Consider the following 56,405-nt stretch of genomic DNA (forward strand, 5'->3'; position numbering starts at 1 on the left):
CTGCCCGGCGCTACCCGCCAGACGGTCGGCGCACCTCCGGACTGCCAGCTCGGCGGACACTCGCTGACACGACGGGAATTGTCAGACAGGCCTTAGGAGCGGCGGCGCTTCTTCGACGGGTTCCGCGAACGGCGGGTGCTGCGCTTCTCGTACTCCTCGCGGGCCCTGTCGTACTCGGCGCGGTGGAGCCGCTCGCCGGGCGCCTCGGTGAAGGTGCGGAAGAAGTAGGCCAGGAGCGTGCCGACGAAGCCGATGGCCAGCAGGCCGCGCAGGGACGCCTGGCGGTCGGGGTCGGGGCGGCCGGAGAAGCCGGACCAGGTGTGCCGGAACGCCAGCGCGCTGCAGACCGCGAACATCACGACCATCAGCAGCGACACGAAACCGCCGACGTCCGCGATCCGGAGGCCGTCGTAGGCGACGCGGAGGACGAAGCAGGCGGCGGCGGCCACGACGAGGGAGCCGGCGGCCAGGCCGGCCCGGCGGGCGGCGTAGCCGTTGTCGTGGTTCACCCAGGTCGTGCCGAAGAACCGGAGAGGTTCGGGGCGGGGACCGGCGGGGGGCGTGGAGCCCGCGGGGGTGTCCGGGATGCCGTTCGTGCCGTTCTCTGCGCTCACGGAACGATTATGGCGCCGGACGTGCCGCGGGCTCCGGGTGGGCTCAGGAGCAGCGGGACGCGACGTAGCCGTCGCTGCCGGTGCGCACGTACGTGTCGGACACGTATCCGTTGCCGATGTTGTCCCAGATGGCGCTGGTGCCGTACGGGCCCGTCACCGTCGTGCCCGGCCGCTGGCAGTGGACCGGGACGCGCGCCCCCTCCGCCAGGACCCGCACGATGCCGTAGCCGGTGCCGGGCCCGCTGCGGACGTTGAGACGGACGCCCGGGGCGACCGGGTAGTACGTGACGGCCGCCGCGGTCACCGCGGCCGTCGTGATGACGGCGTCCGTGCCGCCGTCGGTCTCTTCCAGGTGGTCGGCGTGGCCGACAGTCATGATGTCCTCCCCCGTCGGACCCGCGCGTGCCGCGGGGTCCGGTCCGTTTCCGCCGTGGCGACCGTCCGGAACAAGCCGCCACACACGAGTTCGCGACTCGCACGCGGAGGCTAGCAAGCCGCCTCGGCGCGCAACGAGTCATCGACTAGGCTCCGAGCGTCGCGCGCGCACAGGAACAGCACGGGGGTGGTCCCATGGCGCCACGGGTGAACGACGGAGCGGGCGCGGAAGCGGAACTTCCGGAATATGCCGGTCACTACCGTCTGGATTCCTGTCTGGGCTCGGGCGGCATGGGCGTCGTGCACGTGGCCCGCAGCACCTCCGGGATGAAGCTCGCGGTGAAGGTCGTCCACGCCCGGTACGCCACGGACCCCGAGTTCCGTGGACGGTTCCGGCAGGAGGTGGCCGCGGCGCGGCGGGTGAGCGGCGCCTTCACCGCGCCGGTCGTGGATGCCGACCCGGAGGCCGAACGGCCCTGGATGGCCACCCTGTTCATCCCCGGCCCGACCCTCTCGGAGCAGGTGAAGCGGAACGGCCCCATGGACCCCGCCCAGTTGCGCCGGCTGATGGCCGGACTCGCGGAGGCGCTGCGGGACATCCACCGGGTCGGGGTCGTGCACCGGGATCTGAAACCCAGCAACGTGCTGCTCGCCGAGGACGGCCCGAAGGTCATCGACTTCGGCATCTCCCGGCCGAAGGACAGCGAACTGCGCACCGAGACCGGCAAGTTGATCGGTACGCCGCCGTTCATGGCGCCCGAGCAGTTCCGGCGGCCCCGGGAGGTGGGCCCGGCGGCCGACGTCTTCGCCCTCGGGTCGCTGATGGTGCACGCGGCGACCGGGCGCGGTCCCTTCGACTCGGACAGCCCGTACGTCGTCGCCTACCAGGTCGTGCACGACGAGCCCGACCTGACGGGTGTGCCGGAGACGCTCGCGCCGCTGGTGCTGCGGTGCCTGGCCAAGGAACCGGACGAGCGGCCCACGCCGGACGAGCTGATGCGGGAGCTGCGGTCGGAGGCGGCGTCGTACGACACGCAGACCTTCGTGCCGGCGCCCCCGGCCGAGGAGGCGGAGACGCCGGAGCCCCGGCCGGCCGAGGCCGCGGCGCGGCCCGCACGCCGCCTGGGCCGGCGGACGGCGCTGGTGGCCGGGGTGCTCTGCCTCGCCGTGCTCGGCGGACTCGCCGCGCTCCAGTGGGCCGGCGGTTCCGAGGCGGCGCGGGAGCCCGCCGCCGCGCAGGAGGCGACGGGCGGCTTCGGGGCGTGGGAGACGGAGGCGGCCCCGCGGGGCGGCACGCCCCAGTGCTCGTACGGGGCGGGCCGGCTGGTGTGCGGCCGGCCGGGGTCGGTCTTCGCCCTCGATCCGGCCGACGGCCGCACGCTGTGGCGGCACGGCGTCGCGGGGACGACGCGGAGCGAACCGCCGGTCGTGTCGGGCGGTCTGGTCCAGCCCTCGCTCGACCTGATCGGCGGCCTGGAGGCCCTCGACCCCGCCACCGGCGAGGTGACCTGGCACACGGAGCCGCCCGAGTACGCCGGGGTGCGGAGCGCGGGCGGCATGCTCCTGCTCACCGCCGCCGACGGGCAGGTCACCGGCGTGGACAGCGCCTCGGGCGAGACCGCCTGGACGCACCGGATCGCCGGGCAGTCCGTGCCGTACTTCACCTCCTTCGCCGGCGACGCGACGGCCTACGCGACGAGCGCGTCGGACGACGGGTCCCGGACCCGGGTGACCGCGGTGGACCCGGCGACGGGGAACGTGCGGTGGGACGCCGGCCTCGAGGGGGCGCTGACCCCGGTGGGTGCCGCGGACGGGTCCGTGTACTTCCTCGCCGGCGGCGAGGTCTACGGGGACGCGGTCGCCGTGGTGCGCTACACGCCCGGCACCGGGGCGACCCGCCGGGTCCGGCTGCCCGTCCCCGTCGCCCAGGCGCAGGCCGGCGTGCACGGGGACACCGTGCACCTCATGGGCGCGGGCGGTTCGCTGGTGGCCGTCGACATGGCCGCGGGCAGGCAGCGGTGGCGGCTGGAGTCCGGTGTGAGCCGGGGCTCGGCGCCCGTCTCCGACGGACGGCACGTGTACGTCACCGTCCCCGACGGGCGGCTCCTCGCGGTCGACGCCCGCACGGGCAGGCTGCTCGGGCAGACCCGGCCGCGGTTCGGCGCCGAGTCCGACCGTGTGCCCGCCTCGCTGCCCACGCCGGTGCTCGCGGGCGGGCACGTCTACGCCGGTGCGCCGGACGGCACCGTGTTCGGCGTCGACGGGCGGGACCCGGCCGCCTGGTAGCGCCGGGCCCCCGCGGGGCGGGTCAGCCCAGCTTGCTGACGTCCCGCACGGCGCCCTTGTCGGCGCTCGTCGCCATCGCGGCGTACGCCCTCAGCGCCGCGGAGACCTTGCGCTCGCGGTTCCTCGGGGCGTACACGCCGTTCAGGGCCTGCTCGCGGCGGGCCAGCTCGGCGTCGCCGACCAGCAGCTCGATGGAGCGGTTCGGGATGTCGATGCGGATGCGGTCGCCGTCCTCGACGAGGGCGATGGTGCCGCCCGCGGCCGCCTCGGGCGAGGCGTGGCCGATGGAGAGGCCGGAGGTGCCGCCGGAGAACCGGCCGTCCGTGACCAGCGCGCAGGTCTTGCCGAGGCCGCGGCCCTTCAGGTACGAGGTCGGGTAGAGCATCTCCTGCATGCCGGGGCCGCCCTTGGGGCCCTCGTAGCGGATGACGACGACGTCGCCGTCCTTGACCTGCTGGGTGAGGATCTTCTCGACGGCCTCCTCCTGCGACTCGCAGACGACCGCCGGGCCCTCGAAGGTCCAGATCGACTCGTCGACGCCGGCCGTCTTCACGACGCAGCCGTCCACGGCCAGGTTGCCCCTGAGGACCGCGAGGCCGCCGTCCTCGGAGTAGGCGTGCTCGGCGGAGCGGATGCAGCCGCCCTCCGCGTCCTCGTCCAGGGCCTCCCAGCGCTCGGACTGGGAGAAGGCCTCGGCGGAGCGGACGCAGCCGGGGGCCGCGTGCCACAGCTCCACGGCCTCGGCGGACGGGGAGCCGCCGCGCACGTCCCAGGTCTTCAGCCAGTCGGCGAGGGAGGGGCTGTGCACCGAGTGCACGTCCTCGTTGAGCAGGCCCGCGCGGTGCAGTTCGCCGAGGAGGGCGGGGATGCCGCCGGCGCGGTGCACGTCCTCCATGTAGTACGTGCGGTCCTTGGCGACGTTCGGGGCAACCTTGGCGAGGCACGGCACGCGGCGCGAGACCGCGTTGATCTCGTCCAGGCCGAAGGGGACGCCCGCCTCCTGGGCCGCGGCCAGCAGGTGCAGGATCGTGTTGGTGGAGCCGCCCATGGCGATGTCGAGGGCCATGGCGTTCTCGAAGGCGGCGAAGGACGCCACGCTGCGCGGCAGGACGCTCTCGTCGTCCTGCTCGTAGTAGCGGCGGGTGATGTCCATGACCGTGTTGGCCGCGTCCACGTAGAGCCGCTTGCGGGCCGTGTGCGTGGCGAGGACCGAGCCGTTGCCCGGCAGGGAGAGGCCGATGGCCTCGGTCAGGCAGTTCATCGAGTTGGCGGTGAACATGCCGGAGCAGGAGCCGCAGGTCGGACAGGCGTTCTCCTCGATGCGGAGGATGTCCTCGTCCGAGATCTTGTCGTTCACGGCGTCGGAGATCGCGTCGACCAGGTCGAGGGTGCGGACCGTGCCGTCGACCAGGATGGCGCGGCCGGACTCCATCGGGCCGCCGGAGACGAAGACCGTCGGGATGTTCAGCCGCAGGGCCGCGTTGAGCATGCCCGGGGTGATCTTGTCGCAGTTGGAGATGCAGATCAGGGCGTCGGCGCAGTGGGCCTCGACCATGTACTCCACGCTGTCCGCGATCAGGTCGCGGGAGGGCAGGGAGTAGAGCATGCCGCCGTGGCCCATCGCGATGCCGTCGTCGACGGCGATCGTGTTGAACTCGCGCGGGATGCCACCGGCCGCGACGACCGCCTCGCTGACGATCCGGCCGACCGGCGCCAGGTGCGTGTGGCCCGGCACGAACTCCGTGAAGCTGTTCGCGACGGCGATGACCGGCTTCCGCCCGATGTCCGCGCCGGGTACACCGGAGGCACGCATAAGGGCGCGGGCGCCCGCCATGTTGCGGCCGTGGGTGACTGTGCGGGACCTCAGCTCGGGCATCGTCGCTCGCTCCTTCGGAGAGTTCTGCCAGGAAGCGCTGACAGTTTTCTGACTGTCGACGAGCGTACGCCCGTCATCCAGGGGTCGGGACAGGCTGTCCGGAATGCGGGATGCCCGTCTCGGCCGCGGGAGGCCTCAGGAGCCGGTGAGATGGCCCTGGACGACCGGCGCCAGCCGCGCGACGATCCGCTCGGGGTCCGCCGACGCCAGCGGCTCCACCTTGATCACGTACCGGAGCATCGCGCATCCCACCAGCTGCGCCGCCGCCAGCTCGGCGCGCAGCTCCGCGTCCGGCAGGTCGAGCCGGGCGGCGATGCGGCGCATCAGCTGGGCGGCGATCAGCCGGCGGAAGACGGCGGCGGCGGCCTCGTTGTTCACGGCGGAGCGGACGACGGCCAGCAGCGGCGAGCGGGTGCCGGGGTTCTCCCACAGGCCCAGGACGAAGCGGGTCAGGCGCTCGCCGACCGTGTCGAGCGGACCGTCGCCGATCGCCTCGGGGGCCTCGAGGGCGGGCGCGAAGACGACCTCGATCGCCGCCTCGAAGACCTGTTCCTTGGTGCCGAAGTAGTGGTGCACGAGCGCGGAGTCCACGCCCGCCGCCTTGGCGATGCCGCGTACGGAGGTCTTGTCGTAGCCGCGCTCGGAGAACTCCTCGCGGGCCGCGTCGAGGATGCGGTCGCGGGTCCCGGCCGACTCGGTGCGCGGGGGGCGGCCGCGGCGGCGGGCCGGGGCGGGGGTGCCGGAGGCGCCGGGGGTCCCCTCGGTGGCGTCGCTCACGGCCGGGGCGCCCTCGCCGCCGGGGAGGCCGACGCCAGGTGCAGGCGCGTGAAGGCCAGGGCCTCGGCGAGATCGGCCTCACGTTCGGCGCTGGACATCGCGCGACGGGTGTTGACCTCGATGACGACATGGCCGTCGAAACCGGTGTGCGCGAGGCTTTCCAGCACCTCGGCGCAGGGCTGGTCGCCGCGGCCCGGGACCAGGTGCTCGTCCTTCGCGGAGCCCTTGCCGTCGGCGAGGTGGACGTGACCGAGGCGGTCGCCCATGCGGCCGACCATGTCGAGGGTGTCGGTGCGGGCCGTCGCGGTGTGGCTGAGATCGATCGTGAAGTGGCGGTAGTCCTCCTTCGTCACGTCCCAGTCGGGCGCGTAGGCGAGCATCTCGCGGTCCCGGTAGCGCCACGGGTACATGTTCTCCACGGCGAACCGCACGTCCGTCTCGTTCGCCATCCGCCAGACGCCGTCGACGAAGTCCCGGGCGTACTGGCGCTGCCAGCGGAACGGCGGGTGCACGACGACGGTGCTCGCGCCCAGCTTCTCGGCGGCGGCCTGGGCGCGCCGGAGCTTGGTCCAGGGGTCGGTCGACCAGACCCGCTGGGTGATCAGCAGGCAGGGCGCGTGCACGGCCAGGATCGGCATCCGGTGGTAGTCGCTGAGCCGGCGCAGGGCCTCGATGTCCTGGCTGACCGGATCGGTCCACACCATGACCTCGACGCCGTCGTACCCGAGGCGTGCGGCGATCTCGAAGGCCGTCGCCGTCGACTCCGGGTAGACGGAAGCCGTCGACAGGGCGACCTTCGCGTCCGGGATGCGGACTACGTCCCTTGGTTCTGCCACGGGGGCCAGGTTACGGGGTACGGGTCGCGGGGTGCGGGGTGCGCGATGGCCGTTGTGGTGATTGCCATAGGGCGGGGGCGGGGCGCGTGAGGGCCGTGCGCCCCGCTCCCCGCGCCCCTTCCGGGCACGTCAGCCCTGGCCCATGTGGTCCAGGCGGCGGAGGATCACGCCCTCCCTGAGGGCCCACGGGCAGACCTCCAGGTTCTCCACGCGGAAGAGGTCCATCGCCGCCTCGGCGACCAGGGCACCGGCCAGGAGCTGGGCCGCGCGGCCCTCGGAGACGCCCGGGAGCTCGGCGCGCTCGGTGGTCGTCATGGCACCCAGGCGGGGCACCCAGGGCTCCAGGGACGCCCGCTTCAGTTCCCGCTGCACGTAGAGGCCCTCGGTGGAACGGGCCGCGCCGGTGATGCGGGCCAGCTGCTTGAAGGTCTTGGAGGTGGCCACCACGTGGTCGGGGGCGCCGAAGCGGCTGAACTCCCCCACCGTGCGGGCGATCTCCGTACGGACGTGGCGGCGCAGCGCCCGGACGTCGTCCGGGGCGGGCGGGTCCCCGGGCAGCCAGGCCGCGGTCAGCCGGCCCGCGCCGAGCGGCAGCGACACGGCGGTGTCCGGCTCCTCGTCCATGCCGTAGGCGACCTCCAGGGAGCCGCCGCCGATGTCGAGGACCAGCAGCTTGCCCGCCGACCAGCCGTACCAGCGGCGGACGGCGAGGAAGGTGAGCCGGGCCTCCTCGGCGCCGCTGAGCACGGCGAGCTCGACGCCGGTCTCCTCGCGGACGCGCGCGAGGACGTCGTCGGCGTTGCGCGCCTCGCGCACGGCGGAGGTGGCGAAGGGCAGCAGCTCCTCGACGCCCTTGTCCTCGGCGGCCTGGAGCGCCTCGTGGACGACCGCGACCAGCCGGTCCACGCCCTCGGGGCCGATCGCGCCGTCGTCGTCGAGGAGTTGGGCGAGGCGCAGCTCCGTCTTGTGCGAGTGCGCGGGCAGCGGGCGCGCGCCGGGGTGTGCGTCCACCACCAGCAGATGCACCGTGTTCGAACCCACGTCGAGGACACCGAGTCTCATGTACGGCACGCTACTGCCGACGGGGAGCGCTGCGGTGCCGTCCTGCGGCTTCGGCGACTTACCCTGGAGCCGTGCCAAAGACGAACAAGGCGAAGGACGGAAAGTCGCCCAAGAAGGACAAGCAGGACAAGCGCGGCAAGAAGGGCGGGCTGAGCGGGATGGCCGAGGGTGCGTCGACGGGTCCCGCGTCGGGTTCCGTGCCGAGTCCCGCGCCGGGTTCCGTGCCGGGCGACGAGAAGGGGCTCGACTTCGCGCGCGCGTGGGTGGAGTTCCCGGATCCGGCGGACGACGAGCAGGTCTTCCGGTGCGACCTGACCTGGCTGACCTCCCGCTGGAACTGCATCTTCGGCAGCGGCTGCCAGGGGATCCAGGCGGGCCGGGCGGACGACGGGTGCTGCTCGCTGGGCGCCCACTTCTCCGACGAGGACGACGAGCGGCGGGTCGCCGAGCACGTGGCGAGGCTCACGCCGGACATCTGGCAGCACCACGCCGAGGGCACCCGGAACGGCTGGGTCTCCGAGGACGACGAGGGCTCCCGGCAGACGCGTCCCTTCCAGGGCTCGTGCATCTTCCAGAACCGGCCGGGATTCGCCGGGGGCGCGGGCTGTTCGCTGCACATCCTGGCGCTGAAGGAGGGCCGGGAGCCGCTGGAGACCAAGCCGGACGTGTGCTGGCAGCTTCCGGTGCGGCGGACGTACGAGTGGATCGACCGGCCCGACGACACCCGGGTCCTCCAGGTGTCGATCGGTGAGTACGACCGTCGCGGCTGGGGACCGGGTGGGCACGACCTGCACTGGTGGTGCACGTCGGCGACCTCGGCGCACGGCGCGGGCGACCCGGTGTACGTCTCCTACCGGCCGGAGCTGATCGAGCTGATGGGCAAGGCGGGCTACGACCGGCTGGTGGAGCTGTGCGAGGCGCGGCTGGCGTCGCAGCTTCCGCTGCTGGCACCGCATCCGGCGGACCCGGCCCGCTGAGGGACGCCCTCGGCGGGCGGGCCGTGCCCTAGGGCACGGCCGGGCTCGGGATGTCGTCGCCGGGCGGGGGTGACGAGTCGTCCGTGCCGTCGGTCGGGGACGGCTCGGTGGGCGTGGGGTCCGGGTCGGGTGACGTGGGCGGCGGGTCGTCGGTCGGCGTGGGGTCGGGCGGCGCCGGGGTCGACGGCGAGGGGTCCGGGCCCGGGTCGGGCGGGGACGACGAGTCGTCGGGCGTGCTGGGGCGCGGGGTCGGGCGGGACGGGCTCGGCGCGGTTCCGTAGCCCCGGATGGTGACGACGGCGCCTGCCGGCGAGACGGCCACCGTGGCGCTCCAGGAGCCGGACGGCTCGCGCAGATGGTCGACGTGCACCCTGATCGTCGTCGACTCGCCGGGGCGGAGGGTTCCCGACGACTGGCTCAGGTAGAGCCAGGGGGCGCCGATCGAGGCGGACCAGCGCACGGGGGCGTCGCCGGTCGCGGTGAGGGTGATCAGCGTGGTGTCGCCGTGGTTGCCCGCCGTCACGTCGAGGTGGCCGGTGCCCTTCGCACCCGTGCCGGAGACGCTGACGACCTCCACGGAGACGTCGGCCTTCCCGTCCTTGCCGAAGCGGGGGCCGGGGGTGCTGCTCGCGTTGCCGGCGTTCTCGTAGCCGTAGCCGCCCGCGTCGCCACTCGCGCCGTCGGGGCCCTGCGCCTCGCTGGCGCTGGCCGAGCGTCCGCCCTCGCCCTCGCCGACCGGGGTGCCGCGGTAGGCCGCCCACAGGGCCAGCACGGGGGCCGCGACGACGGTCGCGACGACGGTGGTGGTGACGGCACGCGCCCGCAGGCGGTCCCGGCGGGCCGCGCGGTCCTTCGGGTCCATCGGGAAGCCGCGCCGGTCGAAGCGGGGAGCGGCGCCGCGGGCGCGGGGGCCGTGCGCCATGGCGGCGTGCAGCGCCGCGCGCGGGGCCTCCAGTACCGGCAGCTCGGCGGGGGTGACGGTGGTGCCGGGCCAGCGGCCGGGAATCGCGCGCTCGGCCGCGCGGCGGCAGCGCGGGCAGTCGTCGACGTGCCGGACCAGTTCGCGGCGGAGGGCGGCGCTGAGCACGTAGCGGTTGTCACCGGTGAGGCGGGACACACCCTGGCAGGCGCCGGTCTCGACGACGGCGAGGGCGGCGCGGGTGCGCTCGACCTCGCAGGCGGCCGCGGCGAGCAGTTCCCGGGCGGCGGCGAGATCCATGCCGAGCACGGCGGCGACCTCGGGGGCGGCGAGATGGTGGCGCACGGCGAGTTCGAGGGCCTCGCGCTGCTCCGGGGTGGTGCCGGCGGCCTCCGGCCAGGCCAGCAGGGACAGTTCGCGGCGGCGGCGCTCCTCGTCCTCGCCGGACGGCTGCGGGGTCGCGGGCTGCTGCGCCGGGCGCTGCCGGTCGGGGGCCGTGCGCGGCGCCGTGGGGCGGCCCGCGGCGTGGCTGCTCGGACGTTTCTGCTTGGCCTCGGCGAGCTTGCGCAGGCAGGCCCAGCGTGCCAGCGCGTACAGCCAGGCCCTGCGGTCCGCGGGGTCGGGGCCGCGGGTGCCCCGGTGGTCGCGGCGCTCGGCGAGCGCGAGGACGTCGCCCAGGGCGGCGGTGGCGGTGTCGTGGTCGCACAGGACGGACAGGCAGTAGGTGAACAGGCCGTCCAGGTACGCCTCGTAAGGCGTGGGCGACCGCTGCGCCAGCGTGCGCGCGGCCGCACGGTCACGCGCTTCCCGCTGCTCCCGCTGCTCCCGGTGTGCCCGATGGTCCCGGGGGTCCCGGGGTGCTCGGTGGGTGCCGGTCGTGCGGATCGTGGTCTCCGGACTGCTCCTCATCACCCGGTGACCGTAGGGGGCCATGGGTGGCGCGAACTGGCGCGTTGGCCACTTTTAATCCGTACGGGTGAAACGATCCCTCATAAGGGGACAGGGGCCGCTGAAGCGAGCCGCGCCTGCGGCGGACCGCCGTCCCGCTACGCCCCCCGCTACGCCGTCCCAGCCGCGGGCCGCCGGGCCGTGCGGACCCACCCCCGGACCACCACAGCGCCGGGCACCCCGGTGGCGCCGGGCGCCGCGGGGTGTTGTCAGTGGGGGCGGTTACCGTTCGGGCATGGCTGCTCGTGCGAAGACCACCAAGGAACGGCCGTCCTACCGCTGCACCGAGTGCGGCTGGCAGACGGCCAAGTGGCTCGGCCGCTGCCCCGAGTGCCAGGCCTGGGGCACGGTCGAGGAGTACGGCGCACCCGCGGTCCGTACGACGTCGCCGGGGCGCGTCACCACGTCCGCGCTGCCGATCGGCCAGGTCGACGGCCGTCAGGCGACCGCCCGCCCGACCGGCGTGCCCGAACTGGACCGCGTGCTCGGCGGCGGACTGGTGCCCGGTGCGGTGGTGCTCGTCGCGGGCGAGCCCGGCGTCGGCAAGTCCACGCTGCTGCTCGACGTCGCGGCCAAGTCGGCCAGCGAGGAGCACAAGACCCTCTACGTCACCGGTGAGGAGTCGGCCAGCCAGGTGCGGCTGCGGGCCGACCGGATCAAGGCCATCGACGACCATCTCTACCTCGCCGCCGAGACCGACCTCGCGGCGGTGCTGGGACACCTGGACGCCGTCAAGCCGTCGCTGCTGATCCTCGACTCCGTGCAGACGGTGGCCTCCCCCGAGATCGACGGCGCCCCCGGCGGCATGGCGCAGGTGCGGGAGGTCGCGGGCGCCCTCATCCGGGCCTCCAAGGAGCGCGGCATGTCCACCCTGCTGGTGGGCCACGTCACCAAGGACGGCGCCATCGCCGGACCCCGGCTGCTGGAGCACCTCGTGGACGTCGTCCTGCACTTCGAGGGCGACCGGCACGCGCGGCTGCGGCTGGTACGGGGCGTCAAGAACCGGTACGGCACGACCGACGAGGTCGGCTGCTTCGAGCTGCACGACGAGGGCATCACCGGCCTCGCCGACCCCAGCGGGCTGTTCCTCACCCGGCGTGCCGAGCCCGTGCCCGGCACCTGTCTGACCGTCACCCTGGAGGGGCGCCGGCCGCTGGTGGCCGAGGTGCAGGCGCTGACCGTCGACTCGCAGATCCCGTCCCCTCGGCGCACCACGTCCGGTCTGGAGACGTCCCGGGTGTCGATGATGCTGGCCGTGCTCGAGCAGCGGGGGCGGATCAGCGCGTTGGGCAAGAGGGACATCTACAGCGCGACGGTCGGCGGGGTGAGGCTCACCGAGCCGGCCGCCGACCTCGCCGTCGCGCTCGCCCTCGCGTCGGCCGCCAGCGACACCCCGCTGCCCAAGAACCTCGTCGCGATCGGCGAAGTGGGTCTCGCCGGCGAGGTGAGACGGGTCACGGGGGTGCAGCGCAGGCTCGCCGAGGCGCACCGGCTGGGCTTCACGCACGCCCTGGTACCGGCGGATCCGGGCAGGGTCCCCGACGGCATGAAGGTCCTGGAAGTCGCGGACATGGGGGACGCCCTGCGGGTCCTTCCGCGCTCCCGTCGGCGAGAGGCCCCACGGGAGGAGGAGGACCGCCGGTAGACTTTGCCCTGGTCTCGCCCGTCCGTACGTCCGAGTGTGCGACACGGCAGCGCCAGAAGAACCTGCGACCGGAGGAGTGCAGTGGCAGCCAACGACCGGGCAGCAGCTCCCGGAAAGTCCGGTGGGAGTGCCGGTGCCGATGGCCTGATGCGCGCCTCCCTGAGCGCCGTGGCGCCCGGCACGCCCCTGCGCGACGGGCTCGAACGGGTCCTCCGCGGCAACACCGGCGGTCTCATCGTGCTCGGCTCCGACAAGACCGTCGAGTCGATGTGCACCGGCGGCTTCGTGCTGGACGTGGAGTTCACCGCGACCCGGCTGCGGGAGCTGTGCAAGCTCGACGGCGGCATCGTGCTGTCCTCGGACCTGTCGAAGATCCTGCGGGCCGGGGTGCAGCTCCTCCCGGACCCGACGATCCCGACGGAGGAGACCGGCACCCGGCACCGTACGGCGGACCGGGTCAGCAAGCAGGTGGGCTTCCCCGTCGTCTCCGTCTCGCAGTCCATGCGGCTGATCGCGCTGTACGTCGACGGGCAGCGCCGGGTTCTCGAGGACTCCGCCGCCATCCTGTCCCGCGCCAACCAGGCCCTGGCGACCCTGGAGCGCTACAAGCTGCGGCTCGACGAGGTCGCGGGCACGCTGTCGGCGCTGGAGATCGAGGACCTGGTCACCGTCCGGGACGTCTCGGCGGTCTCCCAGCGCCTGGAGATGGTGCGCCGGATCGCCACCGAGATCGCCGAGTACGTGGTGGAGCTGGGCACCGACGGGCGGCTGCTGGCGCTCCAGCTGGACGAGTTGATCGCCGGCGTGGAGCCGGAGCGCGAGCTGGTCGTGCGGGACTACGTGCCCGAGCCGACCGCCAAGCGGTCCCGCACGGTCGACGAGGCGCTGGCCGAGCTGGACAAGCTCAGCCACGCGGAGCTGCTCGAACTCTCCACGGTGGCCCGGGCCCTGGGCTACACCGGGTCCCCGGAGACGCTGGACTCGGCCGTGTCGCCGCGCGGCTTCCGGCTGCTGGCGAAGGTGCCACGGCTGCCCGGCGCGATCATCGACCGGCTGGTGGAGCACTTCGGCGGGCTGCAGAAGCTGCTCGCCGCCAGCGTCGACGACCTCCAGACCGTCGACGGCGTGGGCGAGGCCCGGGCACGCAGCGTGCGGGAGGGGCTGTCGCGCCTCGCGGAGTCGTCGATCCTGGAGCGCTACGTCTGACGCGTCAGTCGCTCTTCAGCACGAAGGACGTCTGCACCTTCCCGAATCCCGCCGCCTTCGCCTCGACCAGGTACGTCCCCGCCCCGGCCGAACCCGCCGGGGGCGTCCCGCACTCGGGGGCGCTCGGCTTGCGGTCCCACTTCACGGTCGAGGTGATGCCGCCGTCGGCGCTCACCCGGTACGCGAGGCTCCCCGAGCCCTTGGGGCAGTCGTCGGAGGACCAGTACGCGTCGTCGCCGCTCGCCGGGGTGATCGTCAGCACCGCGTGCTTCGGGCCGAGGTCGATCCTGCAGTCGCTGCCGGAGGTGTTGCGGGCGGTCAGTTCGAAGGTCGGCGTCTGCCCGGGCGAGTAGGAGTTGCGGACGCTGCGCAGGCTCAGTTTGACCGCGTTCGCGGTGCATTCGGGCAGGCTCGATCCCGCCGGCAGCGCGTCGCCCGCACCCACCGCGGTCGCCGGTCCACCGCCACCGGAGCCGCCCGATCCGCCGGAACCGTCGCCGCCGGCTTCGCCGGAACCGTCCCCGGAGCCGTCTCCGGAACCGTCACCGGAGCCCTCGCCGGAGCCCGAGCCCGAGCCGCCGGAGTCCCCGCCGCCCGACTCGTCGCGTCCGCCCGGTGCCTGACTGATCGCCGGCCCGGAGCCCGAGGGGCCCGGCGTGATCGACGGCGCGGGGTGTTTGCCGTCGGCGCCGTCGCCGTGACCCTTGCCGCCGCCCCCGCCGCCGACGACCACGATCCACGTGACAAGGAGGGCCAACAGGGCGAACACGGACAGCAGTACGGCCCTCCGACGCCAGTAGATGGAGGAGGGAAGCGGCCCGACCGGATTGCGCAGAGATCCCACGGCGCAAACTGTACGAGAGATCGGCGCGTTCCCCGGTCCCACCCGCCGCTGGAGCCCGCAACTTTTACGGATCATCATTCCGGAGACCGCCCGGCACCCCTGCCGATCGTCAGGTGACACACGTGTCGATCGCGGGGTGTGACCGTATCGCCCGATCGCCTACGGTCCGTGACCATGACCTTCCAGGACGACGGGCTCTACCGTGACATCACCGATTTCGCGCACGACACCCCGGCATGGGTACAGCACACCGCGGAGGTGTGGACGGAGGCCGGACTCCTGTTGTTCGCCGCGCTGTTCGTCACCGGATGGTGGCGTTCGCGCCGCGGCAGTTCCCGGGCGTTCGCGATCGCGGTCCTTGCACCCGTGGCCACGGCTGTGGCGTACGTGTGCAGCGAACTGCTCAAGTCCGGTGTCACCGAGGAGCGTCCGTGCCGGGCGGTCACCGGGGCCGTCGCCTCACTGGCCGCGTGCCCGGCGAGCGGTGACTGGTCCTTCCCCAGCAACCACGCCACCATCGCGGGTGCCGCGGCCGTCGCGCTGGCCCTCGTCCGGCGCGTGCTCGTCCTGCTGACGGTGCCCCTCGCCCTGCTGATGGCCTTCTCCCGGGTCTTCGTCGGCGTCCACTACCCGCACGACGTCGCCGCCGGGCTCCTGCTGGGCGCCGTCGTCGCCGTCGTCGCCGTGCGCCTGGGCACCCGCCCGGTGATCCGCCTGACCGACGCCCTGCGCACCTCGCCGGCGCCCGCCGCCCGGTGGCTCGCCGGGCCGGGGACGGCCGCCGCACCCGCGTCGCCGTACGCCGCCACGCCCCGGCGGTGAGGTGTCACGCGTCCGGCCCGACGAGCCCCGCCTCGTACGCCACGATCGCCGCCTGTACCCGGTTGCGCACCTCCAGCCGGTCCAGGACCGCGCTCACGTACGCCTTCACCGTGCCCTCGACGAGGTGCAGCCGGGCGGCGATCTCCGGGTTGGACAGGCCGGCTCCCACCAGGCCGAGCACCTCGCGTTCGCGGGGGCTGAGCCGCGTCACGCGCGTGCGTGCGTGTTCCCGTCGGGCGAGGCGGCCGCCGCCCCTGCCGAGGTCCTCGATGACGTACCGGGCCACCTTCGGTGAGAGGAAGGCGGCGCCGTCCGCCACGGCCCGCACCCCCGCCATCAGTTCGTACGGGTCACCGGACTTGAGCAGGAAGCCGGTGGCGCCGGCGGCCAGCGCGCGGGCCACGTAGGCCTGTTCGGAGAAGGTGGTCAGCATGGCGACGGCGGTGCCGGGGACGGTGCGCACGATCTCCTCTGCCGCCGCGAGGCCGTCCAGGCGGGGCATGCGGATGTCCAGCAGGGCGACGTCGGGGCGGTGGGCACGGGCCAGTTCGACCGCCTGCCGCCCGTCACCTGCCTCGGCGACGACCTCGCTCTCCCCGCCGCTCGCCAGGATGGCGCGCACCCCGGCCCGCACCATCGCCTCGTCGTCGGCCAGCAGGACCCGGATCACCGTACGTACTCCTCGTATTCCTCGCGCCCCTCGCCGGACAGCCCGACGCGGGGGACGACGTCTTTGGCGACCAGGCGGCCCCCGTCGTCGAAACAGAGCCGGAAGTGGTCGACGGAGACCAGGAGTTCGCCGCTCGCCCGGTAGTAGCGGCAGTCGGCGTCCGCCGGCGGCGCGGGCGCCCGGTCGGTGGGCGGGTCGTGCACCGCGCGGTCCGGCAGCACCGCCGCGGCCTGGGTGAACGGCGTGCCGAGCGACAGCCCGGCGTACGCCCCGGGGCTGAGCACCGAGTGCGTCTCCGTGTACGCGTACCAGCCGAACGCGGCGGCCACCAGGACGACTCCGGCGCCGGCGGCCGCACCCAGACCGAGGGCGACGCGGCGGCGGGCCCGGGCGAAGGGAGCGGCCGGAGTCGCGGGGACGCGCGGGGCGGGCGGGGCGACGGTGTCCTGCGCGGGGAGGTACGCGCACACCCGGAACCCCTCGCCGTGCGGGCCCGTGCCGAGCTCGCCGCCGACCGACGCCACGGCGGCGCGCAGCCCGGCCAGGCCCGAGCCGCCCGAGGAAGGTGGAGCCGGTTCGGTGGCCGGGCCGTTGGTGACGGTGACCGTCGTGCCGCGCGGCTGCCCGGTGACCGCGACGACGACGGCGGCGCCCGGGGCATGCCGGGCCGCGTTGGTCAGTGCCTCGCGCACCACGCGGTGCAGCAGCCGCCCGGCGATCCCGGCGGGGTCCGGGACCGGGGCGGCGCCCGAGGGCTCCCAGCGCACCGGGAGACCCGACTCGGCCGCGCGGGCCACGAGTTCCTCGACGGTCTCGCCCGCCGGGGTCAGCGGGGCAGGCTCGTCGGCCTCCCGCAGCACGCCGATGATCCGGTGCAGCCGGTCGGTCGCGTCGGCGGCGGCCATCCGCAGGTCGGCCGCGGCGGCACGGTGGTCGGCGGCGAGCCCGGGGGCGACCTGGAGCGCGCCGGCGCGCAGGGCGATCAGGCTCAGTTCGTGGCCCAGGGAGTCGTGCATGTCCTGGGCGATCCTGGCCCGCTCCCGCAGCCGGGCCCGCTCCTCGGCGTGCCGCTGCTCGTCCTCCAGCCGGGCGGCCCTGAGCCATCCGGCCTCGGCGAGCGCGCGGCTCTGGCGCCAGTAGCGGCCGGCGAGCCAGGGGAAGACGCAGCCGAAGAGCAGGGTGCCGGTCATGACGAGCCACTCCGGGGCCGGGTCGGCGCCGGTCAGCGCGATCCTCACCGTGCCTGCGACGCCCACCGCGGCGAAGGCGGCCGTCGCCGGGCGCGCACGGGCCGCGCGCAGGCCGAGAAGCAGGGCGAGGACGCCGAGCGCGGGGCCGTAGGAGACGCTGAACAGGGCGGGCGCGGCGGCGAGGCCCAGGCCCGCGGTCAGGGCGAACGCGGCGAGGGGGCTGCGCCGGGACAGGGCGACGGCCGCCGCGAGCACACCGAGGCCGGCCGCCTGCTGCCACGCGGGGCGGGGCTCGTTCAGGCCGATGCGGTCCGCCGTGACCGCCGGGACGGCGAGGACCGCCCAGAACAGGACACCTCGCCCGAGAGGCCGCGCCCACGGGAGCCCACGCCGGGCCGCCGCCCCGACGCGGACGCGGGGGGCGGTACGGGTGCCGGGGGCGGCGCCGGCCGGGACGTCGGTGTGGGTGCCGGCGTCCGTACTGGTGGCGGTGCCGGTGCCCACCGGGGTGCCGGCGTCGGCGTCCGTGCCGGTGCCGTTTCGGCGTCCGGCGGCCGGGCCGCGGCCGGTCCGCGTGCGGCTGTCGGGCTCGGTGCGAGGGGGCCGGCGGGGGTGCTCCATGCGTCCGACGCTACAAGCGGCGGCCGGGCCGGCGCCCCTGCCGATCGTCAGGTGCCCCGGCCTCCCCCGGTGGCGGTGCGCCCGTGCGGCGCCCCTCCCGTGGCAGGATCGGAGGGTCATGACTGCGCCCACGAAGCCCTCGCACAACGGCCCGACCGACTCCGCGGCCCCCTCGGTCCCCGCCGCCCCGTCCGCCGCACCGTCCGCCGAGCCGGCCGTGTCCGGCGAGCCGCTGCACTCCCCCGTCATCGACTGGTTCGACGAGCACGCCCGTGACCTGCCGTGGCGGCGCCCGGAGGCCGGCGCGTGGGGCGTGATGGTCAGCGAGTTCATGCTCCAGCAGACCCCGGTGAGCCGGGTCCTGCCCGTGTACGAGCAGTGGATGGCCCGCTGGCCACGCCCGGCGGACCTCGCCGCGGAGGCCCCCGGCGAGGCCGTCCGCGCCTGGGGGCGGCTCGGCTACCCGCGCCGCGCCCTGCGCCTGCACGGCGCCGCCGCCGCCATAACGGAGCGGCACGGCGGGGACGTACCGGCGGACCACGCCCAGCTGCTGGCGCTGCCCGGCATCGGCGAGTACACGGCCGCGGCAGTCGCCTCCTTCGCCCACGGCCGGCGACACGCCGTGCTGGACACCAACGTCCGCCGGGTCTTCGCCCGCGCGGTCACGGGTGTGCAGTACCCGCCGAACGCCACCACCGCCGCCGAGCGGAAGCTGGCGCGCGCGCTGCTGCCGGAGGACGAGGCGACGGCCGCCCGCTGGGCCGCCGCGTCCATGGAGCTGGGCGCGCTGGTGTGCACGGCGAAGAACGAGTCGTGCCACCGCTGCCCCATCGCGGGCCAGTGCGCCTGGCGGCTCGCCGGCAAGCCCGCGCACGACGGACCGCCGCGCCGCGGCCAGACGTACGCGGGCACCGACCGGCAGGTGCGCGGCCGGCTGCTCGCGGTGCTGCGCGAGGCGCACGGGGCGGTGCCGCAGGCGGCGCTGGACCGGGTGTGGCACGAACCGGTCCAGCGCGCCCGCGCCCTGGACGGCCTGGTCTCCGACGGCCTGGTGGAACCGCTGGCGGACGGGATGTACCGGCTGCCGCTGAGCTGACGCACAGCACGGTCACAGCGGACAGGTGACGGAAGTCGCCGTCGTACGGGCTTCCGTCACAACGCCACCACCGGACAAATCGCCCCATACCGCAGTCAAGTGCCCTGCACTCGTACCCAGTTCCCGGGTTCGTTACACAACCGACGGACAGCCGAGGGTTAGCCGCAGGCTGCTTCGCACAGCGCCGTGACAACGCTTCCCTACCTTCGTTTGCGTGCCCGAGGGCACGGGACGACGGACCACAGGCAGGAGACCGGCGGGTGACCAACCGCCGGTAAACGGGGATCGGAAGGCGGATGACCATGGCGCAGGGCGAGGTGCTCGAATTCGAGGAGTACGTCCGCACCCGGCAGGACGCGCTGCTGCGCAGCGCCCGACGCCTGGTCCCCGACCCCGTCGACGCCCAGGACCTGCTCCAGACCGCGCTGGCGCGGACGTACGGCCGCTGGGAGACCATCGAGGACAAGCGGCTGGCGGACGCCTACCTGCGCCGGGTCATGATCAACACGCGGACCGAGTGGTGGCGGGCCCGGAAGCTGGAGGAGGTGCCGACCGAGCAGCTCCCGGAGTCCTGCGTGGACGACGCCACCGAGCAGCACGCGGACCGCGCCCTGCTGATGGACGTCATGAAGGTGCTCGCCCCGAAGCAGCGCAGTGTCGTGGTGCTGCGACACTGGGAGCAGATGTCAACGGAGGAGACGGCCGCCGCCCTCGGCATGTCGGCCGGTACGGTCAAGAGCACGCTGCACCGAGCGCTCGCCCGGCTCCGCGAGGAGCTGGTCGCCCGCGATCTGGACGCACGGGCGCTGGAGCGTGAGGAGCGGGAGCGTTGCGCGGCCTGACCGACGGTCGGACACCCGGGGAGACCCGGAAGAGCGTGCAGGCGACGAGCACGGCGGTGGCCGTGTTCGTCGCCGTCGGCGTTTCCCTCTCCGGCTGCGGCGCCGGGGGGACGGGCGCCCGCGACGAGGGGCCGGCCCACGCGGACGCGGTCGGCGGAGCCGCCTCCTCCGCCTCGTCGACGCCCGCGGTCAGCTCCCCCTCCCGCGTCCCCGACCGGGTCGACGCGGTCCGGCTCGTCAAGGCCGACCCCAAGGTCTCCGCGGAGGTCAAGCGCGAGCTGAAGCCGTGCGTCGCCGACGAGTACCCCGTCGACGTGTCGTACGGGAAGCTGACCGCGGGCTCGGCCGAGGACGTCCTCGTCAACGTGCTGACCTGCGGTGACGCCGTGGGTGTGGGGAGCTACGTGTACCGCGAGAAGGACGGCGGGTACCAGAACGTGTTCCAGGCGGAGGAGCCTCCGGTCTACGCGGAGATCGACCGCGGCGACCTGGTGGTGACCAAGCAGGTGTACGAGAAGGGCGACCCGGTGTCGAGCCCGTCCGGCGACAACGTGATCACGTACCGCTGGTCCGCGGGCCGCTTCACCGAGGCCTTCCGCACGCACAACGACTACAGCAACGCCGTCGGGGCCGCGCCGACCCCCGCCCCGGACAGCTGAGGCGCACGGCGGGTGAACCGATCGGGCCGTGAACCGATCGGGCCGCTGGGACCGATGGAGAAATGAACGCGGTGCGCGATCCCCGCGTCTGCCAAGTGACCGCACATGCGTCCGGCGACCGTGACCGCGCCCGCAACCGACCATGACAACGAGGACTGAGAGCACCGGGATGGCAGACCAGACCCACGTCCTGTTCGTCGAGGACGACGACGTCATCCGCGAGGCCACGCAGCTCGCCCTGGAGCGGGACGGCTTCGCGGTCACCGCGATGCCCGACGGGCTGTCGGGCCTGGAGGCGTTCCGCGCCGACCGCCCGGACATCGCGCTGCTGGACGTCATGCTCCCCGGCCTCGACGGCGTCAGCCTGTGCCGCCGGATCCGGGACGAGTCCACCGTCCCCGTGATCATGCTGTCGGCGCGGGCGGACTCCATCGACGTCGTGCTGGGCCTGGAGGCGGGCGCCGACGACTACGTCACCAAGCCGTTCGACGGTGCCGTCCTGGTGGCCCGCATCCGTGCCGTGCTGCGCCGCTTCGGCCACGCCGGCGGGGGCGACCGGGCCTACTCGGGGGCTGCCGTGGACACCGGGGGCGTGCTCACCTTCGGCGAGCTGGTGGTCGACACCGACGGCATGGAGGTGCGCCGGGCCGGGCACCCGGTGGCGCTCACCCCGACCGAGATGCGGCTGCTGCTGGAGTTCTCCTCCGCGCCGGGCACGGTGCTCTCGCGCGACAAGCTTCTGGAGCGCGTCTGGGACTACGGCTGGGGCGGTGACACCCGTGTCGTCGACGTCCATGTGCAGCGGCTGCGCACGAAGATCGGCCAGGACCGCATCGAGACGGTCCGCGGTTTCGGCTACAAGTTGAAGGCCTGAGCGGGGACATGCGGGGGTTCATCCGACGCCTGACCGCCTCACCCCTGAGGCGCGCGGGCATCCGTACGGGACTGCGGTGGAAGCTCAGCGCGGCCATCGCGCTGGTCGGCGCGCTGGTGGCGGTCGCGCTGAGCCTGGTCGTGCACAACGCGGCCCGGGTCTCGATGCTGGACAACGCGCGCGACCTGGCGGACGACCGGGTCCTGATCGCCCAGCGCAACTACGAGCTCTCCGGCCGCCTGAACTTCCCGAACGCCCAGATCGACGACCCGCGGCTCCCGGCCGGGCTGCGGAAGAAGGTCGATGCCGGGCGCAGAGCGACCTACGTCTCCGAGCGGGCGAACGGGGTGACGGACATCTGGGCCGCCGTGCCGCTCAAGGACGGGCACGTGATGTCCCTGCACTCGGGGTTCACCGACCGCAGCGCCGACATCCTGAAGGACCTCGACCAGGCCCTGGTCATCGGTTCCATCGCGGTCGTCCTCGGCGGCAGCGCGCTCGGCGTGCTCATCGGCGGGCACCTGTCGCGCCGGCTGCGCAAGGCCGCGGCCGCGGCGAACCAGGTGGCCAAGGGCGAGCCGGACGTCCGCGTCCGGGACGCCATCGGCGGTGTCGTCCGGGACGAGACCGACGACCTCGCGAGCGCGGTGGACGCGATGGCGGACGCCCTGCAGCAGCGGCTGGAGGCCGAGCGCCGGGTCACCGCGGACATCGCGCACGAGCTGCGCACCCCGGTGACCGGGCTGCTGACCGCAGCCGAGCTGCTGCCGCCGGGCCGGCCCACGGAGCTGGTGCTGGACCGCGCGAAGGCCATGCGCACGCTGGTGGAGGACGTCCTGGAGGTGGCCCGGCTGGACGGCGCCTCGGAGCGCGCCGAGCTGCAGGACATCATGCTGGGCGACTTCGTGAGCCGGCGGGTGGCGGCCAAGGACCCCGACGCCCGGGTGCTCGTGGTGCACGAGTCGGCGGTCACCACCGACCCGCGGCGCCTGGAGCGCGTGCTGTTCAATCTCCTCGCCAACGCCGCCCGGCACGGCAGGCCGCCCATCGAGGTCAGCGTCGAGGGCCGGGTGATCCGGGTCCGCGACCACGGCCCCGGCTTCCCCGAGGGCCTGCTCGCCGACGGTCCCAGCCGCTTCCGCACCGGCAGCGCCGACCGGGCCGGCCGGGGACACGGGCTGGGGCTGACCATCGCGGCCGGGCAGGCCCGGGTGCTCGGCGCCCGGCTCACCTTCCGCAACATCCGGCCCGCCGGGGCGCCCGCGCACATACCGGCCGAGGGCGCGGTGGCGGTGCTGTGGCTGCCGGAGCACGCGCCGACGAACACCGGGAGCTATCCGATGCTGCCGGACCGGTCGTCGCAGGGCGTGTCCTGACGCACGGGGCGGCCAAGGGCCGGCTCACCGATCGGGGACCCAGGAGACGCAGGGGGTGTCAGAGGCGGACCCTAGCCTTGGCGCCATGGGGATACGGATCGACGCAGAGGTGAGCTACCCGGTCAACGACGAGGTGGAGAGGGTGCTCGGCCTGGCCGAGGCCGTCGGCGAGCCCGCCACGGTCACGTTCGTGTGGGAAGGCGGTCGGGGGACGGAGTGCGCGGTGCTCGTGCCCGCGGCCACGCTGGCCCTCTGGGAGCACTGGGCCCCTGCCGTCTACCCGCCGAGGGCCGCCGCCGACCAGGCCGTGGCGGAGGAGCCGGATCTGGCTCACCCGGCGGAGTACGGCGCTTTCACCCTCTTCCGCCGTCGCGTGGGAGGCCGCACGGCGGTCGTCCGCGGCGGCGTGGTGGTCGCCGAGCTGCTGGACCCGGGCGAGGCGCACTGGCTCGAGGAGAAGGCCCGCAATGTCCGCCAGGGCTTCATGGACCCGAAGCAGAAGGCGGCGTTCGAGGAGTTCCTCGCCCGGCAGGCGGCCCTGGAGGAGTGAGGGGCCCAGCGGCCGGCGCAGGCCGTCGACGAACACCTGCCAGGTGGTGGCCCCGACGGTGACGACCGGCCGGCCGGGTTCTTGCTGTCCCGCACGATGACCGACCGGTGGGGCGTCACGCCGCATCCGGACGGGCGGGGCAGGACGGTGTGGTCCGAGTGCGTCGGCACAGCGGACGAGGAAGGCCCCCGGGTGGCCGAAGCCGTCCGGGGGCCTGGTGAGGGGGCAGGCGGGCCGCCGCGAGGTCAGACCGTCTCGGGCACCGATGCCTTCGCCGTGGCCGGGTCGTCGCCGTCGGCCGGGGCGTCGGCCGCCTTCGGGCCCGCGCCCTTGAGCGGGACCTCCTTGACGAACAGGGCCGCGACCAGCGCGAACACGGCCACCACCGAGCCCAGCAGGAACGCTCCGTGCGTACCGGACGACACCGCGTGCTGGTAGGCCTCGCGCGCCGCGTCCGGCAGCTTGGCCAGCCTCGCCGCGTCCAGCTGCGCCGACTGCTCGGTCACCTTGGAGCCCAGCGCCCCGGCCCGCTCGGCCATGACGTCCTGGACGCGGTGGTTGAACAGCGCGCCCATGATGGCGACGCCGAAGGACGAGCCGAGGGTGCGCAGGAGCGTGGTGGACGAGGACGCCACGCCCATGTCCTTCATCTCCACGCTGTTCTGCGCCACCAGCATGGTGATCTGCATCAGGCAGCCCATGCCGAGACCGACCACGGCCATGTAGAGGCCGGAGGTGAGGCGGCTGGTGCCGGTGTCCATCAGCGACAGCAGGAACAGCCCGACGGTCATCAGCGCGCTGCCGGCCACGGGGAAGACCTTGTAGCGGCCGGTGCTCGTGGTCACCCGCCCGGCGACCATCGAGGTGACGAGCATCGCGCCCAGCATCGGCAGCAGCAGCAGCCCGGAGTTGGTGGCCGAGGCGCCCTGCACCGCCTGCTGGTACAGCGGCAGGAAGAGGGTGGCGCCGAACATCACGAAGCCGGTGACGAAGCCGATGAGGGACATCAGCGTGAAGTTGCGGCTGCGGAAGATGTGCGGCGGCACGATCGGCTCGGTGGCCCTGGTCTGCCAGAACACGAAGCCGACCAGGGCGGCGACCCCGATGCCGATCAGCTCCATGATGCGCGCGGAGGTCCAGGCGTACTCCGTGCCGCCCCAGGTGGTCACCAGCACGATCGCGGTGATGCCGACGGTCAGCAGCGCGGCGCCCAGATAGTCGATGCGCGCGTCGCTGCGCTTCTTCGGCAGGTGCAGTACGGCGCTGATGGCGACCAGCGCGACCGCGCCGAGCGGCAGGTTGATGTAGAAGGCCCAGCGCCAGCCCCAGTGGTCGGTGATGGTGCCGCCGACCAGCGGTCCGCCGATCATCGCGAGCGCCATGACGCCGGCCATCATGCCCTGGTACTTGCCGCGCTCCCGCGGCGGGATCAGGTCGCCGATGATCGCCATGACGCCGACCATCAGACCGCCGGCACCGAGGCCCTGGACGGCACGGAAGCCGATGAGCTGGCCCATGTCCTGGGCCATGCCGCTGAGCGCCGAGCCGGCCAGGAAGATCACGATGGAGGTCATGAACGAGCCCTTGCGCCCGTACATGTCGCCGATCTTGCCCCACAGCGGGGTGGACGCGGCGGTGGCGAGGGTATAGGAGGTCACCACCCACGACAGGTGTTCCAGACCGCCCAGCTCACCGACGATCGTCGGCATCGCCGTGCCGATGATCATGTTGTCGAGCATCGCGAGCATCATCGCGATCATGAGTGCGAGCAGGACCACCCGCACGCTCCTCGGCTGTTTCCCGCCCTCGGCGTCGACGGCCCTGCCCGTCGGTGTGTCCGACATCGCTGCCACTCCCCCAGCTACCGCTGCACTTCAGCTACTTACTTGCCGACCGGCAAGTTGACTACACTGAGGAAGGTAGACGCGTAACTAGCCGGGCGTCAAGTAAGTTTTCCGGAACGTGCGCGGAGCGGGAGGTGCGTAGGAGGATGGGCGGCACGATGGACAGCACCAAGCAGCAGCGACGCCGCGGGGACACCCGCCAGCGCATCCAGGACGTGGCGCTCGGGCTCTTCGCCGAGCAGGGCTACGAGAAGACCTCGCTCCGCGAGATCGCCGAGCGCCTCGACGTCACCAAGGCGGCGCTGTACTACCACTTCAAGACCAAGGAAGAGATCCTCGTCAGCATCTTCGAGGACCTCACGCGGCCGATCGAGGACCTGATCGAGTGGGGCCGGCTCCAGCCGCACACGCTGGAGACCAAGCAGGAGATCGTCCGCCGCTACAGCGAGGTGCTCTCGGGCGCGGCACCGCTCTTCCGCTTCATGCAGGAGAACCAGGCCGCGATCCGGGAGCTGCGCATCGGGGAGATGTTCAAGACGCGCATGCTGGGCCTGCGGGACATCCTCATAGACCCGGAAGCGGACCTGGTCGACCAGGTCCGCTGTGTCAGTGCGATGTTCACGCTGCACGCCGGGATGTTCGTCCTCCAGGACATGGAGAGCGACCCCGAGAAGCGGCGCGAGGCCGTGCTCGAGGTCGCCACCGACCTGGTGGTCCAGGCGCACCGGGGAGCCGGAAGCTCCTGACCGGCCGCGTTCGGCCGGCCGGGACCCGATGGTCCCGGCCGGCCGGTCACGTCATGCTCAGACGGTCACGCCGTGGCCGCGCAGGAAGGCGACCGGGTCGACGGCGGAGCCGTAGTTCGGGGTCGTGCGGATCTCGAAGTGCAGGTGCGGACCGCTGGAGTTACCGGTGTTGCCGGACTTGGCGATGTGCTGGCCGGTCTTCACGACCTGGCCGATCTTCACGTCGATCCGCGACAGGTGGGCGTACTGGGAGTACGTACCGTTGCCGTGCTTGATGACGATGGCGTTGCCGTAGGCGGGGCCGTCACCGGCGCCGTTGCCGCCGGCCTTGACGACGGTGCCGCCGTGGGCGGCCATGACGTTGGTGCCGATCGGCACGGCGAAGTCCTGGCCGCTGTGCTTGTGCGCCCACATGCCACCGTTCTGGGCGAACTTGGCGCTGAGCGCGTACTTCTTCACCGGGTCCACCCAGGAGGCCGCCTTCTTCTTGGCGGCGACCTTCTTGGCGCTCGCGGCGGCCTTCTCGGCCTTCGCCGCCTTGGCCTGCGCCGCGGCCTGCGCCTCGACGGCGTTCGCGACGGTGGAGGTACCGGAAGCCGCCGTGGTGCCACTGGCGGCCGCGACCCCTGCTCCCAGCGCGACCGAGGCTCCGAGACCGGCGGCCATCACGGCGGCGCGGGTGCGGACGGTGGTCGTACGGGAAGAGCGGGACGTGACACGCGAGAACATTCGAACCTCATGGGGACGGGAACACAGGAACGCCCCTCGGCGGATGCGCAGGCACTCACCGGGCGGGCTCCACCTTGGTAACCCGCCGGGCCATACCAGCACAAAGGTGTGATCTACGACCACATCTAGTACTTCACCACGAAACTTACCGAGCTATGACAGAGCCTCCATAACGGACAGAACCAGCTCAGAGCCCTGCAAACAGGCCACCCCTTCGGGGAGATATGTCTGTTTTCGCAGTTCCTGCGCTTTCCACTATTCCTCGTAGTACCGGGCAAATCGCCTGTGCGGCATGTCACCGGCGGCCCCGGTGGAGGAGGTGGTGAATGTGACCCGGGCTACTCCGCTCCGGCCCGACACACCCCTCGCGCAAGGGTGTTGAAGCACCCCGAATCGTGGCCGAGGCCACACCGATCGGGGCCTTCACGTGCCACTACTCGCCGGTAACCCAATCGTTGCCGTCCCGCCACTTGTCCGGGCGAACATGCACGCGTCAATTTTGTGCCGTCAGGCATCCGCGCAGGCATGAGAGGACCCCACCCCCCATGACCAAACAGAACGGACGGACCGGACAGGCCGGGCGGGCGAGACGGACCGGGCACACCTGGAAGCGGGCCCTCGGCGCCGCCACGGTCACCGGTGCCGCACTCGCGATGGCCGTCACACCGGCCGAGGCGGCCCCCGCCACGGTCGCCACGACGTCCGCGGCCGCTGCCACGGCCGCTTCCACGGCCGTCGACTATGCCACCTGGCAGCGGGACTGCCGGGCCGTGATGGACCAGGCCCTGCCGTACCTGAAGGAGCGCATCGCCGACGCCGCTCCCGGCGAGAAGCAGGCGATCGTCCTCGACATCGACAACACCTCCCTGGAGACCGACTTCGGCTTCCGCTACCCGCAGCCCGCCAACCGCCCGGTGCTGGAGGCCGCCCGGTACGCACAGGAGCACGGTGTCGCACTGTTCTTCGTGACCGCCCGCCCGGGCATCGTCGGGGCGCCCACCGAGTGGAACCTCGACCACGCCGGCTACGAGTCCTCCGGCCTCTACGTCCGCGGCTTCCTCGACCTGTTCCGCGACGTCGCCGAGTACAAGACCGCGCAGCGCGCCGACATCGAGTCGAAGGGCTACACGATCATCGCCAACATCGGCAACACGCCCACCGACCTGTCGGGCGGCCACGCCGAGAGGGCCTTCAAATTGCCGGACTACGACGGCCAGTTGTCCTGACCCCCGGATAGGCTCCCCTCGACGACCGACCACGGGGGTGGCGCATGGAACCGGCGGTACTCGGCGGGAAGTTGGCGTCCGGCCTGGTCGCCCCGCTGGTGAAGAAGCTGTTCGTGACGGGCGGCCCCGGCGCCGGACTGACCGACAAGCCGGTCCGGCTGGACCGCCTCGTCTCCTTCCGGGGCGAGCGCCGCCGCCTCGGCGAGGCGGAGGTGCGGGGGCTCGCCGGGCGGCTGGTCGGGGCGGCCCTGGACTCCCCCGGCGAGCCGCCCTTCCCCCGCGACGAGGCGGACGCCGTCACCGAGGCCCTGACGGCCCGTCTGCTCGCCCTCGGCGACCTCGACATGGACGACGTCCAGGCGGTCCGGCTGGGCCACCGGGAGCTGGCCGCCCGGCTGCGGCGACACGCTCCGGGAGCGGGTGACGGGCTGTCGGCCGACGCCGGCCACTTCCTCGACTCCGCGACGGAGTGGGCCTGCCTGCACATCCTGGAGTTCTTCACCCGGCGCTCGACCTTCGTCGCGCGGACGCTGGTGGAGCAGACCCGCGCCCAGGCGGAACTGATCGCCAAGGTGAACGAGCTGATCGCCCGCACGCCCCGCCCCGACGCCCGCGACACCGCGTTCGAGCGCCGCTACCTCCCCTACGTCGCCGAGCGCCACAACCACCTCACCATCTACGGCCTCGACCTCCGCGACTCCCCCGACCGCTGGCCCCTCGAAGTCGCGTACCTGAGCCTGGAGGCGACCACCGACGGGGAACCCGGCCGGGACACCGTGCCCGGTGAGAACGCACCGGCCCGCGCCGTACGGATGCCCGCCGACGCGGCGCTCGACAAGGAACCCCGTGTGCTGCTGCGCGGCGACGCGGGCTCCGGCAAGACGACCCTGGTGCAGTGGCTGGCGGTGACCGCGGCCCGGGAGGGCACGCGCATCCCGTTCGTCCTCCCCCTGCGCACCCTGATCCGCACCGGCCCCCTGCCGGCCCCGTCCGCCTTCCTCGGCGCGGTCGGCTGCCCGCTGTCCCCGCCGGACGGCTGGGCCGAACGCGTCCTGACGGCGGGCCGCGCACTGGTCATGGTCGACGGCCTGGACGAGATCCCGCAGGCCGACCGCCACGCCACCCGGGACTGGCTGGGCGGCCTCCTCCACGCCTACCCCGGCAACCACTGGCTGCTGACCACCCGGCCCACCGCCGTACGCGCCGACTGGCTCGCCCAGGAACGCTTCGGGGAGCTCTCCCTCGCGCCGATGGGCCGGGCGGAGGTCGCCACCTTCGTCCACCGCTGGCACGAGGCCGCCCGCGCCCCCGAGTACGAGCGGCGGCTGCTGGACTCCGTGCGCACCAAGCGCGACCTTTCCCGCCTCGTCACCAACCCGCTGATGTGCGGCCTCATCTGCGCCCTGCACCGCGAACGCCGCGGCTATCTGCCCACCGGCCGCAAGGAGCTGTACGACGCGGCCCTCACCATGCTCCTCGCCCGCCGGGACCGCGAACGGGGCATGGGCGCCGTGGACGGCCCGGAGCCGGGCGAGGAGGCCCGGCTCGAACTGCTGCAGCGCATCGCCTACGCCCTCGTCCTCAGCGGCCGGCAGGAGATGACGCTGGAGACGGCCGAGGGCATCGTGGACCGGGCCCTGCCCGCCCTCGGCTCCGTCCCCGGGCAGCGGGACGCCGCCGCGGTGCTGAGGGCCCTGCTGCTGCGCAGCGGCGTACTGCGCCGCCCGGCCGAAGGCATCCTGGACTTCGTCCACCGCACCTTCCAGGACTACCTGGCGGCCCGGTACGCGGTCGAGGAGGGCCACCTCGGCGTGCTCACCGGCCGTGCCGAGGACACCGAGTGGGAGGACGTCATCCGCATGGCCGTGGCCCACGCCCGGCCCCGCGAACGCGTCTCCGTACTCAGGGAGCTGCTGGGCAGGGACGATCCCCGGCTCACCCTGCTGGCGCTGGCCTGCCTGGAGCACGCCGCGGCCCTGGATCCGGCGGTACGGGCGGAGGTGGAGGACCGGGCCGCCGCGCTGATCCCGCCGCGTACGGCCGAGGCCGCCCGGGAGCTGGCGGGTGCGGGGCCGCTGGTGCTGGAGCTGCTGCCGGGACCGGAGGGCCTGTCGGCCGAGGAGGCGCTGGGCGTCACGGTCACCGCCTCGGTCCTGGGCGGCGAGGAACCCGACGGCGCCCTCACCGTCCTGCGCCGCTTCCGGGACCATCCCGACCTCGACGTGCGGCGGCAGCTCGTGGGCACGTGGCACCGCTTCGACGCCGAGGAGTACGCGGCCGAGGTCCTGGACCACCTGGACCGGGCGGAGCTCGTCCTCGCCTGTGACACGCCCGAGCAGCTCTCGGCGCTCGCCGGAATGCGTCCGTGGAACAGGCTGAGCGTCTCGGGGAGGTACTCGGCGGAGGACCTCGCGGCCCGGGTGCCCGAGCCCTCGGCGGTGACCGAGCTGACCCTCGCCGACAACCCGCTGCTGACGGACCTGGACGCCCTGGGCCGCTTCACCTCGCTGAGGCGGCTGGCGTACTACAGGTGCCCGAACGCACGCGGCCTGGACCGGCTGGCGGGGCTCGGCCTGACCGAGCTCGTCCTCGGCGCCGACACCGACCCCTCGGGGATCCGGTCCCTCACATCCCTGACCCTGCTCTCGCTGACGCCGGACCTGCCGGGCGCCGGGCTCACCGAGGCACTGCCCGCCGACGCCCCGCTGAGCTTCCTCTACCTGGGCGACACGTGCACGGAGCCGGGCGGGCTGCTGGGCCTCGGCCACTGGAGGACGCTGCAGACCCTCAGTCTCGGCGCCCTGACCACAGAGCTGACGGACGACGACTGGCGGGAGGTCGCCTCCCTGCCCGCGCTCACCCACCTGTACCTGAACGCGGCGATCCTCCGGGAGGTGCCGGCCTCCATCGGCCGTATGCCCGAGCTGCCGGGCGTCGAGGTGCTGATGGTCCACGACATGGAGGGCACCGAACACCTCGCGGCGCTCGCGGCCCGGCTGCCGGGCCTGCACCGGGTGACCCTCGCGAACCGCCTCGGCCACTCCTTCCCCACGTCCGGCTTCCATCCGCTCTTCCCCGGCGCGGAAGTGGTCCTGAACGAACGCTGACCGGGCATGCGAAAGGGGCTGCCCCGGGACCGGAGTCCCGGGGCAGCCCCTTTCTCGGCTCAGCCGCGGAGGGCTACGCCTCCTTGCTCAGGTTCGGGCCGGCGCCGCCGGCCGCCTGCTCGATCGGGGGAACGTCGGGAAGGGCCGACTTCTCCTCACCCCGGAAGGTGAAGGTCTTGGTCTCGCCCTCGCCCTCGGTGTCCACGACCACGATGTGACCGGGGCGCAGCTCGCCGAAGAGGATCTTCTCCGACAGCGAGTCCTCGATCTCGCGCTGGATGGTCCGGCGCAGCGGCCGGGCGCCCAGCACGGGGTCGTAGCCCTTCTTGGACAGCAGCTCCTTGGCGGACTGGGAGAGCTCGATGCCCATGTCCCGGTCCTTCAGGCGCTCGTCCACCTTGCCGATCATCAGGTCGACGATCGCGAGGATGTCGTCCTGGGTCAGCTGCGGGAAGACGACCACGTCGTCGACGCGGTTGAGGAACTCGGGACGGAAGTGCTGCTTGAGCTCGTCCGACACCTTGTTCTTCATGCGCTCGTAGTTGGTCTTCGTGTCGCCCGCGGCGGCGAAGCCCAGGTTGAAGCCCTTGGAGATGTCCCGGGTGCCGAGGTTGGTCGTCATGATGATGACCGTGTTCTTGAAGTCCACGACCCGGCCCTGCGAGTCGGTCAGGCGACCGTCCTCCAAGATCTGCAGCAGCGAGTTGAAGATGTCCGGGTGAGCCTTCTCGACCTCGTCGAAGAGGACGACCGAGAACGGCTTGCGGCGCACCTTCTCCGTCAGCTGACCGCCCTCCTCGTAGCCCACGTAACCGGGGGGCGAACCGAAGAGACGGGAGACCGTGTGCTTCTCGCTGAACTCCGACATGTCGAGGGAGATCAGCGCGTCCTCGTCACCGAAGAGGAACTCGGCGAGCGCCTTGGACAGCTCGGTCTTACCGACACCGGACGGGCCGGCGAAGATGAACGAGCCACCCGGACGCTTCGGGTCCTTCAGACCGGCACGCGTACGGCGGATCGCCTTCGAGAGCGCCTTGACGGCGTCCTTCTGGCCGATGACCCGCTTGTGGAGCTCGTCCTCCATGCGCAGCAGGCGGGACGACTCCTCCTCCGTGAGCTTGAAGACCGGGATGCCGGTGGCGGTCGCGAGGACCTCGGCGATCAGCTCGCCGTCGACCTCGGCGACGACGTCCATGTCGCCGGCCTTCCACTCCTTCTCCCGCTTGGCCTTGGCGGCCAGGAGCTGCTTCTCCTTGTCGCGCAGGGAAGCGGCCTTCTCGAAGTCCTGCGAGTCGATCGCGGACTCCTTGTCGCGGCGGACGCCGGCGATCTTCTCGTCGAACTCGCGGAGGTCCGGCGGCGCGGTCATCCGGCGGATGCGCATCCGGGAACCGGCCTCGTCGATCAGGTCGATCGCCTTGTCCGGCAGGAAGCGGTCCGAGATGTAGCGGTCGGCCAGCGTCGCGGCCTGGACGAGGGCCTCGTCCGTGATGGAGACGCGGTGGTGCGCCTCGTACCGGTCGCGCAGACCCTTGAGGATCTCGATCGTGTGCGGCAGCGACGGCTCCGCGACCTGGATCGGCTGGAAGCGGCGCTCGAGGGCCGCGTCCTTCTCCAGGTGCTTGCGGTACTCGTCCAGCGTGGTCGCACCGATGGTCTGGAGCTCACCGCGGGCCAGCATCGGCTTCAGGATCGAGGCGGCGTCGATGGCGCCCTCGGCGGCACCCGCACCGACCAGCGTGTGCAGCTCGTCGATGAACAGGATGATGTCGCCGCGGGTGCGGATCTCCTTGAGCACCTTCTTCAGGCGCTCCTCGAAGTCACCGCGGTAGCGGGAGCCGGCGACCAGCGCGCCCAGGTCCAGGGTGTAGAGGTGCTTGTCCTTGAGGGTCTCGGGCACCTCGCCCTTGACGATGGCCTGCGCGAGGCCCTCGACGACGGCGGTCTTGCCGACGCCGGGCTCACCGATCAGGACCGGGTTGTTCTTGGTGCGGCGGGACAGCACCTGCATGACCCGCTCGATCTCCTTCTCGCGCCCGATGACCGGGTCGAGCTTGGACTCACGAGCGGCCTGGGTGAGGTTCCGGCCGAACTGGTCGAGGACCAGGGACGTCGAGGGGGTGCCCTCGGCAGGCCCGCCGGCGGTGGCGGTCTCCTTGCCCTGGTAACCGGAGAGCAGCTGGATGACCTGCTGCCGCACCCGGTTCAGATCTGCGCCCAGCTTGACCAGGACCTGGGCGGCGACGCCCTCGCCCTCGCGGATCAGGCCGAGCAGGATGTGCTCCGTGCCGATGTAGTTGTGGCCCAGCTGAAGCGCCTCGCGGAGCGACAGCTCCAGCACCTTCTTGGCACGGGGGGTGAAGGGGATGTGACCCGACGGGGCCTGCTGGCCCTGCCCGATGATCTCCTCCACCTGCTGGCGGACCGCCTCGAGCGAAATCCCGAGGCTCTCAAGGGCCTTGGCGGCGACACCCTCACCCTCGTGGATCAGGCCCAGGAGGATGTGCTCGGTGCCGATGTAGTTGTGGTTGAGCATCCGGGCTTCTTCCTGAGCCAGGACGACAACCCGCCGCGCGCGGTCGGTGAACCTCTCGAACATCGTTAATCGCTCCTCAGAGCGGTCAGGCAGTGGGGGGAACTTCCCCTCCCTGTCCTTCCGCAGCTTAGTCCCGCAAGCGGGGACCGCTCATTCCAACTGCCGACACCGTCGATGGCCTCCTGACCCCTGACGCCGACATCTGCCACAACCCGATGGTGCGAGACGATGTTCCCGCAGGCCAGGCACTTACCCCGCTCGCCAGTACGCCCATGGCGAACGTGAGACGGCCCATTCTGCGTGTCGCCCCCTCCCACTAGGGATGTCTTACCCGCTGGGACTGACACTCCATGCCGCGCGCACCGGTTCCCTCCGCTACGGGCGAACAACCTTGCGCCTCCCCACACCCCCGCGCGCCCCTTCGTCCGCGACCCGGCGCGTTCGTACGGACACCCAGCGTAACCCGAGTGCCTTTTCGACGGTTGCACGTGGCATGGCTGGCGTCCGGTCCACGACCCCCGCGGTGCCGTCCCCCCGTCGGCCGCCCGACGGAAGCGGGGCATGGGAGCGGGTGCGGTCCTGGTACGAGGGCGGACTGGGCTGGCCGACGGCCCCCGGAACCCCCGTACGGCTTCGCACGGGCGTCCGTTTCGACGTCCTCGACGTGCCGGCCGAGGCCGGTCACGCGGCACTGCGGCGCCGGGAACACGGCTCTCCGGTGGCCCTCCGGGGCGAGCGGATGCTGCTGCTGGTGGCTGTGGGCGGCGCGGACGAACTGCCCGGGCTGCTGGAGTGGCTGGAGTGGGGCTCCCTGGCGCTCGACCTGCGGGCGGTCGGCACGGGCGGTCTCGTGGAGGCGCCCCTGCCCCCGGAGCCCGGACCGGCCGGACCGTCGTCGCCGCCGGGCCCTGACGCTTCGCAGGGGGCCGCCGTGTGGCTGCGGCCCCCTGGGACGGGGAGCGAGGTCGATGCCTCGCTGCCGACGCTGTCGGCCCCGGGGGGCGCAGGGACGGCCCCCGATCTCGCACGGCTGGTGCACACGCTGGCGACGCAAGTCCACCGGCTCCGGCTCTCCCGGCCGTCACGCTGAGGGCGAGCGGGCCCCTGGCGGGCGGGCCGGAACGCGCGGGCCCGGTCGGTGGCGCGGGCCGGGCGATCAGCCGTTGGCCTCTTCGTACGCCTGCCGAATCGCCGCGGGGACGCGGCCGCGGTCGTTGACGTCGTGACCGTTCGCCTTCGCCCAGGCGCGGATCGCCGCGGTGTCCTGGCTGCCGCCCGAGGAAGCGCGCGCCTTGCCGCGGCCGCCCGAAGCGCGACCGCCGGTCCGGCGTCCGCCCTTCACGTAAGGGTCGAGAAGACCACGGAGCTTGTCCGCATTGGCGGTGGTGAGATCGATCTCGTAGGTCTTGCCGTCCAGCGCGAACGTCACAGTCTCGTCCGCCTCGCCGCCGTCGAGGTCATCGACAAGAAGGACCTGAACCTTCTGTGCCACCGGATTTCCTTTCATCGATAACTTGAGGGGCGGGGGTCCGCCGGCGTCCGCCGTATCGCCGTCCCTTGTTATATGCAGTACTGCAGTACGCCGGAAAGCAAACCGCTTTTGCCGGAAAAACACAAACCCCCGGTGGGAACCCGTAGGCGCCACGGTCCGGAAAGGTGCGCGTTTCGGACATAGGGAACCGGCGTACGGTCCGTGGGCGCAATAAACCTGGCGGAGGGTTGCGGATGCGGATGGGGATGACGGTTGCCGTTCCGGATCGCGGCGGGTCGGCTCTCGGCAGCCGTTCACAGATGCCGCCGTTCACAGATGCAGAAGCATCCGGCTGTTGCCCAAGGTGTTCGGTTTCACCCGTTCGAGACCGAGGAACTCCGCGACGCCCTCGTCATAGGAACGCAGCAGCTCGGCGTAGACATCCGTGTCGACGGGTGTCTCTCCGATCTCCACGAAGCCGTGCTTGACGAAGAAGTCCACTTCGAAGGTGAGACAGAAAACGCGGCGAACACCCAGCCGGCGTGCGGTCTCCAGCAACTTCTCCAGCAACCGATGTCCGACACCGGCGCCCTTCAGGCCCGGCTTCACCGCGAGAGTCCGCACTTCCGCGAGGTCTTCCCACATCACGTGCAGGGCGCCACAGCCGACCACCTCGGCGTTGTCGTCCCGTTCCGCGACCCAGAACTCCTGGATGCTCTCGTAAAGCGTCACCATCGCTTTGTCGAGCAGGATGCGGTCACGGACGTACTCGTCGAGGAGCCGGCGTACGGCCGGGACATCGCTGGTGCGGGCCCGCCGGACGGTGATGGCATTTGACATGTGTGGACGCTATCGCTCGCCGGTGTCCGCCACCGAGCCGGGTCCCGGAGCGGGTGTTTCCGGCCCCTGCACGATGCGGATGGCGTCCCTGAGTGCCTGGCGCTGTTCCTCGCTCATCATGCCGAAGAAGGCGATGAGAGCGGCGGCGGGGTTGTCGCTCTGCGACCACGCGTCGTTCATCAGGGCGGCGGCGTAGGCGGCGCGGGTGGAGACCGCCTCATATCGATAGGCCCGGCCTTCCGCCTCGCGGCGCACCCAGCCCTTCTGATGGAGATTGTCCAGGACGGTCATGACGGTGGTGTACGCGATCGACCGTTCCTGTTGGAGATCTTCCAGGACTTCTCGAACGGTCACCGGGCGGTTCCACTTCCACACCCGCGTCATGACCGCGTCTTCGAGTTCTCCCAAGGGGCGAGGCACGCTCACGACAATAGTGGGGAAACCGGTCGATCGCGTGCGGGACGTGCGCGTTCACTCGCTTTCATGGGCGAGTGGGGGCGAAAAGGGCGTACGGCCCCTCGGTGCGCGGGCACGGAGGAGCCGTACGGGGCCTTCGCCGGGGTGGTGGCGCGGGCGGCGTGGAGGTGGGGCGGGAGGTCAGGCTTCCGGGTTCGCCGCCGCCCGGCGGGCGCCCTCCGCCCGTGCGAGGGCGGCGTCGACGGCCGCGTCCTCCTTGGTCTTGCTGGCTCCGCCCTGGGTCTTCACGATCACCCTGACGACGCCGATGAACAGGGCCGCCATGACGACCGGGGGCAGAAGCGCGGAGACGTAGTCCATGGATCCAGAGTAGCCAGGGCCCGTCAGCCGGCGGCGAGGTGGTGCCGGGAGCCGGCGGGGGGCGGGGTCGGCTTGCGGCGGGGGAAGACCTCGCCGGGGGTGGGGACGGGGCGTTTCGGGGTGGCCGGGGCGGGACCGGGGGCCGGCTTCTGCGCGGGCTTCGCGCCGGGCCGGGCGGCCTGGTCCTGGCCCGCACGGCGGCCGCCGGGGAGGGCGAGGAGGCGGGTGCGCGCGGCGGGGACGGTGGGGGTGGCGGCGGCGATGACGGTGGCGGCGGCCGGGGGTGCGCAGCGGGCCAGCAGGCCGGCGGCGGCGGGGTTGCCGCGGAGTGCCCTGAGTGCGGCGAGGTCGTCCGCGACGGGGTGGTGGCCGGCGCTGAGGGCCTCGTCCAGGAGGGTGAGGTAGCCGGTGATGCTGCCGGGGAGGGCGGCGCGGTACCGGGCGAGGTCGGCCAGCAGGAAGTCGCGCAGCCGGGCGCTCTCTCCCATCGCCTCGTCGAGCGACTTCGCGAGGCGGAGACAGTCCTGGACGTCCTCGCCCGAGGCGGGGCTGGGGTTCAGGGCGAGGGCGAGGGCGCGCCGGAGCACACGCAGCTCCTGGGCGCCGAACGCCATGCCGCCTCGGGATCCGTATGGCGTGGGCATGCGGCGACGATACGCGCTAATCGGACAAATTTTACATAGGGGGTGGGTGTGGCGTGGTGGGCCACTCGTATGCGTGGGCCTCCGGCGGTGGGGGCGGGCGATGCGGGTTGGGTGGGGTGCGGGATGCCTGCGGCGGCCCGCGCGGGGTCGGTGGGGGTGCGGGATGCCTGCGGCGGCCTGTGCGGGGACGGTGGGGGTGCGCGTAGCGCGGTGCGTGGTCTGTGGGTCGGGGCCGGGCCGGGGGGTGTCCGTCCTCGGAACGGCGCGGAATCGGTCGGCCGCAGAAGTGGTCGGCGCGGACGCGCCAACCGCTGCGGGCGGACACCCCCCGACCCGTCCCCTTCCCGCCGTACGCGGCTGTCGGCCGTCCCGCTCCGCCCTCCCGCTACGCCGTCCCGGCCGCGGGCCGCCGCGCCGCTCGCCCTCGGCTGCGGGCCGTCGCGCCGCTCGCCCCAGCTGCGGGCAGTCGTGCCTCCCCCAGTGCCTGAACGGCCTGGGAGGTGCCCCCAGGGCGGCACGGGTGGGCGCAGCGGCAACCCGTAGCGCCGGGCCACGCGATCCACCCCCCGGACCACCACAGCGCCAGGCCCCTACATCCGGGACACGTTGCGTTCGTAGACCAGTCGGAGGCCCATCAGCGTGAGCCACGGCTCGTGTTCGTCGATGACCGACGACTCGCCCAGGACCATCGGCGCCAGACCCCCCGTGGCGATGACCGTCACGTCGTCGGGGTCCGTGGCCAGCTCGCGGGCCATGCGGTTGACGACCCCGTCGACCTGGCCCGCGAAGCCGTAGACGATGCCGGACTGCATCGCCTCGACCGTGTTCTTGCCGATCACGCTGCGCGGACGCGCCACCTCGATCTTGCGGAGCTGCGCGCCCTTGACGCCGAGCGCCTCGACGGAGATCTCGATGCCGGGGGCGATGACCCCGCCGACGTACTCCCCGCGCGCGCTCACCGCGTCGAACGTCGTCGCCGTGCCGAAGTCCACGACGATCGCCGGGCCGCCGTAGAGCTCGACCGCGGCGACCGCGTTGATGATGCGGTCGGCGCCGACCTCCTTGGGGTGGTCGGTGAGGATCGGGACGCCGGTCTTGACGCCCGGTTCGACCAGGACCGCGGGGACGTCGCCGTAGTAGCGGCGGGTGACCTCGCGCAGTTCGTGCAGGACCGAGGGGACGGTCGCGCAGATGGCGATGCCGTCGATGCCGTCGCCCAGCTCGTCGCCGAGGAGCGGGTGCATGCCCATCAGGCCCTGGAGGAGGACCGCCAGCTCGTCGGCCGTGCGGCGCGAGTCCGTGGAGATGCGCCAGTGCTCGACGATGTCCTCGCCGTCGAACAGGCCCAGGACGGTGTGGGTGTTGCCCACGTCGATGGTCAGCAGCATGCCTCTACTCCGCTTCCCGCAGGTCGAGGCCGATGTCCAGGATGGGGGAACTGTGGGTGAGGGCTCCCACGGCCAGGTAGTCGACGCCGGTGGCGGCGTACTCCTTGGCGTTGCCGAGGGTCAGGCGGCCCGAGGCCTCCAGGGCGGCCCGGCCGTCGACCAGCGCCACCGCCTCCTCGCACTCACCCGGCGTGAAGTTGTCCAGCAGGATCAGGTCGGCGCCGGCGTCCAGAACCTCGCGCAGCTGGTGCAGCGTGTCGACCTCGACCTCGATGGGGACGTCCGGGAAGCGCTCCCGGACCGCCTGGAAGGCCGCCGCCACGCCGCCGGCGGCGACCACGTGGTTGTCCTTGACCAGGGCCGCGTCCGACAGGGACATGCGGTGGTTGACGCCGCCGCCGCAGCGGACCGCGAACTTCTCCAGCGAGCGCAGGCCCGGAGTCGTCTTGCGGGTGTCCCGGACGCGGGTCCCGGTGCCCTCCAGGGCGTCCTCCCACGCGCGCGTGGCGGTCGCGATGCCCGACAGGCGGCACAGGAGATTGAGCGCGCTGCGCTCGGCGGTGAGCAGGTCGCGGGTGCGGGTGGTGACCGACAGGAGCTTCTGGCCGGGCTCCACCCGGTCGCCGTCCGCCACGTGCCGTTCCACTTCGAACTCGTCCGTGGCGACGATCGACAGGACCGCCTCGGCGACCCTGAGGCCCGCCACGACGCCGGCCTCGCGGGCGGTGAAGTCGGCGGTGGCCACCGCGTCCTCGGGGATGGTCGCGACCGTCGTCACGTCCACGCCGTGGGCCAGGTCCTCCTGGAGGGCGACGTTCGCGATGTCCTCGACCTCCACGGGGTCGAGGCCGGAGTCCAGCAGGAGCGCGGCGAGCGCGGGGTCGAGGCCGCACTCGAGGTAGGTCTCCGCGTCGGTGTCCGCGCCGCAGCCGCAGCCGTCGCCGCAGCCTCCGCCGGAGGCGAGGGGAAGGTCGGGGGTGTTCACTGTCGTCACTGCTCCTGGGGGCGCTGCGCCGGCCGGGGGCCGGAGGTGGTCGGGGGGAATTCTGGCGTGTCCGTGGTGTGCGCGGCGAGGGAGCGGTCCGGGTTCAGCCGTACGACGATGTGGCGGTGCCACCTCGTGTCGTCGCGGTCCGCGTGGTCCTCGCGCCAGTGGCAGCCCCGCGTCTCCTCGCGCCGGGCCGCCGCGGCCACCAGCACGCGGGCCACGCACAGGAGGTTCGTCGCCTCCCACGTGTCGACGCCCGGCTCGGCCGTCTTCCCGTTCTCGTACAGGGCGTCGCGGGCCTCGGTGTGCAGCCGGTGGAGCTGCTCGGCGGCGCGGGTGAGGGAGTCGGCGGAGCGCAGTACGCCGGCGCCCTCGGTCATGATCCGCTGGATGGCGAAACGGGCCTCCGGCGGGAGGAGGGGGTGCGCCGGGCGGTCCGCGTGCGGGAGCGGTGCCGGCACGCGCGCGCGGAGGGTGCCGTCCGCGTGGCTCGCCGCGACGTCGGCGGCGATGCGCTCGGCGTAGACCAGGCCCTCGAGGAGGGAGTTCGACGCGAGGCGGTTGGCGCCGTGCACGCCCGTGCAGGCGACCTCGCCGCACGCGTACAGGCCGGGGACCGTGGTGCGGCCCGAGGCGTCGGTGCGGACGCCCCCGGAGGCGTAGTGGGCGGCCGGGGCGACCGGGATCGGCTCGGTGACCGGGTCGATGCCGTGGGCGCGGCAGGCGGCGAGGATCGTGGGGAAGCGGTGCTCCCACATCTCGGCGCCGAAGTGGCGGGCGTCGAGGTACATGTGCTCGGCGCCCTTCTCCTGCATGCGGCGCGTGATCCCCTTGGCGACGATGTCCCGGGGTGCCAGTTCGGCCAGTTCGTGCTGTCCGAGCATGAAGCGCACGCCGTCCGCGTCCACCAGGTGGGCGCCTTCGCCGCGTACCGCCTCGGAGACCAGGGGCTGCTGGCCCTCCGCGTCCGGGCCGAGGAAGAGGACCGTGGGGTGGAACTGCACGAACTCCAGGTCGCTCACCTCGGCGCCCGCGCGCAGGGCGAGCGCCACGCCGTCGCCCGTGGAGACGGACGGGTTGGTCGTCGCCGAGAAGACCTGGCCCATGCCGCCGGTCGCCAGGACGACGGCCGGGGCGTGGACCGCTCCCACGCCGTCGTGCTGGCCCTCGCCCATCACGTGCAGGGTTACGCCCGCGGTCCGGCCCTCGGCGTCCGTGAGGAGGTCCAGGACCAGGGCGTTCTCGACCGTCCGGATCCCCCGCGCGCGGACCGCCTCGACCAGGGCGCGGGAGATCTCCGCGCCCGTGGCGTCGCCGCCCGCGTGGGCGATGCGCCGGCGGTGGTGGCCGCCCTCGCGGGTGAGGGCGAGTCCGCCCCCGGACGACTCGTCGAAGTGCGCACCGGCCGCGATGAGCCGGCGTACGGCGTCGGGGCCCTCGGTGACGAGGATGCGGACGGCCTCCGGGTCGCACAGGCCGGCGCCGGCCACCAGGGTGTCGTCGAGGTGCTGCTCGGGGGTGTCGCCCTCGCCGAGGGCGGCGGCGATGCCGCCCTGGGCCCAGCGGGTGGAGCCGTCGTCGAGGCGGGCCTTGGTGACGACGACCGTGGCCAGTCCCGCGGCCTCGCAGCGCAGCGCTGCGGTGAGGCCGGCGACGCCGGAGCCGACGACCACCACGTCCGCCGTGATGTCCCAGCCGGGCGCGGGGGCGTGCAGTCGTATGCCTGTGCTGGTCACGAGGCGGCTCCGAAGGTGAGGGGGACGTTGTCGATCAGCCGGGTGGCGCCGACCCGGGCGGCGACCGCGAGGACGGCCTCGCCGGTGTGGTCGTCGCCGATCTCGGTGAAGTCGGACGGGTCGACCAGGGCGAGGTAGTCCAGCCGCAGCGGCGGGTCGAAGCGGGCGGCGTCGTCCAGGACCAGGCGGGCGGCGGCGCGGACGGCCGTGGCGCCGCCCGGGGCGGAGGTGGCGACGGCGTGCGCGTCGGCCGCCGCGCGGGACTCGCCGAGGGCGCCGAGGGCCTCGGCACGCGCGCGCGTGGCGGGCACTTCGCGGGCCCGCGCGCGCAGCGCCTCCTGGGCCGCGTGCCGGTCGCGGCCGGCGAACAGGGCCTGGGAAAGGGCCAGGGCGGTGCGGCGCTCCTGGGGCGAGAGAAAGCGGTTGCGGCTGGAGAGGGCCAAACCGTCCTCCTCGCGCACGGTGGGCACGCCGACGATCTCCAGGCCGAAGTTCAGGTCGCGGACCATGCGGCGGATCAGGGCGAGCTGCTGGGCGTCCTTCTGGCCGTACAGGGCCAGGTCGGGGCGGGTGAGGTGGAGCAGCTTGGCGACGACGGTGAGCATGCCGTCGAAGTGGCCGGGGCGGGAGGCGCCCTCCAGGCGTTCGCCCATGGGGCCCGCCGTGACGCGGACCTGCGGCTCGCCGCCGGGGTAGACCTCCTCGACGGACGGGGCGAAGACGACGTCCGCGCCGGCCCGCTCGGCGATCCCCAGGTCGGCGTCCAGGGTGCGCGGGTAGCGGTCCAGGTCCTCCCCGGCGCCGAACTGGAGCGGGTTGACGAAGACGGTGACGACCACCTCGCCGTCCGGGCCGACGGTGCGCCGGGCCGTACGGATCAGGGTGGCGTGGCCCTCGTGCAGGGCGCCCATGGTCATCACGACGGCCCGGCGACCGTGCCGTACGCGCGCGTGCAGCTCGTCCGCGGTGCGCAGCAGGGTGGTGGTCATCGGGCGTCTCCCTCGGTGCCGTCGGTGCCGTCGGCCGGGCGGTTCCCGTCGGCGAGTACCCCGAGGAGGTCCTCGGCGAGTTCGGGCTTGAGCAGGCCGTGGTCCAGGGCGCGGTCGGCCGTCGCGCGGGCCATCGCCACGTAGCCGGCGACGGCCTGCGGGGCGTGGGCGCGCAGTTCCACGATGTGCGCGGCGACCGTGCCCGCGTCCCCGCGTGCGACGGGGCCGGTCAGGGCCGCGTCGCCGGACCGCAGGGCGTTGTCGAGGGCGGCGCCCAGCAGCGGGCCGAGCATCCGGTCGGGGGCCTCGACGCCGGCGGTGCGCAGCAGCTCGAGGGACTGGGCGACCAGGGTGACCAGGTGGTTCGCTCCGAGCGCGAGCGCCGCGTGGTACAGGGGGCGCCTGTCCTCGGCGATCCACTCGGGCTCGCCGCCCATCTCGATGACCAGGGCCTCCGCGGCCAGCCGCAGTTCCTCGGGCGCGGTGACGCCGAAGGAGCAGCCGGCCAGGCGCTGGACGTCCACCGGGGTGCCGGTGAAGGTCATCGCCGGGTGCAGGGCGAGCGGCAGGGCTCCGGCGCGCAGGGCGGGGTCCAGGACCTTGGCGCCGTACCGCCCCGAGGTGTGCGCGATCAGCTGGCCGGGGCGCACGGCGCCGGTCTCGGCGAGCCCCGTCACCAGGCCGGGCAGCGCGTCGTCGGGGACGGTCAGCAGCACCAGTTCGGCGTGCTGGAGGACCTCGGCGGGCGTCATGAGCGGCACGTCGGGGAGCAGGGCGGCGGCGCGCCGCCTGGAGGCGTCGGAGACCCCGGAGACGGCCACCGGACGGTGTCCGGCGAGCTGGAGGGACGCGGCCAGCGCGGGGCCCACCCGGCCGGCGCCGACGACGCCTACGGTGAGCCGCGCGGGGCGGTCCTTGGGGTCTGGCTGTGGGGTTGTGTTCACGCGACTGCGGCCTTCCCGTTCCAGTCCGCTCGGGGTACCGGACGATTTCTCGTCATGTTAACGCTATCGGTCCCGCGGGCGTCCGGTTGTCCACAGGCTGTGGGTTATCGCACGCGCCTCCGGGGAGCCGTCCGGCCCGGGGCCCGCACGGCCCGCACGCCCGCCCGCTCCGGGCGCGTGCCCGCCGGAAGCGGAAACCCCGGTGCCGGCGTCGCTTCCCGCACGGCATGATCCCGGCATGACTGGCACTGGGGAAAACGCGGAACGGACGGACGCGACGGAGGGGCGGGAGGAGCACTACCGGCGCATGCGCGAGCGGCGGGTGGCCGTCCACCGCAGCGCCGAACGCCTGCTCGCCCGCCCTGGCTACGGCGCCACCCTGCGGGAGCGGCTCGCCCTGCTCGACGGGGCCGGGGAGCTCTACGACCTCGACGAGGCGTCGGACCTGTACGGCAACGGCGTCGTGGAGGCGCTGGAGCGGCGGACGGCCGCCCTGCTCGGCCACGAGGACGCCGCCTTCTTCCCGACCGGGACCATGGCCCAGCAGGTGGCGCTGCGCTGCTGGGCCGGCCGCACCGGCAACCCGGTGGTGGCCCTGCACGGGCTCGGCCATCCCGAGGTGCACGAGCGGAGCGCCTTCAGCAGGGTCAGCGGCCTGCGCCCGGTACGGCTGACCGACGAGCCCCGGCAGCCCACCGCCGGCGAGGTGCGCGACTTCGGGGAGCCGTTCGGCGCGCTCATGCTGGAGCTGCCGCTCCGGGAGGCCGGCTACCTGCTGCCCACCTGGGAGGAGCTGACCGAGGTGGTCGGGGCAGCCCGGGAGCGCGACGCGGTGGTGCACTTCGACGGCGCCCGTCTGTGGGAGTCCACCGTGCACCTCGGCCGCCCGCTGGACGAGATCGCGGGCCTCGCCGACAGCGTGTACGTCTCGTTCTACAAGTCCCTCAAGGGCTACGGCGGCGCCGCCCTGGCCGGCCCCCGCACCCTGGTGGAGGAGGCCAGGGCCTGGCGGCACCGCTACGGCGGCAACGTGTTCCAGCAGTTCCCCACGGCCCTGTCGGCGCTGGCCGGCCTGGAGCGCGAGCTGCCCCGGCTGCCGGAGTACGCGAGGCACGCGCGCGTGGTGGCCGCCGCGCTGCGCGAGGGCTTCGCGGCGGCCGGGCTGCCGTGGGCGCGGGTGCACCCCGAGGTGCCGCACACCCACGAGTTCCAGGTCTGGCTGCCGTACGAGGCCGACGTCGCCGGCGAGGTCGCGATCCGGCAGGGCGAGGAGACGGGCACCCTGCTCTTCGGCCGGCCCTGGGACGCGACCGGGCCGGGCATCGCCGTCACCGAGGTCGGGATCGAGGCGGACGGCCTGGAGTGGACGGCGGACGACGTGAAGGCCGCGGTCGCGGACTTCGCCGCGCGGCTGCCCCGCTGACCCGCCCGCCCTCATGGCGGATCGCCCTCTCCGGGCACGGGGACAAGGGGCCGGTGCGCGGGCTCCGCGGCGTCCCGCCGGTCCCAGGCCGCTCCGGCCGGGCCGGCGGTGCCGCGCCGATTGACGGCGCCGGTCAATCGGCGGCGGCGTTGTCGGTGGTGGCGTGCACCATGGGGGCATGAGCGTGCGCATCGACATCGCGGGGCTGCGGCCGGAGAGGGTCGCCGTCGTGCCCTCGCCCCTGGGCGAGCTGTGCATGGCGCTGCACGCGCTCTCCGAGCCGGCCCACCACCCGGGTCTCCAGGGCTGGGTGACCGGGGCCTCCGCCCGGCTCGACCCGCACCTGGCCGACCGGATGTGCGAGGCCGACTTCCTGTGGCGGACGACGTTCTCGGACCTGTTCATGCCGTTCGCGGGCATCCCGGGCCGCACCACGCTGCCCGGCGCCACCCTCGCCGAGGACCTGGACCTGCTGGACAAGCTGTCGGACGAGCAGTTCGTGGACGCGGCCCTGGAGTTCACCTGCGCCCTGCCGTACGGCACCCGGGGCGCCTCCGCGCTCACGGACGCCGCGGTGCGCCGGCGCGCCCTCGACCTGGCCGCCGCGCGCGGGCCGCGGCAACTGCGGTTCAGTGAGCGGCTGCTGGCCGACCCGCCCCGGATCCGGGCCTGGCTGCGCCAGTTCCTGCAGGACTGCGACGAGGCGTTCTTCTCGGACGCGTGGGCCCGGCTGCGCCACCAGCTCGCGGCCGACGCCCGGCACAAGACCGAGCTGCTGCGGCACCGGGGCCTGGCCGAGGCGCTGGCCGCGGTGTCCCCGGCGGTGGCGCTGGACGAGGCGGCGGGCGTGATCACGGTCGACAAGCTCGGCGACGGCCGCACGGCCACCGGGGACGGCGGCCTGATGCTCCTGCCCACCAGCTTCGGCTGGCCGCACCTGTCGGTCCTGCACCGGTACGGCTGGCAGCCCGTCCTGCACTACCCCGTCGGTGCCGCCGAGCCGGTCTCCCCGCCGTCCGTCGAGCAGCTCACGCTGCGGATGTCGGCGCTGTCCCACCCGGTGCGGATGCGGATCTGCCGCCACCTGGCCCGCAGCGCGTACACCACGAGCGAGCTGGCGCAGGCGCACGGCGTGACGGCCCCGGAGATATCCCGGCACCTGGGGGCGCTGAAGAAGGCGGGCCTGATCACCACCCGCCGCCGCGGCCGGTACGTCCTGCACCAGCTGGACGTGACGGTGGTGGCCCGGCTGGGCAGCGACTTCCTGGAGGGCATCCTGCGGTAGCCCGGCGCCGCCCGCGCGAGCGGTCAGTCGAGACGGATGTGCCGCAGCCCCACCCCCGTCTGCCGCAGCCGCGTCCGCAGCGCGCCCTCGTCGTTGGGCTCCAGAGTGAGCCCGGCCAGGACGGCGATCCGGTCGGCGGTCCTCGGGACGGTCGTGCGGTCCGTCCACAGGTGCTCGGCGAACTCCGGCTCGCGCAGCCGCTCCAGACAGTGGTCGAGCCGCTCCACGGCCCAGCTCTCGCGGCGCAGGCCGGAGGTCTTCCCGGTGACGTACTTCAGGAGGTGACCGAAGCCCCTCTCGCGCAGCCGCCGCAGGACGGTCTCCCGTTCGGCGAGGAGGGTGAAGTGGCGGACGTCGTGCCCCAGTTCGCGCAGTCGTCCCACGGTCTCGGCGAAGTACGCCGGCTCGGTGACCGTCATGGGGGCGATCACCACGCCGTCGTGCCGGGTGAGGGCCAGGTCGAGGACCTCCACCACCCCCTGCCGCCAGGACACCAGGTCCTGGAAGTCGCCCCGCAGCCCGGGCGGCAGCATGCGGTGCAGCCCGAAGCCTGCGAACTCGGGGTCGCAGACGACACTGCCGGGCAGCCGGCGGCGTATCTCGTGCGCGGTTTGTGTCTTGCCGCCCCCGAAGGGCCCGTTGATCCACAGGAGCATGCGCGGCACCCTACCGACGCCGGGCCCGCGCCGGGGCGTGCTCAGCCGTGTCCGCCGCCGGCCCGCACCAGCCCGGTCTCGTAGGCCAGGACCACGACCTGCACCCGGTCCCGCAGTCCGAGCTTGGTGAGGATGCGGCCCACGTGGGTCTTGACGGTCGCCTCGGACAGCACGAGACGGGCCGCGATCTCCCCGTTGGACAGGCCCTGCGCGACCAGCACCATCACCTCGCGCTCGCGCTCGGTGAGCCGCTGGAGCTCCGCGTGCCGGGGCTCCTGCCCGGTGGCCGGCAGCATCGGCGCGAACCGGTCGAGGAGCCGGCGGGTGGTGGACGGGGCGACGACCGCGTCACCGCTGTGCACGGAGCGGATCGCGGCGAGCAGCTCACCGGGCGGCACGTCCTTGAGCATGAAGCCGGAGGCACCGGCCTTCAGCGCCGAGAAGGCGTACTCGTCCAGGTCGAAGGTGGTCAGGATCAGCACCTTCGGCGCGGCCGGGTCCACGCAGATCCGGCTGGTGGTCTCCACCCCGTCGAGCTTGGGCATGCGGACGTCCATCAGGACGACGTCCACGGCGGTGGAGCGCAGCACCTCCAGGGCCTCGACGCCGTCGCCCGCCTCCGCGACGACCTCCATGTCCGGCTGGGCCGCGAGCACCATCCGGAACCCGGTGCGCAGCAGCACCTGGTCGTCGACGAGCATCACGCGGATCGTCATCGGGGCCTCTTCCGTTCTCCGGCCGGAGCCCGGCCGGGGTGTGTGACAGGTGTCAACGCCGTACGTGCGTACGGGCGCGGAGGTCAGTGTGCGGGTTTCAGCGGCAGCAGAGCGCTGATGCGGAACCCTCCGCCGGGCCGCGGGCCCGCGTCCAGGGTGCCACCGACCATGCCGATCCGTTCCCGCATCCCGATCAGCCCGTGGCCCTGTCCGTCGAAGCCGCCCTCCTCGTACAGCTCGTGGGGGGCGCCCTTGCCGTCGTCCTCGACGAGCAGGCCGAGCCCGTCGTCGAAGTAGACGAGCCGCACGCTCGCGCCCGCGTTGGGACCGCCGTGCTTGCGGGTGTTGGTGAGTGCCTCCTGCACGATGCGGTACGCGGTCAGCTCGACGCCGCTGGGCAGCGGGCGCGGGGTGCCCTCCACCTTGAAGTCGACCGGCAGCCCGGAGGTGCGGCACTGCTCGACGAGGTCCTCGATCTGCTGGACGTCGGGCTGCGGAACGTACTCGCCGGCCTCCTGGTGCTCGCCGGTGCGCAGCACGCCGAGCAGGCGGCGCATCTCGGCTAGAGCCTGCCGGCCGGTGGAGGAGATGGTCTCCAGGGCCTTCTTCGCCTGGTCGGGGGCCGCGTCCAGGACGTAGGCGGCCCCGTCGGCCTGCACCACCATCACCGACACGTTGTGCGCGACGACGTCGTGCAGCTCCCGGGCGATCCGGGCCCGCTCGGCGGCGACCGCGACCTTGGCCTGCGCCTCGCGCTCCTTCTCCAGCCGGGCGTTGCGCTCCTCCAGCTGGGCGAAGTAGGCGCGGCGGGTGCGGATGGAGTCGCCGAGCACCCAGGCCAGGGCGAACGGCACCGCCTGGAAGACCGTTATGGCGATGTTGCCCGCTATGCCGGTGTTCTCGCTGGGCCAGCGCAGCTGGGCGAGGGGCGCGGCGCACAGGCCCGTGGTGAGCGCGACCCGGGAGGCCCAGCGGGCGCCGGTCGCGGCGACGGTGTAGACGATCACCAGCAGCGCGAAGTCCGCGGACATCGTCGGGACGTCCAGCGCGAGCTGGCACGCGCCGAGTCCGACGGCCAGCAGCAGCATCTTCTCCGGCATGCGCCGGCGCAGCGCGATCACCAGGCACAGCAGCACGATGAGCGGGACGACCAGCGCCGTGACGTCCTTCCCCTGGGCCTCCTGCTGCGTGGTCACGGAGATCGCGGAGATCCCGAGCAGGGCGAGGGCCCAGAAACAGTCGACACCGATCGGGTGTCTGCGGAGGAAATCGTAGAGGCGCTGCACGTAACCCAGCGTAGGGAAGGGCGATAGGTGCAGGGGTCAACCGGAGGGCCGATCCGCGTCCGCCGCGCATACTCCGCAAGGTGGAGGCTCCGCTCACCTGTGCGCCTAGCCTGGGTCTGTGACGGCGAGGACAGCGGGGACGGCGGAGACCGGCGGGACGGACGGGGCGGACGGGGCGAGCTGGGCGGGCGGCGGCTGGCGCGGCTGGCGGGAGGCCACGGAGGACGCCCTGTACGGGCCGGCGGGGTTCTACCGCGGGCCCGAGGGTCCCGCCGGGCACTTCCGCACCTCCGTGCACGCGTCGCCGCTGTTCGCGGGCGCCGTGGCGCGGCTGCTGTGCCGGGTCGACGAGGCGCTGGGCCGGCCCGCGTCGCTCGCCTTCGTGGACATGGCCGCCGGGCGGGGCGAGCTGGTCACCGGTGTGCTGGCCGCGCTGCCCGCGGACGTGGCCGCCCGCACGCGCGCGTACGCCGTGGAGGTCGCCGGGCGGCGCCCCGACGGGCTCGACCGGCGCATCGAGTGGCTGCCCGGGCCGCCGCGGGGGGTGACGGGGCTGCTGTTCGCGAACGAGTGGCTGGACAACGTGCCGGTGGACGTCGCGGAGGTGGACGCCGCCGGCGTGGCACGGCGGGTGCTGGTCCGGGGCGACGGGACGGAGCGGCTCGGGGAGCCGGTGGACGGGCCGGACGCCGAGTGGCTGGCACGCTGGTGGCCGCTGCCGCGCGAGGAGGGGCTGCGGGCCGAGATCGGGCTCCCCCGGGACACCGCGTGGGCGTCCGCCGTCTCCACGCTCGAACGGGGGCTGGCGGTGGCCGCCGACTACGCCCACACGCTGGACACCCGCCCGCCCTTCGGAACGCTCACCGGCTTCCGGGAGGGCCGCGGGACGACGCCGGTACCGGACGGGACGTGCGACATCACGGCCCACGTCGCCCTGGACGCCTGCGCGGCGGCGTACGGCACGGGAGGCACGGCGGGCGGCGCCGACCGTGCGGGCGACGCGGGGCACCGGACGGGTGCCGTGGGGTGCGAGCCGGCGTGCGCGCCCCCCGGCGCGCGGTTGCTCCCCCAGCGCGACGCCCTGCGCGCCCTCGGGGTCGCGGGCGCGCGCCCCCCGCTCGCGCTGGCCGCCACCGACCCGGCGGCGTACGTGCGCGCCCTCGCGCGGGCCTCCGAGGCCGCCGAGCTGACCGCGTCCGGCGGGCTCGGCGACTTCGTGTGGCTGCTCCAGCCGGTCGGGCCCGTCGACGCCGCGCGGCTACTTGTCGATGTCCCCGACGACGAAGAACAGTGACCCCAGGATCGCCACCATGTCCGCGACCAGCGTCCCGGGCAGCAGCTCCGTCAGGGCCTGGATGTTGTTGTACGAGGCCGAGCGCAGCTTCAGCCGGTACGGGGTCTTCTCGCCCTTGCTGACCAGGTAGTAGCCGTTGATGCCGAGCGGGTTCTCGGTCCACGCGTACGTGTGCCCCTCGGGCGCCTTCAGCACCTTCGGGAGCCGCTGGTTGACCGGCCCGGGCGCCAGCCCGGCCAGCCGGTCCAGGCAGGCGTCGGCGAGGTCGAGGGCGTTGTGCGTCTGCTCCAGGAGGCATTCGAAGCGGGCGAGGCAGTCGCCCTCGGTGCGGGTGACGACCTTCAGGGTGTCCTGGAGCTCGCCGTAGGCGAGGTACGGCTCGTCGCGGCGCAGGTCGAAGTCGACGCCGGAGGCGCGCGCGATCGGCCCGCTGACGCCGTACGCGTGCACGGCCTCGGCGCTCAGGGTGCCCACCCCGCGCGTCCGCCCGCGGAAGATCTCGTTGCCGAGCACCAGGTCGTCGAAGACGCCCATGCGGGAGCGCACGGCGGCGACGGCGGCACGCGCGCGTGCGGTCCAGCCGGACGGCAGGTCCTCCTTGAGGCCGCCGACGCGGTTGAACATGTAGTGCATGCGCCCGCCGGAGACCTCCTCCATGACGTTCTGGAGGACCTCGCGCTCCCGGAACGCGTAGAAGACCGGGGTGATCCCGCCGAGTTCCAGCGGATACGAGCCGAGGAACATCAGGTGGTTGAGCACCCGGTTCAGCTCCGCGAGCAGCGTCCGCGTCCACACCGCGCGCGGGGGGACCTCCATGCCGAGCATGCGCTCCACGGCGAGGACGACGCCCAGTTCGTTGGAGAACGCGGAGAGCCAGTCGTGCCGGTTGGCCAGCACGATGATCTGACGGTAGTCACGCGCCTCGAACAGCTTCTCCGCGCCGCGGTGCATGTAGCCGATCACCGGCTCCGCGCTCGTGATGCGCTCTCCGTCCAGGACGAGCCGCAGCCGCAGCACGCCGTGCGTGGAGGGGTGCTGGGGGCCGATGTTGAGCACCATGTCGGTGCTCTCCGCGGCGCCGCCGATACCGACCATGGTCTCCGTCGTAGGAGTCATGCGCCCAGTGTCCCCTACGTACGCTGGGTCCATGGAGACGGGGAGCCCTGATCACACGGGCACGGCGGGCGGGGCAGGGGCGGCGGGGGCCGGGGCGGGCACGGCGGCGGACGGACCGGTGTGGACCGGGCTGCCCCCGGGACTGCTGCGGATGCGGCGGCTGTTGCTTGTGGTGTGGCTGGGGCTGCTCGCCCTCGCCGCGGGTCTTCTGCCCGGCCTGCTCGCGGGCCCCGGCTGGGCGGCCTTCGCGCTGCTGCCGCTGGCGGTGCTGGCCTGCGGCTGGGTGATGCTGGAGCGCAACTGGCGCTCGTGGCGGTACGCCGAGCGCGCCGACGACCTGCTGATCACCCGGGGCGTGCTGTGGCGTGAGGAGACCGTCGTGCCGTACGGCCGGATGCAGCTGGTCGAGGTGACCTCCGGGCCCGTCGAACGGTACTTCGGGCTGGCCAGCGTGCAGCTGCACACGGCCGCCGCCGCGACCGACGCGACCATCCCCGGCCTGGACCCGGCCGAGGCGGAACGCCTGCGCGACCGGCTCACCGAGCTGGGCGAGGCCCGATCGGCGGGGCTGTGACCGCGGGCGCCGGGGAGGCGGTGGCCGAGCGCCGGCTGCACCCGGTCACCCCGCTGCGGCGGGCCTGGGCGCCGGTCGCCGTGATCGTCGGGTGGGCCGTCCACGACCCCGACCAGGCACAGCGCCAACTGGCGCGGCTGACCACGACCACGCTGCTGATCGGCCTCGCCGTGCTGATCCCGGCCGCCGCCCTGTACGGCTTCCTGACCTGGTGGTTCACCCACTTCGCCGTGACGGACGCCGAGCTGCGCATCCGTACCGGCCTGCTGTTCCGGCGCACGGCGCACATCCGGCTCGAACGCATCCAGGCGATCGACGTCACCCAGCCCCTGCTGGCCCGCGTCGCCGGGGTCGCCAAGCTGAAACTCGACGTCATCGGCACCGCCAAGAAGGACGAGCTGGCCTTCCTGGGCGCCGCCGAGGCGCGGGCGCTGCGGGCCGAGCTGCTCGCGCGCGCGGCGGGCTTCGCGCCGGAGACGGCGCACGAGGTCGGCGAGGCCCCGTCCCGGCACCTGCTGCGGGTGCCGCCCGGTGTGCTGGCCGTCTCCCTGCTGCTGACCGGCGCGACCTGGGGCACGCTGGCCGCCGCCGTGGTCGTGCCGACGCTGCTCTGGTCGGCCACCCACAGCCTGTGGACGGTCCTGGCGACCGCCCTGCCGCTGCTGGGCGCGGCCGGTGCGAGCAGCGTGGGGCGGTTCGTCGGGGAGTACGACTGGACGGTGGCCGAGTCGCCGGACGGGCTGCGCCTCGACCACGGGCTGCTGGACCGGGCCCACGAGACGGTGCCGCCGGGCCGGGTGCAGACGGTGCGGATCGTGGAGCCGCTGCTGTGGCGCCGGCGGGGGTGGGTCCGGGTGGAGCTGGACGTGGCCGGGTCGTCGAACTCCGTGCTGGTGCCGGTCGCCCCGCGCGACATCGCCGAGTCGGTGGTGGCACGCGTGCTGCCCGGCGCGACGGTGCCGGCGCCGTCGGCGCTGTCGCGTCCGCCGCGGCGGTCCCGGTGGTGCCTGCCGCTGTGGTGGCGCGGCCAGGGCCTGGCCGTCACCGACGCGGTGTTCGCCGCCCGCCGCGGGCTGCTGCGGCGGAGCCTGGCGCTGGTCCCGCACGCCAAGGTGCAGAGCGTCCGCCTGACGCAGGGCCCCTGGCAGCGGGCCCGGCGGGTCGCCGACGTACGGGTGGACACGGGGGCGAACAAGACCGTGACCGCGCGGCTGCGGGACGCCGGCGAGGCGGCGGAGCTGCTGCGCGGGCAGGCGGAGCGCTCCCGCACGGGGCGGCGGGACGCGCTGCCGGACCGGTGGATGGCGTGACCCGGACCGGTGACGGCGTCCGCCGCCGGGTCCGCTCCGGTCAGGAGGCCGCGCTGCGCAGCCCCTGTACGTCGATCTGCTCGGTCTCGTCGTGGGCCGTCAGGTCGATCACCTGACCCACCCCCCGGGACTCCTCGCCGGCCGGCTTGAAGGCGGCCTCCGTCTCGGCCTTGTGCAGGGCGAGGGCCTCCTGGCCGACGACGTCGGCGAGGTCCTCGTTCTGCACGGCCTCCAGGGCGGCGGGCGACGCCGTCGCGTCCTTGGTGCCGAAGAAGTCGAAACCGCCCTCGACCACCGGGCGCCGCGCGGGAGCGGCCGGCACGACGGCCACCGCGGCCGGCACCGTGTAGTGCCGGCCGGGCTGCCGCGCGGACGGCTGCTCGGCGGACTGGTCGGCCTGCCCCGGCCGGTCGGGCAGGTCGTCCGACCGGCCCGGCGCGGTGGTGGGCGCGGCCTCGTGCCCGTCGGCCCCCTCGGGCTGTCCCTGCGCCTCGTCCTCCGGCACGGGCTCGGCCGCCGCGGCGCTCTCGCCGCCGCCGTTGCCGCCGCCGTCACCGTCGTCGCCGCCGTCGTCGTCACCGCCGGCGGGCTCACGGTCCTCTCCGGCGAGCGTCTCGTCGTCCTCGAACCGTGCCAGCGCGGCGCTCGCCCGCAGGAACAGCCGGGAGCCCGCCGGCGAGAAGACGGCAGGCGCCACGGGCGTCTCCCCGGCGGCCTCCGCGGACGCGGCGGCCCGCGGGTCCCCGGTCTCCGCCGGGCGCGTCTCCTCCACCGGGGCCGGCCGGGCCGCGGGCAGCGCGCGTGTCGCCGGCGCGGCCTCGATCTCCAGCAGGCGGCGGCCCTCCAGCGCGCTGGCGCGCTCGGTCTCCGCGGTGGCGTACCGGCGCAGCAGGGAAGCGTGCTCGTTGCGCAGGCCCGCCAGCTCGGTGCGCTTGGCGCGCAGCCGGTGCTCCAGCTTCATGCGCAGCTCGCGCGACTCCTCGAGGTCGGACTCCAGTTCGGCGACCCGTTCCTCGTAGCGCCATTCGTCGCTCGCACGCGCGCGCGTGAGGTCGGCGACGCGTTTGCCGGCCTGGGCGTCCCAGTGACGCATGACGACCGCACCGGCGACCGCCGTCACCGCGGCGGTCGCGGCGAGCGCGCGGAGGACCACCGCCTCGCCGAACACCCAGGGGCCGAGTGCGCAGACGACCGAGACGCCTGCGATCGCCGACGGAGGAAGCAGTCTGTGCAGAGGCGGGGAATGACGGTGACGTCCACGTGGCATGGCCAGAAACTTACCGCGCGTAGGCGAATCTTGGCGCCCCGCCCCGTAAAAACACGGCCGTCTCCGACGCGTTCACACGGCATCAGGATTCCACTTGCCCGCCGTCGCCGAATTAACTCAAGATCATTTCGAGGAAAATCCGCGCGGCGCCCGGCGGCCCCGCGTCAGCGGGCGTCCAGCCGCCCGCCGATCCACTGCAGCGCCGCCGGGATCTCGCGCCGCCAGGTATTGAAGTTGTGCCCGCCCCTTTCGAGGATGATCGACGAGATCCGGGTCGGCTTCTTCTCCTTCACCCGCTCTATGAACTTCAGCGTGTCCTTGTAGTTCGTCTCGCCGGACCTGCTGCTGGTGACGAGCAGCGAAGTGGCGGGCGCGGGCATGTGCTTGACGTACCACCAGAGATCGGCCCGGTTCCGCAGTTCCTTGTTGCCCTGGAACAGATCGCCGGTCGTCGGGTCGCTCGGGGCGTCGTAGTACGCCGACAGGCCGACTCCGGCGGCGTAGACGCGGGGATGGTGCAGGGCGAGCTTCAGCGCGCAGTACCCCCCGGTCGAGTTGCCGACGATGCCCCAGCTGCCCGGTTCCCGGCCCACCCGGTAGTGGGCGAGGACGGCCTCGGGAAGGTCCCTGGCGAAGAACGACTCCGTCTGCGGGCCGCCCGGCACGTCCACGCACTCCGTGTCGCGCGGCGGTGCCACCGTGGGCCGCAGCATCACCAGCACCATCGGCTGCATGCGGCCCTCCTCGGCCAGGTCCCGCGCCGTGCGCGGGTAGTGGAGCTTGCTCACCAGCGCCTCGGTCGTCCCCGGGTAGCCGGTCAGGACGACGGTCGCGGGGAACGTACGGGTGCGGTACCGAGGCTGGAAGTACTCGGGGGGCAGGTACACCTCGGCGGGCGTCGCGATGTGCGTCGTACGGCCGACGATCCGGACGTGCTGGATCTGGCCGCCGATCTCCGGCCGGGCCCCGCCCGCCCGTGTCACCCGCCCCGTGCCGACCACCTGGAGCGGCCCGCGCGCGCCTGCCGAGTGGTCGACCACCACGCCCTGGCCGGTCTCCCGCCCGAACAGGTCGGCCCAGCTCGCGTAGAAACCGAAGGACTGGTTGGCGGCGAGGCCGACCGCGGCGAAGACCGCCAGCTGGGTGGCGAACAGCAGGCCTATCCGGCCCAGGACGGCACGCCAGCCCCGCCGTGCCAGGCGCGGCCACAGCCACACCGTGCCGGCGAACAGCAGCACGCCGGACACAACCGCCAGTGCCAGCACCTTGTTGCTTGTCAGACCCATGCCTCGCTACCTGCCTACGCTTTCCCGCGGGTTGCCCGGCCCCCCGTCGGGTTCGCGAGGGGTTGTCCCGTAACTTTCCCCGGCCTTTGAAGGGGCTTTGAGAAGGGGAGTGAACCTCTCCCCTCAAGACACCGTCCTAGAGGGCGCAATGTCGCCGGATGCCCGAAACGGGCCCGGATCCACGGTCTCTCGCAGAACTACGGGTGCGATGTCTGTCAGCACAGATGAGGAAATGTCGGGTGCGGTTCCGAGAATCGCGCCCAAGGCCGCCGTCCCCACGCGCGTGGGCCGGGTGCTGCGCGGTCCGCGCCCGGAGGCCGTGCCCGTCCTCGTCGGCAGGGCCTGCACGCTGGTCGGCCTGCTGAACATCGCCGCGGGCGTCTTCCCCCGCTTCCGGCACAGCCGCATGCACGCGTTCGCCGAGGTGCTGCCCGGCGCGTTCGGCCCGTTCGCCGCGGCGCTCTCGCTCAGCGCGGGCGTCCTGCTCCTGCTTCTCGCGCACGGGCTGAAGCGCCGCAAGCGCCGGGCCTGGCGGGCCGCCGTGGCCCTGCTGCCGCTGGGCGCCGCCGCGCAGTTCACCTACCGACATTCCCTCGCCGGTGTGCTCATCTCCCTGGTCCTGCTCGCTCCGCTGCTGCGCCACCGCGACCAGTTCGCGGCACTGCCCGACCCCCGCAGCCGCTGGAAGGCGCTCGCCAACTTCGTCCTCATGGGCGCCGGTTCCCTCGCTCTCGGCCTGGTCATCGTCAGTGTCCACCCGCACCGCATGGTCGGCGACCCGAGTCTGGCCGACCGCATCGCCCATGTGCTGTACGGGCTGTTCGGCTTCGAGGGGCCGGTCGACTACCGGGGCAACACCTCCTGGACGGTGGCCTTCTCCCTCGGCGCCCTCGGCCTGCTCACCGCCGTCACCACCATCTACCTGGCCTTCCGTCCCGAACACCCGGCCGCGCGACTGACGGAGGACGACGAGACGCGCCTGCGCGCCCTGCTGGCCAAGCACGGCAGCCGCGACTCCCTCGGTCACTTCGCCCTGCGCCGCGACAAGGCCGTCGTCTTCTCCCCCAGCGGCAAGGCCGCCGTCACCTACCGCGTGGTCTCCGGCGTGATGCTCGCGAGCGGCGACCCGATCGGCGACGTCGAGGCCTGGCCGGGCGCCATC

50 protein-coding genes (1 of these 50 running past the window's edge) are annotated in these 56,405 nt (G+C 73.5%); 21 read left to right on the forward strand and 29 right to left on the reverse strand.

The window, feature by feature from the left end; translation table 11 throughout:
* Positions 1-92 precede the first annotated feature (92 nt).
* Together ACFWJB_RS00005 and ACFWJB_RS00010 are read right to left on the reverse strand one after the other, a co-directional pair.
* On the reverse strand, positions 93-614 hold the full coding sequence (locus ACFWJB_RS00005; protein ID WP_385465736.1) for an EamA/RhaT family transporter: 522 nt from the start codon (positions 612-614) through the stop codon (positions 93-95).
* Positions 615-657: 43 nt separating this feature from the next.
* Positions 658-990, reverse strand: coding sequence for an SH3 domain-containing protein (locus ACFWJB_RS00010; RefSeq protein ID WP_385465739.1), 333 nt, complete (start codon positions 988-990; stop codon positions 658-660).
* A 194-nt stretch (positions 991-1,184) separates the two neighbouring features.
* Between ACFWJB_RS00010 and ACFWJB_RS00015 the strand changes: the two genes are divergently transcribed.
* The gene (locus ACFWJB_RS00015; RefSeq protein WP_386919207.1) at positions 1,185-3,275 is read left to right on the forward strand and encodes a serine/threonine-protein kinase; all 2,091 of its coding nucleotides are present in this window, start codon (positions 1,185-1,187) and stop codon (positions 3,273-3,275) included.
* A 22-nt stretch (positions 3,276-3,297) separates the two neighbouring features.
* On the opposite strand, the gene ilvD is transcribed toward ACFWJB_RS00015, so the two are convergent.
* From ilvD to ACFWJB_RS00035, 4 genes are all read right to left on the reverse strand, one after another.
* Entirely contained in the window at positions 3,298-5,151 is a 1,854-nt protein-coding gene (gene ilvD, locus ACFWJB_RS00020) for a dihydroxy-acid dehydratase (protein ID WP_386919209.1), read from the reverse strand.
* A 135-nt stretch (positions 5,152-5,286) separates the two neighbouring features.
* A complete protein-coding gene (locus tag ACFWJB_RS00025; protein WP_386919211.1) occupies positions 5,287-5,928 on the reverse strand; it encodes a TetR family transcriptional regulator in 642 nt (213 codons plus the stop codon).
* Positions 5,925-6,764: a sugar phosphate isomerase/epimerase family protein gene (locus ACFWJB_RS00030; protein ID WP_386919213.1), complete on the reverse strand. Its 840-nt coding sequence runs from the start codon at positions 6,762-6,764 to the stop codon at positions 5,925-5,927. The genes ACFWJB_RS00025 and ACFWJB_RS00030 overlap by 4 nt, the downstream gene beginning before the upstream one ends.
* A 129-nt stretch (positions 6,765-6,893) precedes the next feature.
* Positions 6,894-7,826 (reverse strand): Ppx/GppA family phosphatase, encoded by a 933-nt coding sequence (locus ACFWJB_RS00035; protein ID WP_386919215.1) that lies wholly within the window; start codon positions 7,824-7,826, stop codon positions 6,894-6,896.
* Positions 7,827-7,897: 71 nt separating this feature from the next.
* Between ACFWJB_RS00035 and ACFWJB_RS00040 the strand changes: the two genes are divergently transcribed.
* The gene (locus tag ACFWJB_RS00040) at positions 7,898-8,803 is read left to right on the forward strand and encodes a hypothetical protein (RefSeq protein WP_386919217.1); all 906 of its coding nucleotides are present in this window, start codon (positions 7,898-7,900) and stop codon (positions 8,801-8,803) included.
* Between the two features lie 28 nt (positions 8,804-8,831).
* Here the strand turns inward: ACFWJB_RS00040 and ACFWJB_RS00045 are convergent, their stop codons facing one another.
* Positions 8,832-10,631 (reverse strand): hypothetical protein, encoded by a 1,800-nt coding sequence (locus tag ACFWJB_RS00045; RefSeq protein WP_386919219.1) that lies wholly within the window; start codon positions 10,629-10,631, stop codon positions 8,832-8,834.
* Positions 10,632-10,905: 274 nt separating this feature from the next.
* Here ACFWJB_RS00045 and radA point away from each other — a divergent pair, with 274 nt between their 5' ends.
* Together radA and disA are read left to right on the forward strand one after the other, a co-directional pair.
* Complete coding sequence (radA, locus tag ACFWJB_RS00050; RefSeq protein ID WP_385465761.1) at positions 10,906-12,315, forward strand: DNA repair protein RadA; 1,410 nt, start codon at positions 10,906-10,908, stop codon at positions 12,313-12,315.
* A gap of 81 nt (positions 12,316-12,396) precedes the next feature.
* Positions 12,397-13,521, forward strand: a complete 1,125-nt coding sequence (gene disA, locus ACFWJB_RS00055; protein ID WP_356551239.1) for a DNA integrity scanning diadenylate cyclase DisA — start codon at positions 12,397-12,399, stop codon at positions 13,519-13,521.
* Between the two features lie 4 nt (positions 13,522-13,525).
* Here disA and ACFWJB_RS00060 read toward each other — a convergent pair whose 3' ends face one another.
* Positions 13,526-14,365, reverse strand: coding sequence for a hypothetical protein (locus ACFWJB_RS00060; RefSeq protein WP_386919221.1), 840 nt, complete (start codon positions 14,363-14,365; stop codon positions 13,526-13,528).
* 174 nt (positions 14,366-14,539) lie between these two features.
* On the opposite strand from ACFWJB_RS00060, the gene ACFWJB_RS00065 reads away from it, so the two are divergent.
* Positions 14,540-15,187 (forward strand): phosphatase PAP2 family protein, encoded by a 648-nt coding sequence (locus ACFWJB_RS00065; protein WP_386919223.1) that lies wholly within the window; start codon positions 14,540-14,542, stop codon positions 15,185-15,187.
* A gap of 4 nt (positions 15,188-15,191) precedes the next feature.
* On the opposite strand, the gene ACFWJB_RS00070 is transcribed toward ACFWJB_RS00065, so the two are convergent.
* The gene (locus ACFWJB_RS00070; protein WP_386919225.1) at positions 15,192-15,857 is read right to left on the reverse strand and encodes a response regulator; all 666 of its coding nucleotides are present in this window, start codon (positions 15,855-15,857) and stop codon (positions 15,192-15,194) included.
* Positions 15,854-17,668: a sensor histidine kinase gene (locus tag ACFWJB_RS00075; RefSeq protein ID WP_386919227.1), complete on the reverse strand. Its 1,815-nt coding sequence runs from the start codon at positions 17,666-17,668 to the stop codon at positions 15,854-15,856. Before ACFWJB_RS00075 ends, ACFWJB_RS00070 begins: the two co-directional genes overlap by 4 nt.
* Before the next feature lie 118 nt (positions 17,669-17,786).
* Between ACFWJB_RS00075 and ACFWJB_RS00080 the strand changes: the two genes are divergently transcribed.
* The 6 genes from ACFWJB_RS00080 to ACFWJB_RS00105 all read left to right on the forward strand — a co-directional run bounded on the left by ACFWJB_RS00080 (position 17,787) and on the right by ACFWJB_RS00105 (position 23,065).
* Positions 17,787-18,764, forward strand: a complete 978-nt coding sequence (locus ACFWJB_RS00080) for an A/G-specific adenine glycosylase (protein WP_386919229.1) — start codon at positions 17,787-17,789, stop codon at positions 18,762-18,764.
* A gap of 302 nt (positions 18,765-19,066) precedes the next feature.
* Complete coding sequence (locus ACFWJB_RS00085) at positions 19,067-19,606, forward strand: SigE family RNA polymerase sigma factor (protein ID WP_311580285.1); 540 nt, start codon at positions 19,067-19,069, stop codon at positions 19,604-19,606.
* Complete coding sequence (locus ACFWJB_RS00090) at positions 19,594-20,265, forward strand: hypothetical protein (protein ID WP_386919231.1); 672 nt, start codon at positions 19,594-19,596, stop codon at positions 20,263-20,265. Before ACFWJB_RS00085 ends, ACFWJB_RS00090 begins: the two co-directional genes overlap by 13 nt.
* 169 nt (positions 20,266-20,434) lie before the next feature.
* Positions 20,435-21,139 carry a two-component system response regulator CseB gene (gene cseB / locus ACFWJB_RS00095; RefSeq protein ID WP_385465783.1) on the forward strand — a complete coding sequence of 235 codons (705 nt, stop codon included), beginning with the start codon at positions 20,435-20,437 and terminating at the stop codon, positions 21,137-21,139.
* Positions 21,140-21,147: 8 nt separating this feature from the next.
* Positions 21,148-22,515, forward strand: coding sequence for a two-component system sensor histidine kinase CseC (gene cseC / locus ACFWJB_RS00100; protein ID WP_385465786.1), 1,368 nt, complete (start codon positions 21,148-21,150; stop codon positions 22,513-22,515).
* Between the two features lie 85 nt (positions 22,516-22,600).
* The gene (locus tag ACFWJB_RS00105; RefSeq protein ID WP_386919234.1) at positions 22,601-23,065 is read left to right on the forward strand and encodes a hypothetical protein; all 465 of its coding nucleotides are present in this window, start codon (positions 22,601-22,603) and stop codon (positions 23,063-23,065) included.
* A gap of 245 nt (positions 23,066-23,310) precedes the next feature.
* Here ACFWJB_RS00105 and ACFWJB_RS00110 read toward each other — a convergent pair whose 3' ends face one another.
* Positions 23,311-24,909, reverse strand: coding sequence for an MDR family MFS transporter (locus ACFWJB_RS00110; protein WP_386919236.1), 1,599 nt, complete (start codon positions 24,907-24,909; stop codon positions 23,311-23,313).
* 158 nt (positions 24,910-25,067) lie between these two features.
* Between ACFWJB_RS00110 and ACFWJB_RS00115 the strand changes: the two genes are divergently transcribed.
* Positions 25,068-25,655, forward strand: a complete 588-nt coding sequence (locus ACFWJB_RS00115) for a TetR/AcrR family transcriptional regulator (protein WP_385465795.1) — start codon at positions 25,068-25,070, stop codon at positions 25,653-25,655.
* A gap of 57 nt (positions 25,656-25,712) precedes the next feature.
* Here the strand turns inward: ACFWJB_RS00115 and ACFWJB_RS00120 are convergent, their stop codons facing one another.
* Complete coding sequence (locus ACFWJB_RS00120; protein ID WP_385465798.1) at positions 25,713-26,384, reverse strand: M23 family metallopeptidase; 672 nt, start codon at positions 26,382-26,384, stop codon at positions 25,713-25,715.
* A 545-nt stretch (positions 26,385-26,929) separates the two neighbouring features.
* Between ACFWJB_RS00120 and ACFWJB_RS00125 the strand changes: the two genes are divergently transcribed.
* Both ACFWJB_RS00125 and ACFWJB_RS00130 read left to right on the forward strand, forming a co-directional pair.
* Positions 26,930-27,610, forward strand: coding sequence for an HAD family acid phosphatase (locus ACFWJB_RS00125; protein WP_386919239.1), 681 nt, complete (start codon positions 26,930-26,932; stop codon positions 27,608-27,610).
* A 44-nt stretch (positions 27,611-27,654) separates the two neighbouring features.
* Positions 27,655-30,717, forward strand: a complete 3,063-nt coding sequence (locus tag ACFWJB_RS00130) for an NACHT domain-containing protein (protein WP_386919241.1) — start codon at positions 27,655-27,657, stop codon at positions 30,715-30,717.
* A 73-nt stretch (positions 30,718-30,790) separates the two neighbouring features.
* Here the strand turns inward: ACFWJB_RS00130 and ACFWJB_RS00135 are convergent, their stop codons facing one another.
* Positions 30,791-33,316, reverse strand: coding sequence for an ATP-dependent Clp protease ATP-binding subunit (locus ACFWJB_RS00135; RefSeq protein WP_359399526.1), 2,526 nt, complete (start codon positions 33,314-33,316; stop codon positions 30,791-30,793).
* 430 nt (positions 33,317-33,746) lie between these two features.
* Here ACFWJB_RS00135 and ACFWJB_RS00140 point away from each other — a divergent pair, with 430 nt between their 5' ends.
* Entirely contained in the window at positions 33,747-34,343 is a 597-nt protein-coding gene (locus ACFWJB_RS00140) for an SCO3374 family protein (RefSeq protein ID WP_386919243.1), read from the forward strand.
* A 66-nt stretch (positions 34,344-34,409) separates the two neighbouring features.
* Here ACFWJB_RS00140 and ACFWJB_RS00145 read toward each other — a convergent pair whose 3' ends face one another.
* From ACFWJB_RS00145 to ACFWJB_RS00190, 10 genes are all read right to left on the reverse strand, one after another.
* A complete protein-coding gene (locus tag ACFWJB_RS00145) occupies positions 34,410-34,745 on the reverse strand; it encodes an Lsr2 family protein (protein ID WP_385472339.1) in 336 nt (111 codons plus the stop codon).
* A gap of 309 nt (positions 34,746-35,054) precedes the next feature.
* Positions 35,055-35,564 (reverse strand): amino-acid N-acetyltransferase, encoded by a 510-nt coding sequence (locus ACFWJB_RS00150; protein WP_385472342.1) that lies wholly within the window; start codon positions 35,562-35,564, stop codon positions 35,055-35,057.
* A gap of 9 nt (positions 35,565-35,573) precedes the next feature.
* Positions 35,574-35,972 carry a BlaI/MecI/CopY family transcriptional regulator gene (locus tag ACFWJB_RS00155; protein WP_385472356.1) on the reverse strand — a complete coding sequence of 133 codons (399 nt, stop codon included), beginning with the start codon at positions 35,970-35,972 and terminating at the stop codon, positions 35,574-35,576.
* A 189-nt stretch (positions 35,973-36,161) separates the two neighbouring features.
* Complete coding sequence (locus ACFWJB_RS00160) at positions 36,162-36,341, reverse strand: hypothetical protein (protein ID WP_386919246.1); 180 nt, start codon at positions 36,339-36,341, stop codon at positions 36,162-36,164.
* A 23-nt stretch (positions 36,342-36,364) separates the two neighbouring features.
* Positions 36,365-36,955 carry a hypothetical protein gene (locus tag ACFWJB_RS00165; protein WP_385472358.1) on the reverse strand — a complete coding sequence of 197 codons (591 nt, stop codon included), beginning with the start codon at positions 36,953-36,955 and terminating at the stop codon, positions 36,365-36,367.
* A 620-nt stretch (positions 36,956-37,575) separates the two neighbouring features.
* Positions 37,576-38,373 (reverse strand): type III pantothenate kinase, encoded by a 798-nt coding sequence (locus ACFWJB_RS00170; protein ID WP_053134917.1) that lies wholly within the window; start codon positions 38,371-38,373, stop codon positions 37,576-37,578.
* 4 nt (positions 38,374-38,377) lie between these two features.
* Positions 38,378-39,358 carry a carboxylating nicotinate-nucleotide diphosphorylase gene (gene nadC / locus ACFWJB_RS00175; protein ID WP_385458921.1) on the reverse strand — a complete coding sequence of 327 codons (981 nt, stop codon included), beginning with the start codon at positions 39,356-39,358 and terminating at the stop codon, positions 38,378-38,380.
* A gap of 5 nt (positions 39,359-39,363) precedes the next feature.
* A complete protein-coding gene (locus tag ACFWJB_RS00180) occupies positions 39,364-41,097 on the reverse strand; it encodes an L-aspartate oxidase (RefSeq protein WP_386919248.1) in 1,734 nt (577 codons plus the stop codon).
* Complete coding sequence (panC, locus tag ACFWJB_RS00185; RefSeq protein WP_385458797.1) at positions 41,094-42,086, reverse strand: pantoate--beta-alanine ligase; 993 nt, start codon at positions 42,084-42,086, stop codon at positions 41,094-41,096. The genes ACFWJB_RS00180 and panC overlap by 4 nt, the downstream gene beginning before the upstream one ends.
* Complete coding sequence (locus ACFWJB_RS00190; protein WP_385458799.1) at positions 42,083-43,030, reverse strand: Rossmann-like and DUF2520 domain-containing protein; 948 nt, start codon at positions 43,028-43,030, stop codon at positions 42,083-42,085. The genes panC and ACFWJB_RS00190 overlap by 4 nt, the downstream gene beginning before the upstream one ends.
* 238 nt (positions 43,031-43,268) lie before the next feature.
* Here ACFWJB_RS00190 and ACFWJB_RS00195 point away from each other — a divergent pair, with 238 nt between their 5' ends.
* Both ACFWJB_RS00195 and ACFWJB_RS00200 read left to right on the forward strand, forming a co-directional pair.
* Positions 43,269-44,453, forward strand: coding sequence for a threonine aldolase family protein (locus tag ACFWJB_RS00195; RefSeq protein WP_385458801.1), 1,185 nt, complete (start codon positions 43,269-43,271; stop codon positions 44,451-44,453).
* 178 nt (positions 44,454-44,631) lie between these two features.
* A complete protein-coding gene (locus ACFWJB_RS00200; RefSeq protein WP_386919251.1) occupies positions 44,632-45,738 on the forward strand; it encodes a DUF5937 family protein in 1,107 nt (368 codons plus the stop codon).
* A 23-nt stretch (positions 45,739-45,761) separates the two neighbouring features.
* Here ACFWJB_RS00200 and ACFWJB_RS00205 read toward each other — a convergent pair whose 3' ends face one another.
* The 3 genes from ACFWJB_RS00205 to ACFWJB_RS00215 all read right to left on the reverse strand — a co-directional run bounded on the left by ACFWJB_RS00205 (position 45,762) and on the right by ACFWJB_RS00215 (position 48,396).
* Positions 45,762-46,394: an AAA family ATPase gene (locus ACFWJB_RS00205; RefSeq protein ID WP_385458805.1), complete on the reverse strand. Its 633-nt coding sequence runs from the start codon at positions 46,392-46,394 to the stop codon at positions 45,762-45,764.
* A gap of 41 nt (positions 46,395-46,435) precedes the next feature.
* Positions 46,436-47,110 (reverse strand): response regulator, encoded by a 675-nt coding sequence (locus tag ACFWJB_RS00210; protein ID WP_385458807.1) that lies wholly within the window; start codon positions 47,108-47,110, stop codon positions 46,436-46,438.
* Positions 47,111-47,193: 83 nt separating this feature from the next.
* Positions 47,194-48,396 carry a histidine kinase gene (locus tag ACFWJB_RS00215; RefSeq protein WP_385458809.1) on the reverse strand — a complete coding sequence of 401 codons (1,203 nt, stop codon included), beginning with the start codon at positions 48,394-48,396 and terminating at the stop codon, positions 47,194-47,196.
* Between the two features lie 118 nt (positions 48,397-48,514).
* Between ACFWJB_RS00215 and ACFWJB_RS00220 the strand changes: the two genes are divergently transcribed.
* Positions 48,515-49,690 carry an SAM-dependent methyltransferase gene (locus tag ACFWJB_RS00220; RefSeq protein WP_385458812.1) on the forward strand — a complete coding sequence of 392 codons (1,176 nt, stop codon included), beginning with the start codon at positions 48,515-48,517 and terminating at the stop codon, positions 49,688-49,690.
* On the opposite strand, the gene ACFWJB_RS00225 is transcribed toward ACFWJB_RS00220, so the two are convergent.
* A complete protein-coding gene (locus ACFWJB_RS00225) occupies positions 49,655-50,806 on the reverse strand; it encodes an NADH-quinone oxidoreductase subunit D (RefSeq protein ID WP_385458814.1) in 1,152 nt (383 codons plus the stop codon). The genes ACFWJB_RS00220 and ACFWJB_RS00225 overlap by 36 nt on opposite strands.
* Positions 50,807-50,837: 31 nt before the next feature.
* Between ACFWJB_RS00225 and ACFWJB_RS00230 the strand changes: the two genes are divergently transcribed.
* Both ACFWJB_RS00230 and ACFWJB_RS00235 read left to right on the forward strand, forming a co-directional pair.
* On the forward strand, positions 50,838-51,380 hold the full coding sequence (locus ACFWJB_RS00230) for a PH domain-containing protein (RefSeq protein WP_385458816.1): 543 nt from the start codon (positions 50,838-50,840) through the stop codon (positions 51,378-51,380).
* Positions 51,365-52,690 carry a PH domain-containing protein gene (locus ACFWJB_RS00235; RefSeq protein ID WP_385458923.1) on the forward strand — a complete coding sequence of 442 codons (1,326 nt, stop codon included), beginning with the start codon at positions 51,365-51,367 and terminating at the stop codon, positions 52,688-52,690. The genes ACFWJB_RS00230 and ACFWJB_RS00235 overlap by 16 nt, the downstream gene beginning before the upstream one ends.
* 40 nt (positions 52,691-52,730) lie before the next feature.
* On the opposite strand, the gene ACFWJB_RS00240 is transcribed toward ACFWJB_RS00235, so the two are convergent.
* Entirely contained in the window at positions 52,731-53,957 is a 1,227-nt protein-coding gene (locus ACFWJB_RS00240) for a hypothetical protein (protein WP_386919255.1), read from the reverse strand.
* A 164-nt stretch (positions 53,958-54,121) separates the two neighbouring features.
* Positions 54,122-55,243, reverse strand: coding sequence for an alpha/beta hydrolase (locus ACFWJB_RS00245; protein ID WP_385458820.1), 1,122 nt, complete (start codon positions 55,241-55,243; stop codon positions 54,122-54,124).
* 232 nt (positions 55,244-55,475) lie between these two features.
* On the opposite strand from ACFWJB_RS00245, the gene ACFWJB_RS00250 reads away from it, so the two are divergent.
* Positions 55,476-56,405: the 5' portion of a phosphatidylglycerol lysyltransferase domain-containing protein gene (locus ACFWJB_RS00250; RefSeq protein ID WP_385458822.1), read on the forward strand. It continues 900 nt past the right edge of the window; only the first 930 of its 1,830 coding nucleotides appear in the window; the start codon lies at positions 55,476-55,478; its stop codon lies off the right edge, out of view.

It is taken from the genome of Streptomyces sp. NPDC127100, from assembly GCF_042724095.1.
In the GTDB taxonomy this organism is placed as follows: Bacteria; Actinomycetota; Actinomycetes; order Streptomycetales; family Streptomycetaceae; genus Streptomyces.

Bases quoted from the DNA above. Each gene is read 5' to 3' on its own strand.
- ACFWJB_RS00170 (WP_053134917.1), bottom strand. From the start codon at position 38,373: ATGCTGCTGACCATCGACGTGGGCAACACCCACACCGTCCTGGGCCTG.
- ACFWJB_RS00160 (WP_386919246.1), bottom strand. From the start codon at position 36,341: ATGGACTACGTCTCCGCGCTTCTGCCCCCGGTCGTCATGGCGGCCCTG.
- ACFWJB_RS00080 (WP_386919229.1), top strand. From the start codon at position 17,787: ATGACTGCGCCCACGAAGCCCTCGCACAACGGCCCGACCGACTCCGCG.
- ACFWJB_RS00045 (WP_386919219.1), bottom strand. From the start codon at position 10,631: ATGAGGAGCAGTCCGGAGACCACGATCCGCACGACCGGCACCCACCGA.
- ACFWJB_RS00115 (WP_385465795.1), top strand. From the start codon at position 25,068: ATGGACAGCACCAAGCAGCAGCGACGCCGCGGGGACACCCGCCAGCGC.
- ACFWJB_RS00120 (WP_385465798.1), bottom strand. From the start codon at position 26,384: ATGTTCTCGCGTGTCACGTCCCGCTCTTCCCGTACGACCACCGTCCGC.
- panC (WP_385458797.1), bottom strand. From the start codon at position 42,086: ATGACCACCACCCTGCTGCGCACCGCGGACGAGCTGCACGCGCGCGTA.
- ACFWJB_RS00105 (WP_386919234.1), top strand. From the start codon at position 22,601: ATGGGGATACGGATCGACGCAGAGGTGAGCTACCCGGTCAACGACGAG.
- ACFWJB_RS00135 (WP_359399526.1), bottom strand. From the start codon at position 33,316: ATGTTCGAGAGGTTCACCGACCGCGCGCGGCGGGTTGTCGTCCTGGCT.
- ACFWJB_RS00085 (WP_311580285.1), top strand. From the start codon at position 19,067: ATGGCGCAGGGCGAGGTGCTCGAATTCGAGGAGTACGTCCGCACCCGG.
- ACFWJB_RS00065 (WP_386919223.1), top strand. From the start codon at position 14,540: ATGACCTTCCAGGACGACGGGCTCTACCGTGACATCACCGATTTCGCG.
- ACFWJB_RS00140 (WP_386919243.1), top strand. From the start codon at position 33,747: ATGGCTGGCGTCCGGTCCACGACCCCCGCGGTGCCGTCCCCCCGTCGG.
- cseB (WP_385465783.1), top strand. From the start codon at position 20,435: ATGGCAGACCAGACCCACGTCCTGTTCGTCGAGGACGACGACGTCATC.
- ACFWJB_RS00195 (WP_385458801.1), top strand. From the start codon at position 43,269: ATGACTGGCACTGGGGAAAACGCGGAACGGACGGACGCGACGGAGGGG.
- ACFWJB_RS00035 (WP_386919215.1), bottom strand. From the start codon at position 7,826: ATGAGACTCGGTGTCCTCGACGTGGGTTCGAACACGGTGCATCTGCTG.
- ACFWJB_RS00210 (WP_385458807.1), bottom strand. From the start codon at position 47,110: ATGACGATCCGCGTGATGCTCGTCGACGACCAGGTGCTGCTGCGCACC.
- cseC (WP_385465786.1), top strand. From the start codon at position 21,148: ATGCGGGGGTTCATCCGACGCCTGACCGCCTCACCCCTGAGGCGCGCG.
- ACFWJB_RS00240 (WP_386919255.1), bottom strand. From the start codon at position 53,957: ATGCCACGTGGACGTCACCGTCATTCCCCGCCTCTGCACAGACTGCTT.
- ACFWJB_RS00230 (WP_385458816.1), top strand. From the start codon at position 50,838: ATGGAGACGGGGAGCCCTGATCACACGGGCACGGCGGGCGGGGCAGGG.
- radA (WP_385465761.1), top strand. From the start codon at position 10,906: ATGGCTGCTCGTGCGAAGACCACCAAGGAACGGCCGTCCTACCGCTGC.
- ACFWJB_RS00225 (WP_385458814.1), bottom strand. From the start codon at position 50,806: ATGACTCCTACGACGGAGACCATGGTCGGTATCGGCGGCGCCGCGGAG.
- ACFWJB_RS00075 (WP_386919227.1), bottom strand. From the start codon at position 17,668: ATGGAGCACCCCCGCCGGCCCCCTCGCACCGAGCCCGACAGCCGCACG.
- ACFWJB_RS00165 (WP_385472358.1), bottom strand. From the start codon at position 36,955: ATGGCGTTCGGCGCCCAGGAGCTGCGTGTGCTCCGGCGCGCCCTCGCC.
- ACFWJB_RS00130 (WP_386919241.1), top strand. From the start codon at position 27,655: ATGGAACCGGCGGTACTCGGCGGGAAGTTGGCGTCCGGCCTGGTCGCC.
- ACFWJB_RS00205 (WP_385458805.1), bottom strand. From the start codon at position 46,394: ATGCTCCTGTGGATCAACGGGCCCTTCGGGGGCGGCAAGACACAAACC.
- ACFWJB_RS00125 (WP_386919239.1), top strand. From the start codon at position 26,930: ATGACCAAACAGAACGGACGGACCGGACAGGCCGGGCGGGCGAGACGG.
- ACFWJB_RS00110 (WP_386919236.1), bottom strand. From the start codon at position 24,909: ATGTCGGACACACCGACGGGCAGGGCCGTCGACGCCGAGGGCGGGAAA.
- ACFWJB_RS00150 (WP_385472342.1), bottom strand. From the start codon at position 35,564: ATGTCAAATGCCATCACCGTCCGGCGGGCCCGCACCAGCGATGTCCCG.
- ilvD (WP_386919209.1), bottom strand. From the start codon at position 5,151: ATGCCCGAGCTGAGGTCCCGCACAGTCACCCACGGCCGCAACATGGCG.
- ACFWJB_RS00200 (WP_386919251.1), top strand. From the start codon at position 44,632: ATGAGCGTGCGCATCGACATCGCGGGGCTGCGGCCGGAGAGGGTCGCC.
- ACFWJB_RS00010 (WP_385465739.1), bottom strand. From the start codon at position 990: ATGACTGTCGGCCACGCCGACCACCTGGAAGAGACCGACGGCGGCACG.
- ACFWJB_RS00015 (WP_386919207.1), top strand. From the start codon at position 1,185: ATGGCGCCACGGGTGAACGACGGAGCGGGCGCGGAAGCGGAACTTCCG.
- ACFWJB_RS00245 (WP_385458820.1), bottom strand. From the start codon at position 55,243: ATGGGTCTGACAAGCAACAAGGTGCTGGCACTGGCGGTTGTGTCCGGC.